This is a genomic window from Streptomyces sp. GESEQ-4 (assembly GCF_017948455.1).
Classification (GTDB): domain Bacteria; phylum Actinomycetota; class Actinomycetes; order Streptomycetales; family Streptomycetaceae; genus Streptomyces.
This window is the reverse complement of record NZ_JAFFSU010000040.1, coordinates 1-47997: the sequence shown is the minus strand read 5'-3', so window position 1 is coordinate 47997 and position 47997 is coordinate 1. Positions and strand designations below refer to the sequence as shown.

Here is a 47997-nt window from a genome sequence, read left to right as displayed (position 1 = left end):
GCCAGAGAGCTCAAGCGGGAGACGACACGGACGAAATTGGAGTGAGCAGTTGGACGGTAAGCTAACAAGTGAGAACGCTGAAAGTCAGAGAAATCCTGGAACAGAAAACTGGATCATTTTTTTTTCCCTGCCCGCCCCCCCCCCCCCCCGACCCCCACCCCCCCCCCCCCCCCCCCCCGCCGATACGCAAACGGCGCACCCCCATGCGCCAACGCCACCTCCCGCACGATCGACAACCCCAGCCCCGACCCCGGCAGAGACCTCGCATCCGCAGCCCGATAAAACCGATCAAAGATCCGCATCAGATCCTCATCAGCAATACCCGCCCCACGATCAAGAACCTCAACCCGGATAGCGCCGACCCGCGCAGTCGGCCCAGAAACCACGATCTCGATCGCCGTCGCCCCCTCCCGATCAAACTTCGCCGCGTTCTCCACAAGATTCGACAGCGCCCGCTGCAGCATCCCCGGCCGCCCGTCCGTCGTCGTATCCCCACTCGCCCGCACCACGATCTCCCGCCCCGTACGCCGCCGCGCCAGCCCGGCCACATCCTCAGCGACATCGGCGAGATCGACCCGCTGCGGCGGCTCCGTGTCCGACTGCCCGGCCGCCAGATCCACCAACTCATTGACAAGATCGGTCAGTTCACGCGCCTCCTGCCCCAGATCCGCGACCAGCTCATCCCGCGTCCCCGCAGGCAGCTCATCGATCCGCCGCAACAGGGAAATATTCGTACGCAGCGACGTCAGCGGCGTCCGCAGCTCATGCCCCGCGTCCTGCACCAGCCGCCGCTGGTCCTCCTCGGACTGGGCGAGCCGCCCCAGCATGCGGTCGAAGGCGCGGCCGAGGCGGCCCACCTCGTCGTAGCCGGTGACGGGGACCTGGATGCCGAGCCGGCGCGTGCGGGCGACGTCCTCCGCGGCGGAGGTGAGGATGACGAGCCGGCGGGTGATACGCCGGGCCAGCCACCAGCCGAACAGCCCCGCGCCGACGACGACCGCCGCCATCAGGATCAACGTCCGCTGCTGCAGCGCCCGCAGCAGATCCTCCGTGTCGCTGAACTCCTGCGCCACCTGCACCGCCCCCCGCCCGCCGCCGAGCGCGACGGTCGCGATCCGGTACACGTCGTCCCCGACGTCGACGTCCGCGTGCTCGGTCAGCGCCCCGGCGGTGGAGCGGGCGGCGATGCGCCGGTCGGCGTCGGTGACGGGCAGCCCGGGACGGCCTGGGTCGACCACGGCACCGTCAGGTCCCAGCACCTGGACATCGGTCCGGGCGGGCCGTACGAGATCATGCCCGGGCTCCGACGACGAGAAGTCCTCCGTCGTCATCCGCTCCTGCCGCAGCGTGTCCCGCAGATCCTGCACGACCTCGTCGAACACGGACTGCTGGTCCACGCGCACGAGCCGGGCGGCGGCGCTGTACGACAGGATGCCGACCAGGACGGTGACCGCGGCGGTCACGGCCGCGAACGACACCGCGAACGTCGTCCGCAGCGACAGCAGCCGCAGCCGCCGGGGCCGGACCACTCAGTCCTCCCGCAGCACGTAACCCACGCCCCGCACCGTGTGGATCAGCTGCGGCGCGCCCGGCTCGTCGAGCTTGCGCCGCAGGTAGCCGACGTACACGGCGAGATTCTTGGAGCCGGGCCCGAAGTCGTAGCCCCAGATGCGGTCGTAGATCGTGGAGTGGTCGAGCACGATGCCCGCGTTGCGCACCAGCAGTTCCAGCAGCTCGAACTCGGTGCGCGTCAGCTCCAGCTCCCGTGGCCCGCGCCACGCCCGCCGCGCCTGTACGTCCATCCGCAGCCCGGCGGCTTCGAGGAGCCGGGGTGGAAGCTGCGGCTCCGCGGCTTTCGCCGGGACCTCGACGGGGACCGTGCCGGTCCTGCGCAGCAGCGCCCGCAGCCGTGCGAACACCTCCTCGACGTCGAACGGCTTGACGACATAGTCGTCGGCGCCGGCGTCCAGTCCCGCGATCCGGTCCTGCGTCTCCACCAGCGCGGTCAGCATCAGAATCGGCGTCCGGTCGCCCTCCGCCCGCAGCACCCGGCACACCTGGAGGCCGTCGATCCCCGGCATCATCACATCCAGCACCAGCACGTCCGGCGGCGTGCGATGCGCCTGCGCCAGCGCCTCCACCCCGTCGGTGACCGCGGTGACCTGGTAGCCCTCCAGAGTCAGGGCCCGTTCCAGGGCGTGACGGATGGCACGGTCGTCTTCAGCGAGCAGCACAGTCTGGGGCACCCGTCCATAGTGACAAAGGGCGGGGATCGTACGACCTGATGAGCGGCCTTGGGCGATCGTTCTTACGAACGTCTCACCCTCGCGGACGCAGCGCGGCAAACTAAAGCGCCCCGTCAGGGGCGCGGGGAACTGCGCGACCAGCCCCCACGGCGCCGCTGACGATCGACGGCCTCGCGCTTCATACCGCGCCCACCTCCTGAGCTGCCCTCAGAGACGCGTGCGTCGGCGCATCCCGCACACCCGCGGAGCGCCCCGCGAACTCCTTCCGCAGCACCGGCACGACCTCCTCGCCCAGCATGTCGATCTGCTCGAGGACGGTCTTCAGCGGCAGTCCGGCGTGGTCCATCAGGAACAGCTGGCGCTGGTAGTCACCGGCGTACTCGCGGAAGCTCAGCGTCTTCTCGATCACCTGCTGCGGCGAGCCGACGGTCAGCGGGGTCTGCTCGGTGAAGTCCTCGAGCGACGGTCCGTGCCCGTACACCGGCGCGTTGTCGAAGTACGGCCGGAACTCCCGCACCGCGTCCTGCGAGTTGCGCCGCATGAACACCTGCCCGCCCAGGCCCACGATGGCCTGTTCGGGCGTGCCGTGCCCGTAGTGGGCGTACCGGGTCCGGTACAGCTCGACCATCTGCTTGGTGTGGTCGGCCGGCCAGAAGATGTTGTTGTGGAAGAAGCCGTCGCCGTAGTACGCGGCCTGCTCGGCGATCTCCGGCGAGCGGATGGAGCCGTGCCAGACGAAGGGCGGTACGCCGTCCAGCGGCCGGGGCGTGGCGGTGAAGCCCTGCAGCGGCGTACGGAACTTCCCCTCCCAGTTCACGACGTCCTCGCGCCACAGCCGGTGCAGCAGGGCGTAGTTCTCGATGGCGAGGTTGATGCCCTGCCGGATGTCCTGCCCGAACCAGGGGTAGACCGGCCCGGTGTTGCCGCGGCCCATCATCAGGTCCACGCGACCGTCCGCCAGATGCTGGAGCATCGCGAAGTCCTCGGCGATCTTCACCGGGTCGTTGGTGGTGATGAGGGTGGTGGAGGTGGAGAGGATCAGCCTCTCGGTCCGCGCCGCGATATAGCCGAGCATCGTCGTCGGCGACGACGGCACGAACGGCGGGTTGTGGTGCTCACCGGTCGCGAAGACGTCGAGGCCCACCTCCTCGGCCTTCAGCGCGATGGCGACCATGGCCTTGATCCGCTCACGCTCGGTCGGCGTACGGCCGTTCGTCGGGTCCGGCGTGACATCGCCGACGCTGAAGATCCCGAACTGCATGGTCGCTCATCCTCCAGAGTTGTTGATCGTTCAACCATACCGTCGAGCGACCCCGCCGCTCCCCTTATTCCTTAATCAGCTTGACGGCCACGACCACCACTCGGCACATTTATCTGCGTGACACAGATACTGCAAGACGCGCCCACGCCACCACGCTCAGCCTCGTCGTGGTCGCCGCCGCCATCGCCGTATGCCTGCCCCTTGTGGGGTTGCTGCCGCGCAGGGCGCCCGCAGAACGGGTGCACTAGATGGGCATATTGGTTTGCCGCCGACCGATCCGGTCGGATAGGAAGCTCGCATGCTTAGAGGCAGCAAGGTGGGGCTCAGGGCCCGGCACGAGGACGACGTTCCGGTCCTCCAGGCGGAGCTCGGCGACGACGTGGTCAACGCCTCGCGGGCCGCAGGCGGGCCCTGGCTGCCGATCACGCCCGGCTCGAAGGAGTCGCCGTTCGCGGTGGACGGCAAGAAGGAGGAGGGGCGCGTCCCGTTCTCCGTGGTGGAGTTGGACGGCGGCGCGCTGGTCGGCGTCGCGACGCTGTGGGGCATCGACACCCACAACCGGTCCGCGCACGTCGGGCTCGGACTGCTGCCGTCCGCCCGCGGCAAGAGTTACGGCACCGACGTGGTCGCGGTGCTGTGCCACTACGGCTTCGTCGTGCGCGGCCTGCACCGGCTGCAGATCGAGACGCTGTCGGACAACCATGCGATGCTGCGCGCCGCCGAACGCAACGGCTTCGTCCGCGAGGGCGTGCTGCGCTCCGCGGCCTGGGTGATGGGCGAGTTCCTGGACGAGGTGCTGCTCGGGCTCCTCGTCCAGGAGTGGAAGCCGGACTCGACGAACTAGCCGGCCGCGCGGGCGGGCCCGTCTCAGTTGGGCAGTTGGACGTTCCACGTGCGGTTGCCCGCCGTGGTGACGTTGATCGGCACCGTGGCGCCCGGGTTCTGGGGATCGAACGCCGACTCCACCCGGTGGACCATCTCGTCACTGGTCCAGTACGGCTCCTGCTTGGTGAACCGGCCGCCCAGCTTCCGGCGGACCTTCCAGCGGAACTTGACCTCGTAGAAGCAGAGCCAGTAGCCGTTGGTCATCTTCATGCTGCCCGAGAATCCAGGGCTGTCGTTGAAGGAGATGCGATCGGCCTCGTTGGCGATGTTTCCGTCATCGGTGTTGTAGGGCGGACGGAAGGGGCCGTCCACTACCCAGTTGCGCTTGTTCCTCTCGGGACGGTAGTCCACCGCGTCCGGCGCGATCTGCCGGTTCTCGTCGGTGACCTCCTGCCAGAAGTCGTACGCGTCCGCCGCACGCGTCGTCATCCCGTTCGCCCGCCGCAGCGTCGCCACCTGCTCGAAGCCGATCTCCTGGGCGCCGGCGAGCGTCTGCTGTTGCGGGCCGGCGTACTGGGACGTGAACTGGAGGGTGGGATTGCCGATCTCCTCCGGCTCCGCCTTCTCCTTGCCCTTCACCGACGTCCCGGCCTTTCCGCTGCGCGTGGCCCGGGTCGCCTGCTCTTCCTTCCCGACGCGCTGCTGCTGCCGCGGCGGGCTGTCGCCCCGCTCGACGCCGGACTCGTCCTGGGTCCGCTTCGAACGCGTCCCCGGCGCGGCCCAGGGGACCTTCGGCCCCGCCCCACCGCTCTCCCCGACCATCCGGCTCACCGCCGCGTTGCCCACGGTGCGCTGAAGGGCGAGCGCCTGACCCGGCGTCATCGGGCCGTGGCCCGGTGCGGAACCGTGCTCGCGCGCGCTGCCCTCGGACGGCCGGACCAGGTGTCGAGCGGCCTCGTCGTCCTTCTCCCGCCCCTCACGCACACGCACAGCGGACGTTCTCCCTCACATCGACGGCAACACCCCGCGCCCGCCGGGCCCAGCAGCTCAACGGAACACGATCCAGGCGACGTTAGACACCCACGAACGGCACATCAAGAGCGCCCGTGCACGCGCCGGGGCAGCGGGATTGGCCGCCGAGGGCAGCCGTAGGTGCACGAGGCGAGGGAGCGGTACGACGAAGAGAGCGCGAACGCCTAGGCCTTCTCGGCCCGCAGCCGCGCGATCTGCGCCCCGCTGAACTCCACCGTCCGCCTCATGTGCCCGATGATCAGGGCGAGTTCGGCATCGTCCAGATCGTCGAAGAGAGCCGACCAGCCACCGCTCAGCCGCTCCCACATCCGCCCGAACTCGGCGCTCTTCTCCGGCACGGTCGCCACCAGCACCCGCCGCCGGTCCCCCGCGTCCCGCTCCCGGACGACGTACCCCGCCCGCTCCAGCCGGTCCACCAGCCGCGTCGCCGACCCGGTCGTCAGCCCCGTCAGCTCCGCGATCCGGCCCGTCGTCACCGGACCGCCCTCCAGCGTGAGCAGATTCAGACACTGCAGATCGGTGGGGTGCAGGCCGAGGCGGTCGGCGACGGCCTGGTTGAACAGGGCGTACTGCGACCGAGACTTTTACTTGGCGGACGAGCGCAGTAGTTGGCGGATCTTGCTTCGGTAGCGCTGCGTTGTGATCAGTTCCGAAGATCGGGCCTTGTCGCCATGCGGGTGGTGATGCTCTGGGTGAGTGAGCGAGGCGGCCAGGGCAAGGATCCGGTCGGACTCGATTCGCCTCGACGAGCTTGTCGCGGGGTACAACGGGGATGTCGCATTTCGGGATGAACTCGATCTCGCGGATGGCTGGATTTGTCGGTGGAGTTCGACGTGGCGGGTGGGTGCCGGTGAAGTCTGCTGGCCGGTTCGCGACATGGCTCATGTTCCGGTGCTGTCGTCTCGGCCGATGCGGGGGTTCACATGGCGGGCGAAACAGCGGCATCGTCCTGGCCTGGAGGTGATGGCGTCCACGGGCAGGGGGCACGGCTTCGAGTCGCTGGAGGAAGTGCGGCTGCTGGTCGCGTTGGACTTCGTGGGGGCGTCGGAGGTGCTGTCGCAGCCGTTCCGGCTGGACTTTGCGCACGTGGGCGGGTCGTCCTGGCACATCCCGGATTACTTGGCCGTGATCGGTGGCGGGATGTGGCTGATGGACGTACGCCCGCTGGAACTGATCAAGGACGAGGACGCGCTGAAGTTCGCGGCGGCCAGGGAGGTGGCGGCGGCTTGCGGCTGGCAGTACTCGGTGATCGCGGGCTGGCGCCCGCATGTCTGGAGCGTCCTTGACCACTTGTCTTCGCGTCGTCGGCCGGTGAGGGATCTGCTGGGCATGCGGGACCAGCTGCTCACGATCATCGGCGGCCGGGAGGGGCGCGTGACGACGTTCTCCGCGCTGGCGGACGCGACCAGCGTGCCTTCCGTTGGCCGGGCCAACATCGTCCGGCTGCTCTGGCAGCGCGAGCTCGGGGTGGATCTGGGCAGTCCCTTGCGCGACAGCTCGCTGATCTGGGGGGTGTGATGGCGGCGAGAGGATTTTTGCAGGTCGCGCCGGGCAGGCGGGTCGCGCTCAACGGTGTCGAGTGGACGGTTGAGGAGGTCCACGGCCAGCTCGGCAGGCTCGTGCTCGTGGATGGCGGCGGCCACGCAGAGACCCGCTCGTTCCGCTGGCTCATCAACCACGCCGACCTGCGGCTCCTGCCGTCGTTCGAGGCGTCGGGGCGGCCGGCGCCGGTCGTCCGGCAGCCGAGGACACTGGCCGACCTGACCGATGACCAGCTGGAGCGGGCCCGGCTGCGGGCTGCGCATGTGCTGGAAGCCGAGACAGGGTTCCGGGAGGGGCACCCGGCTCGGGCCCTGCCCGGAGAGCCTCGCCCGGCTTACGACCCGGACCGCACGACGCTGACCCAGCGTCGGTACGCGAAGGCGGCGGAGATGAAGGCGATGCCCCGTCCGGAGGCGGTTCGGCTAGGTCTGCAGCACCTCAGTTTCCGGACGCTGGAGCGTCTGTCGGGACTCGCGGGCGACAGTCTCCTGCTGGCCTGCGCGGACGGACGCTGGACCCGGCGACGCAGCGGCCATCGCAGCGTCACCGAGGAGGTCCGCGAGGCGATCTTCGCGGTCAAGGCCGAGTGCGGGGAACGCGCCCGTCTGAGTCTGGCCGCCCGGCACCGGTTGATGCACCAGTACATCCGCGAGCGGTTTCCGGCGTTTCCGGCCGAGAAGATCCCTTCCCGTTGGACGTTCGCGGACGTCTGGAAGGAGTGGTTCGGACCCGGAGGCGCCCGGCCACGCTACGGACGGACAGCGCAGGCCACCGCGGAAGCCGGCGTTTCGGGCCGGATGGTGGTCCACCGCCCGGGCCAGGTCCTGGTGCTGGACTCGACCCCGATGCCGGTGAAGCTGCGCGAGACCGTGTTCGGCGACGCGGTCACCGCGACGCTGACCCTCGCGCTCGATCTCTACACGCACGGTCTGCCGGCCTTCCGGCTCACGCTGCAGTCCGACACCTCGGTCGACATCGCGATGCTGCTGCGGGACGTGATGCTGCCCCTTCCGATGCGGGAGGGCTGGGGCGAGGACATGGAATGGCCCTACGCCGGGGTCCCGGCCGACGTGATCGCCGAGTTCACCGGGCACCGGGTCGCCGCTCTGCCGTTCTTCGCCCCGGAGACTGTCACCACCGACCACGGCGGCCCCTACAAGAACCACGACCTGGTGGAGGCCGAGCGGGAGATCGGCTGCCGGATCCTGCCCGCCCGGGTGCTGCGGCAGACCGACAAGTTCGCGGTCGAGCGCCAGTTCCTCACGATCCAGACCATGCTCTTCGAGCACCTGCTGGGCTTCACCGGCGGCGACGTCGCGGACCGCGGGGCCGATCCGGAACGCGATGCGAGCCTGACACTCGCGCAGGCCGAACACGTCATCGCCACCTGGATCGTCCAGATCTGGCAGAACCGCAAACTAGGCGAATACGCCCCGAGCTGGGCACCGGGTGAGGACCATAGCCCCAACATCCTGTTCGCCGCGGCGATGGAACAGGGTGGATTCGACCTGGACTTCCCCGAACCGAGCTTCTACTGCAAGGTCCTGCGAAAGCACCACGTGAAGATCCATCCCCGTCGCGGAGTGAAGATCCTCGGGCTCTGGTATCACCACCCGATCCTCGACGAGCCGCGCTTCCAGCAGCCGTCCGCCCGAGGCGGCAAATACGCGGGCCAGTGGGTGGTCCGCAGTGACCGCAGGGACCGCCGGCAGATGTTCTTCCAGGACGACGCCGATCATGAGACCTGGCACATCCTGCGCTGGCGAGGGCTGCCACCCGAGGGCGAGATTCCCGCCTTCTCCGACAAGACCGCCGACGCTCTCCTGGGACACGTGAAGGCGAACAAGATCAAGATCCACTCCGAGGGCGAGCTCCTGGAGTATCTGCTGGAGATCCTCGGCTCGGTCACCCCCGTCGACCAATGGCCAAGTCAGGCCGAGAAGAAGGCCGGGAAGAAGCGGCGCGTCGCCCAGGCCCGTGAGATCGCTCGCGCGCAGACTGCGGCGGCCGACCGCCCCACCGCGCCCGCCCCCGCGGACGAGCCGTCTGCGGCTCGGATGCCTGCGGCTTGGGCAGAGCACGCCCGCATGATCGACCGGGCGGTCGACACCGACCGCCGCCGCCGACGGGAAGAAGCACTCGCCGGAACCCGGCCCCTGGCTCCACCGACGCTGCACGAGGCCCTGAACCGGCGGCCCATGTTCCTGCCGCCGCCCCGCGACGACGCAGACGCCGAGACGACTGTCCGGGAGGACGACGCATGACCCGAGCCCTCTCCCACAGTGATCCGCTGGAGGGCCTGCCCTCACGATCCAAGATCGCCGAGTTGATCCTGGGCGGGCATCCGCCGCGATGTCAGACGAATGTGATTTCCCGCGTGCGGCGCGGCATGAGCAGTACGGTCAGTGCGCTGCACACGGCGACCACCGTCATGGCGAGGAACACGTTGTGGGTCGCGTCGTCCAAGGCGCTCCGCACGAACACCACGACGGGTGAGGTCGGGTCGGCGTGGCCGCCGAACACGATGGTCGTGGCGTCCACGCTCGACGGCAGGTGGCCCGCCAGGTCGGCGGGAGGCTCGGCGAAGCGGTTCGCCAGGGTCGCGTTGGCGATGGCCCCGAACACGGCGACCCCCACGGTGCTGCCCAGCGAGCGGCTGAACATGTTCGTCGCGGTCACCACGCCCCGGCGGTCCCAGCCGACGGTCGACTGGACGGCGATCACCGTGGGACTGGACACCAGCCCGAGCCCCACGCCCATCACGAACGCGCCCGTCGCCGCCTCCCACACGGCGGACTCCTGCGACAGGAACGCGATCAGCACCGCGCCGACGACCACGAAGGCGCTGCCGATCAGCGCCGTGTCGCGGAACCCGATCCGCAGGTAGACCCGTCCCGCCAGCGTGGCCGAGATGGGCCAGCCGAGCGTCAGCGCGGCCAGCGCGAACCCGGCGACCAGCGCACCCGTGCCGAGCACGCCCTCCACGAAGGTCGGCAGGTATGACGTCAGCCCCATCAGCAGCGCGCCCACCACCAGCGCGGTGAGGTTGCCGCCGATCAGCGTCCGGTGCTTGAACACCCACATCGGCAGGATCGGCTCGGCCACCCGGCGTTCCACCAGCACGAACGCCACCAGCACCAGGCCGCCCGCGCCGAACGCCAGCAGGCTCTGCCACGATCCCCAGGCCCACGCCACGCCGCCTTCGAGCAGGCCGAGCAGCACCAGCGGCAGGCCGACCGTGAGCAGGGTCGCCCCGAGGTAGTCGACCTTGTGCACCTGCTTGACGACGTTCTCCTTGAACCGCAGGGCGAGGAACACGATCGCGATCGCGCCCAGCGGCACGTTGATGAAGAAGATCCACCGCCACGACAGGTAGTCGGAGAACACGCCGCCCAGCGCGGGCCCGATCAGCGACGCCACGGCCCACACGCTGGTCACGTAGCCCTGGACCTTCGCCCGCTCCGCCACGGTGTAGAGATCGCCGAGCATCGTGATGCCCATCGGCTGCACCGCGCCCGCCCCGATGCCCTGGATGGCGCGCGCGGCGATCAGCACCGGCATGGACCATGCCGCGCCGGAGAGCACGGAGCCCAGCAGGAACACCCCGATGCCGAAGAACATCACCGGCTTGCGTCCCAGGACGTCCGCGAACTTCCCGTACAGCGGCACCGTCACGGCCTGGGTGAGCAGGTAGATCGAGAACAGCCACGGGAACTGCGAGAACCCGCCGAGGTCCTGCACGATGGACGGCACCGCTGTGGCGATGATCGTGCTGTCCAGCGCGACCAGTCCGGTGGTCAGCATCACCGCCAGCAGGACGGGTCCACGCTCCGACCGGAGCCCCAACTGCTTCCTGATGAGCGGTGCCGTCATGCGCTCGAACTCCCAACGTCGTCGGGCAGGGATCGCCCGTTGAGGATCAACGCCGCGGGTCCTGGCTGCGTCGCGTCCCGGATCTCGGTCCACCCGTGGTGAGGGCGCGGCTCGGTGAACCGGGCGCCGCCGGCAGGGGGCGCCCGGTTCACCGAGAGGTAGCTGGTGCCGTACGCGTGTGTGCGACCGCGGATCGGGCCGGAGGTGGTGGTGACGATCGCGGAACCGGTTGGTGGCATGGGACTTCCTCGCCGAAGTGCGGGGTCGAAGGCCGTCACCACAGCGGGGTGACGGCCTTCGACCGTGCTGTCAGTACCGGGCGAACGGCGCCCAGTTCTTGATCTCGAACTCGTTGCCCCGGCTCGCCACCTCCAGTGCTCCGTGACCGCTGAAGTGCGCGGGCAGCACGAGGGCGTTGGTGTCCGCGGCCCAGCCGAGCAGCCTGCGCCGGGTAGCGCGAGCACGGACCGGGTCTTCGCAGAAGCAGCTGTTGTGGTCCGGGTGCAGGACCTGCAACGGGGTGTGCAGGACGTCACCCGCGAAGAGGGCTCGGTCGCCTTCGGACTCCAGCAGGACGACGCTCGTCCCCGGAGTGTGGCCTGCGGCGTCTTCCAGCCGCAGGTTCCCGTCGATCGTGTGGCTGCCTTCCCACAGCTGGACCTGGCCCGCCGCGTGGACGGGAGCGATGCTGTCGGCGAAGACGTTCTCGTTGACACCGCCCGCGATGCCGGAGTTGTTGGCCGGGTCCCAGAAGAACTCGAAGTCGGCCTTGGGCATCAGGTAGGTGGCGTTGGGGAAGGTGGGTACCCAGGCGCCGTCGACCAGCCGGGTGTTCCAGCCGACGTGGTCGACGTGCAGGTGGGTGTTGATCACCAGGTCGACGTCCTCGGGCAGCACGCCTGCCGACGCGAGGTTCTCGAGGTAGTTCGATTTCAGATGGTCCCACGCGGCGACCGCGGGCCGTGACTTGTCGTTGCCGACGCCGGTGTCGATCAGGACCGTCCTGCCCTCGCTGCGCAGCAGCCAGGTCTGCATGGCGGCCTGGACCACGTTGTCCTGATCACCGAGGTGATCGGGTACCAGCATCGAGCGGTTCTCCTGCCAGGCCGACGCGGGCAGGTCGGGGAGGAATTGCTCGGCGGGCAGGCTCGGGCCGTGCAGCTCTTCGACCCTGGTGATCGTGACGTCACCGAACTCGAGCTCGTTCATGTGTGTTACCCCAATGGTTTCCGGTGGTGCGAGTGCTACCGGTGACTGGCTGGCAGGTTTTGGGCGTGCGGCAGTGCCGCGTCTTACGGGGGGATTGCCGCTTGAGCGTGCTTCGCCCAAGCCGATGGGAACAGTGGCGCTGACGCCTGGATCAGGTGACGTTGACCCGGTGCGCCGGCGACGACGGGGTGCTCGGCATCGTGACGAACTCCCCGCCTGCTGAGGGACGTACGACCGTCACGTACGAGGGCGGGCTTCAGGGCTCGCCAGATTCCAGTCCCGCGCCGCCGCCCAGTCGGCGAAGGTCTGCCAGGCCACCTCGGGGTGGTCACTGCGCAGGCCCTCGACATCCACGTCCATGCCCTTGACGGTGAGGTAGCGGAACATGGCGGCCAGATCGGATGAGTGCGCATCGACCTGGTCGAAGGGGACCGTCGCGAACTCGATCGGACGGCCGCAGACGCCGGAGAAGATCTCGGCGATCTCCGCACACGTCAAGCGGTCGGACGCCAGGTCGATGCGCCGCCCGGCGAACTCCTCGGGGTGTCGCAGGACGAGCGCCGCGAACGCGCCGATGTCGGCGGCCGGGATGAACGGCAGCGGCATGTCTGCGGGCAGAGGCAGGGCGAACCGGCCTTCGCGCAGGCCGCTCATCGTCGACTCGCCGGTGTAGTTGTCCATGAAGTTACCCGGGGCGATGACCGTCCAGGGGATGCCCAGGTCCCGCAGACGCAGTTCGACGCGGTACTTGCTGTCGAAGTGGGGGATGCCGGTGCCGCGGTCCGCGTTGGCGGCAGAGGTGAACACGATGTGCCGGACGGCGTCGCTCGCGGCGGCGGCGTCGAGCAGCGCGAACGCCTGCCGCAGCTCCGCGTCGACATCGACAACGTAGGGCGTGGACATCGCGAACAGCGCATCGGCTCCGTCGAGCGCGGCATCCAGGCCGGCGCGGTCGTCGAAGTCGGCGTACGCAACCTCCGCGCCGAGCCGGCGCAATTCCTCTGCGGCCGCCGACGACGGGTTACGGGTCAGCGCGCGGACCCGTGACCCGTGGCTGAGCAGGGCCCGAGCGGTGGCGCCGCCCTGGACGCCGGTCGCGCCGGTGACAGCGACGACGGGCTGATAAATTGCCTGTGTCATGCAGTGAACATACATGATTGCCTGCGTTGCGCAGACATTGAGGAGCGGATCGTGCCCCTAGGTCATCGGCCGACGTGGGAGTTGGACTCCCGGCGGTATCTGGCCTCCTATGTGCTGTTCAACCAGGCGGTGGCCGACCACCTGGGGTTGCACTCGACGGACGTGCAGTGCCTCAACCTGCTCGACATCGAGCCGGGCCCCTGCACGACAGGCAGGATCGCCGAGCTGACCGGCCTCACCAGTGGCTCGGCGACCAGGCTGGTCGACCGCCTGGAGAAGGCCGGGTACGTCATCCGGAGGCGGGACGAGCAGGACCGGCGACGGGTGCTGGTCGAGCCGGTGGCCGCCGCCATGCAGCGCTTCGGCGAGTTCTGGAACTCGCTCGACGAGGGCTGGCAGGCGATGCTCGACGGCTACACCGAACAGGAACTGGCCCTGCTCGGCCGCCACATGCGCCGCACCACCGAACTCGCCCGGCGACAGATCGAGCACCTGCGTGCCCTGCCGGCGGAGTCGAGGTGAGCCCTGCCGTACAAGCGCGGTGTTCAAGGCCCGGTACTCCCGAGGGCGGCGCCCCGGGGCGCCGCCCTCGGGAGTACCGGGCCGCCAACGAACGTGCCGGGGGCACCATGCGCAAGCACGTCACCAGACAGGCCCGCGGCGGCTTCGGCGAGGGGTCGTACCGCTTTCTCTGACAAGGGGTGCCTGGTGATTTCGCCGAACAACTCGACCATCGCATCAGGATCACCGGACTTCCCGGCCATGAAAGACACGTCCTCCTCGGCCACGGTTCCTTCGGCGGAAGTCGACGGGGTCGGTGTAATTGCTATCTGCCCGAGCAGTCGTTCAGGTGCGAGTATGCGCAGATACTGCGCGTACTTCGCGCCCATACTGTGGGCCACGGTGACGAACTGCTCGAAACCAGCATCATCTGCAACCGAGAGAATGTCCTCGGCGTACGCTGCACGGAATGATCGAGCCCTTTGGCCGCGGAACCGCCGTGGCCGCGAAGGTCGACAGTAGTGAATGTGCGTCCATGTGACGGAAGGTGCCGCAGAGTGTGGTCCCAGAACTGGCCCGTAGAGTTCCAGCCGTGAACGAAAATCACACCCAGCGCCCCCTCCCCTGTGGCGCGGTATTCGATTGCTGTGCCGTCGAGCGAACTTGTCCGCATACGATTCCTCCACCGTGTCAACGTCGCCGCAAACGTGACTCCCTCACGGGATCAACCCTCTGGAACATAGCGCTCCACCACATACGGGAAGGACAGCGGATGCGCCATCAAAACTGTGATCTCCGCATGTCTTGACACCTGCGACCCCGTCTGCTCAATTGTCGAAATCCTTCACGCTGTGCTCACAGTCGGCACCCTGTCGTCAAGCATCAAAGCCCGACGAAAATGCTTCGATAACGATTCGGTAACCCTACGTCTGTGTGTGCGCTAGGCTCCGACGGCGTGATAGACCGCATCGTCATCAAGGGCGCTCGCCAGCATAATCTTCGTGACGTCTCTGTCGATTTCCCCAGAGACGCGCTCATCGTTTTCACTGGAGTATCGGGGTCGGGAAAGTCGAGCCTGGCTTTCGACACCATTTTCGCCGAAGGTCAGCGCCGCTATGTCGAGTCGCTCTCGGCGTACGCACGCCAGTTTCTGGGACAGTTGGACAAGCCGGACGTCGACGTCATCGAGGGACTCTCCCCCGCCATCGCGATCGGCCAGAAGACGACCGGCCGCAATCCGCGCTCGACGGTCGGCACCATCACGGAGGTCTACGACCACCTGCGTCTGCTGTACGCCCGTGTCGGCCGCCCCCACTGCCCGCAGTGCGGGGAGCCGGTCAGCCGCCAGACGCCGCAGCGGATAGTGGACCGGCTTCTGGCGAAGGGCGAGGGTATACGCATCCAGGTGCTGGCCCCGGTTGTGCGCGACCGCAAGGGCGGACACACAGAGGTCTTTCGCCAGTTGACGGCTGACGGTTTCAGCCGGGTGCGGGTGGACGGCACGGTCCTTCCGCTGAGCAGGCCGCCGGCGCTGGACAAGGGCAAGGGGCATTCCATTGACGTCGTTGTGGACCGGCTGGCCGTCAAGCCGGGGATCCGGCAGCGCCTGACCGAGTCCGTCGAGACGGCTCTCGGTCTCGCCGGCGGTGTTGTGTGCGTCGACTTCGTGGACCTCGACACCTCCGATCCCGAGCGGGAGGTGAGGTTCTCGGAGAAGATGGCCTGCCCGCAGGCCCATGACATCGGTCTGGAGGCGCTGGAGCCGCGCCTGTTCTCCTTCAACGCTCCCTGGGGCGCGTGCCCGCAGTGCACCGGGCTCGGCTCGCGTACAGAGGTCGATCCGGGACTCGTCGTACCGGACACGGAGAAGTCGCTCGCCGGGGGCGCCATCGCGGCGTGGACGAACACCAGTGGCGCCGACTACTTCGCCCGGCTCCTCGAAGCGTTGGCGGCCGAGCTCGGCTTCAGCACCGCCACGCCGTGGGGTCAACTGCCCGCTGAGATCCGGAAGAAGGTGCTGTACGGCACGCCGGGGCAGCTGCACCTCGCGTACCGGAATCGGCTCGGGCGCGAGCGGTCCCACCGCACCGGGTACGAGGGGGTGATCCCGCACATCGAACGGCGCCATGCGCAGGCCTCGGGTGAGGACTCCCCAAGCCGTTTCGGCGGCTACCTGCGCGACGTGCCCTGCTCGGCCTGCGGAGGCGCGCGTCTGCGGCCCGGCGTGCTGGCCGTCACTGTGGGCGGACGCACCATAGCCGAGCTGACCGCGTTGCCGATGGACGAACTCGCCGCGTTCATGAGTACGTTGTCGCTGGAGGGCTGGGAGCGCCGGGTGGCCGAGGCGGTCCTCGCGGAGATCGGCGAGCGGCTGCGGTTCCTGCTCGACGTCGGGCTCGACTACCTGTCGCTGGACCGGCCCGCCGCGAGTCTGTCGGGCGGGGAGGCACAGCGCATCCGCTTGGCCACGCAGATCGGCGCGGGACTGGCCGGTGTCCTGTACGTGTTGGACGAACCGAGCGTGGGCCTGCACCAGCGGGACAACCGGCGGCTGATCGAGACGCTGCTGCGGCTGCGGGACCGGGGCAACACCGTGATCGTCGTCGAACACGATGAGGACACCATGAGGGTGGCCGACTGGGTGGTGGACATCGGTCCGGGAGCCGGAGAACACGGCGGGCACGTGGTGCACTCCGGGACGACGCGGGAGCTGCTGGAGCATCCCACCTCACTGACAGGGGCGTATCTGTCCGGCCGCCGCCAGATTCCGCTGCCGCAGCAGCGCAGACCCCCCACACAGGGCCGCGAACTGTCGGTGCACGACGCGACCGAGCACAACCTGAAGAACGTGACGGTGTCCTTCCCGCTCGGCCTGTTCACCGCGGTCACGGGCGTCTCCGGCTCCGGCAAGTCCACGCTGGTCAACGACATTCTCCACACCGCGCTGGCCAAGTACCTCCACCGCGCTCACAAGGTGCCCGGCCGGCACCGCACCATCACCGGCACCGAGCACGTCGACAAGGTCGTCCAGGTCGACCAGTCGCCTATCGGCCGCAGCCCGCGCTCCAACCCGGCGACGTACACGGGTGTCTTCGACCACCTGCGCAAGCTGTTCGCCCAGACCCCGGAGGCGAAGGTCCGTGGCTACCAGCCCGGCCGGTTCTCCTTCAACCTCAAGGGGGGCCGCTGCGAGCACTGTTACGGCGACGGCACCCTCAAGGTCGAGATGAACTTCCTGCCGGACGTGTACGTCCTGTGCGAGGTGTGCAACGGAGCCCAGTACAACCGCGAGACGCTGGACGTGCACTACAAGGGCAAGTCCATCGCGGACGTACTGGCCATGACCGTCGAGGAGAGCCTGGACTTCCTGGACGGGCACCAGATCATCTCCCGGCACCTGCGCACCCTGCACGATGTCGGACTCGGCTACGTCAAGCTCGGCCAGGCGGCCACGACCCTGTCCGGCGGCGAGGCGCAACGCGTCAAACTCGCCGCCGAGCTGCAGCGCCGCACTCGTGGGCGCACCCTCTATGTGCTCGACGAACCCACTACCGGACTGCACGCCGACGACATACGCAAGCTGCTGGAGGTCCTTCACCGGCTCGTCGACGCCGGCAATACGGTCGTCGTCATCGAGCACAACCTCGATGTGATCAAGACCGCCGACTGGCTGATCGACCTGGGGCCGGAGGGCGGCCACCGGGGTGGCACGGTCATCGCCCAGGGCACCCCCGAGCAGGTGGCCGCCCAACCGCATTCCTACACCGGACAGTTCCTGCGCGGATTGATGGAGGTGCGGTGAGCATGCCCGAGGTCAAGGAGCCGGACGAGGTCGTGCTCATGGAGGACGAAACCGACGGGCCCGACCCGCAGCTCTCGTCTTCCTCGGGCGCCTCGGCGGATCAGGTACGGGACTACCTGCGGCTCATCGGCCGTGTCCGGCTCCTGAACGCCGAGCAGGAGGTTGAGCTCGCGAAGCGGATCGAGGCCGGCCTGTACGCCGAGAAGAAGCTCGAAGAGGAACCTGGCCTCCATCCCGCATTCCAGCGTGAGCTGCGCCTCCTCGCCGAGGACGGACAACGCGCGAAGTCCCACCTGATCGAGGCGAATCTGCGACTGGTCGTCTCCGTGGCCAAGCGGTACACCGGCCGCGGACTGCTGTTCCTGGACCTGATCCAGGAGGGCAACACGGGGCTGATCCGGGCCGTCGAGAAATTCGACTACGCCAAAGGGTTCAAATTCTCGACGTACGCGACCTGGTGGATCCGACAGGCGGTCTCCCGGGCCCTGGCCGATCAGAGCCGGACCATCCGGATCCCGGTCCACATGGTCGAAGTCATCAACAGGGTGGCCAGGACCCGACGGGAGATGAGACAGGATCTCGGTATCGAGCCCACGCCGGAGGAACTGGCGGCAAAGGCCGGCGTGACGGTGCAGAAGCTGATGGAACTCGGCGACTACTCCAGGGAACCCGTGTCCCTGCACACCGCGCTGGGCGATAGCGGTGACAGCGAGTTCGGCGACCTGATCGAGGACAACGACAGCATCTCGGCGTGGGACACGGTCGTGTTCGGGTTCCTGCGGGAGACCATCGAGCACCTGCTGGCGGAGATGACCCCGAGGGAGGCAGGCATCATCCGCCTGCGCTACGGCCTTCTCGACGCGCGACCGAGAACGCTGGAGGAGATCGGCGAGGTGTACGGAGTGACCCGTGAGCGCATCCGCCAGATCGAGTCCAAGGCGATGTCCAAGCTACGCCACCCCTCCCGCTCGCAGGCACTTCGGGACTATCTCGATGCCATGTGACGCGCTCCGGGGCCCGACCATCTGACTCAGCGCTCACCCGTGAGTCCCGAGCTGGTGTGAGACCGCGTTTGAGATCTGACATGGGACGAGGTCAGGGTTGCGTCCAGGGAAGTGGTGTACGGGTTCGACCTGATCCGGGGGTTTGCTCCGGCATCGAGATGGGGCCCACATAGATGAACGGCCACCGGCTGATCTTCGAAGTGTCGAAGCCTCGAAGGAGATCAGCGCGATGACCGCACCAGACAATCTGCCCCTGCACGCCCTCGCCGAGGACAACCTCACCGCGGCGAGTCCCGATCTGCTGCGCGCGATGGTCAAGACGTTCGCCGACGCACTCATGTCCGCGGAGGCCGACGCCCTCTGCAACGCTGAGTACGGACAGGTCAGCGATGAACGCGTCAACCACCGCAACGGCTACCGCCCACGCGAGTGGGACACCCGCGCCGGGACCGTCGAACTCGCCGTTCCCAAGCTGCGCCAGGGCAGTTACTTCCCGCACTGGCTCCTCGAACGCCGCCGCCGGGCTGAGCAGGCCCTGATCTCGGTGGTCGCAACCGCCTACCTGCTGGGCGTCTCCACCCGCCGGGTCGAGAAGCTCGCCGAGTCCCTCGGCGTCACCCAGCTGTCGAAGTCCCAGGTCAGCGCGATGGCGAAACATCTGGACGAGCAGGTCGCCGCCGTCCGCAACCGGCCCCTCGACGCGGGCCCCTACGCATTCGTCTGGGTGGACGCACTGACCCAGAAGGTCCGCGAGGGCGGCCGCATCGTCAACGTACACGCGCTGATCGCGGTCGGCGTCAACGCCGACGGCCACCGCGGGATCCTCGGCATCGACGTCGCCACCTGCGAGGACGGCGCCGGCTGGCTCGCCTTCCTGCGCTCGCTGACCGCCCGCGGCCTGAGCGGGGTTCAGCTGGTCGTCTCCGACGCGCACACCGGCCTGGTGAGCGCAATCGGTGCCGTTCTCCCAGGGGCTTCCTGGCAGCGCTGTCGAACCCACTACGCCCGAAATTTGCTCTGCCAGGTCCCGAAATCGGCTCAGCCGTGGGTGGCCACGCTGCTGCGGACCGTTTTCGAACAGCCCGACGCCTACGCCGTGAAGGCCCAGATGCGGCACGTCCTCGTCAAGGTGCCCGAATCCCGCAGGTGGTGGGAAACCCACCGCGTCACCCGGTGCGCCCATGGTGTCCAGCACTTCCGACACACACTCGTCGGCAGCCTCAGCCTCCAGTACGAGACCCTGACCTTCCTCGCGGACACCGATCAGGCCCTCCGCCGTACACAGCGGAAAGCAGGCTCGCCCTCCGCCGAGGCCCTCGCCCTCCTCGCCAGCTGTAGCGCCCCCTCCTCACCCGCGCCCGTGACCCACACCTAGAATCCCAGGTCATGAAGGGACTGCTGCTACGGCTGTCGGCCCTCGACGCGGACGCGGCGGCGGCGCTGCGGGTCATCGCGCACTTCGAGGCGCTACTGGGGGCCGGGCGGCTCGATGCCGAGTCGCTTGTACGGTCCACCGCGGGGCTGGCCGAGTGCCCGGCTGGGCTTGAGGCGGGCGGGCGTGTGGTGCGGTTCGGGCCTGCCGGGGCCGTGCCGGCGGGGCCCGCAGCACGGCCGTCCGGGAGCGCGGAGTTCGCGCCGGGCGGCCGGGTGTGGCTGGAGCGGTCGGGCGCGCCGGGGCCCTTCGACGAACTGGTGCTGGAGTGGATGGCCATCGCCGCGGGCGTCCTCCACGGGAGCCGTCAGCAGGACACCGCCCCCGCCCAGGTGGCCGACCCGGCGCTGGTCGAGCGCGTGCTGTCGGAGCGCGAGGCCGTCGAGGACCGGGCGAGGGCGCTGCGCCTGCTGGGTCTGGTGCCCGAGCAGCCGCTGCGGGTGGTGGCTGTCGCCGGGCCCGCCGCGGTCGCCGTACTGGGTCGGCGTGAACTGCGTCCGGGGGTGCGGGTCGCCGCGGTCGGTCCGTTCGCCGTGGCCCTGGCGCCGGGCGCCGAGTCGGTCGCCGACGAGCTGCGGGCGTACGTCCGCGAGCACGGTTTCGCAGGTGTACGGATCGGGGTCGGCGGCAGCGTTCCCGCCCTGGACGCCGGTGTCTCCTGGGCACAGGCCCGGCTCGCGCTGCGTTTCGCCGTCGAGGTCGCCGGTCTGCCCGAGGAGGCCATCGTCGACCACGACACCCTCGGTGCTGTCGCCATGCTCGCCGACATCCCCGTCGACCGGCTGCGTGCCCAGCCCGACGTGCTCGCCCTGGCCGGCCTCGCTGAGGGCAAGGGCGGCCCGGCGGCCCTTGCCGCCTTGACCGCCTTCCTGCGCACGGGCTCGCTGCGCCACGCCGCTTCGGACCTCCACCTGCACCACAGTTCGGTCGCGGCAAGACTCTCCGGCGTGGAAACAGCGCTGGGCTACCGATTGAGCGACCCCCGGGCCCGCTTCCGGGCCCAACTCGCCTTGTATGCCCTGCGATTGGCAGAGCCCCGATAGGGGCGCCCCTCAGGGGCGCGGGGAACTGCGTGCTCAGCCACAGCGGTCCCGCGCCCAACGGCTCACAAACAGTCCGCCCCACCTAGCGCAGCGCCCGGCGCAAAACCGCCACCGCCTCCGCAGCCTCCCGCAGGGACACTTCCGCGTGCGGAATCATCCCCGACCCGTGGAACGTGCCCGGAAACAGATGCAGCTCCACACTCACGCCACCCGCAAGCAGCGCACGGGCATAGTCGATGCCCTCATCCCGCAGCGGATCGAACTCCATCACGGAGATGTACGCCGGCGGCAGCCCGGCGAGCTGCTCACCGGCGGCCCGGGCGGGCGCGGCGTAGACGGGCACGTCGGCGCTGCCGGGGACGCCAGCGCCGAGGTAGGCCTCCCAGCTGATGACAGCGTTGGGCCGACGCCAGATGGGCGTGTCGGTGAAAGCCCGCATGCTGGGCGTGTCGAGGCGATCGTCGAGTTCAGGGATGCCGAGGTACTGGAAGGCGATCGCGGGGCCGCCCCGGTCGCGGGCCAGCAGCGCGAGGCCGGCCGCGAGACCGCCGCCGGCGCTCTGGCCGAAGAGGGCGATACGGGCAGGGTCGACACCGAGTTCGGCGGCGTTCTTGGCGACGTGGACCAGCCCGGCGTACGCGTCTTCGAGCCCCGCCGGATAGGGGTGCTCGGGGGCGAGCCGGTATTCGACGGAGAAGACGGCGGCGCCCAGTTCCCGCGCGAGCGTCACGTTGGTGCCGTGGTCGAATTCGACGGTTCCCAGGATGAAGCCGCCGCCGTGGATGTCGTAGACCACCGGCAGCGGGCCTTGGACGCCCTGCGGGCGGTAGCTGCGCAGGACGACGTCGGGCGCGCCCTCCGGCCCGGGTGCCACCAGCTCGGTGACGTCCACGCCAGTGGTGTCCACGTCCGCCAAGGCCGCGGCGATACCGACCGCTATCTCGGCCCGGGCGCCTTCAAGGTCCGAGCAGTCGGCTCTAGGCAGCATGTGCACGACCGCGGCGAGCTCCGGGTCGAACGGGTACGTCGTCATGTCGTCTCCGATCCGACGTACCGCGCCGGCGGTGCCTTGTGGCGCCGCTGCTGCTCGTCACGTCGTTATGGAAACCGTGCCATGGCGTGTACGTACAGGTCACCCGACGGGTGTCGGGGAATACGAGGGCGCGGACCGACACGCGTACACGCGATCGCGGACTGGGCTGGATGGTTGGGACAAGGAGGTCGGCGAGTGGAGACACTGAACAGCCGCAGAACCTTGCGGGTCCTTGATCCGTTCGGCCACCACATCCATCAGGACGTGGTGATCGACGTTGTCGAAGCAAGCTTTGATGTGCTGGTGGACTCTGCTGCGCAATTCGCTGCGGAGGTAAGGCCGGGTCGGCGATGATCGTTGGCTGGGTCGCCTTCCTGTCGTGCGGCCCGGGAGGCGGTACGGATGTCGATGCGCCCGGTGGGGCTGCCGGAGATCCCGGAACAGACCGTGATGGTGGCCCGGGCGGCGTTCCCGAAGGGGAGTCTGGCGATACGGTGCGGGATCGCCTGGCGGAGGTCTTCACTGATGAGCCGTTCACGGAGGCGTTCGGGGTGCGGGGTGCTCCGGGCCTGTCACCTGGGGCGTTGTCGCTGGTGACGGTGTTGCAGTTCGCCGAGGACCTGACGGACCGGCAGGCCGCGGCGATGGCGGTGCGGGCGATCGACTGGAAGTACGGGCTCGGTGCGGATCTGACGGATACCGGTTTCGATGCCAACGTGCTGTCCAGGTTCCGGGCCCGGCTCGCGGACAACGGTATGGAGCGGGTGGTCTTCGACCGGCTCCTTGAGCACTGCAAGGAGGCCGGCCTGGTGGCGGCCGGGGGCAAGCAGCGCACGGATTCCACCCATGTGATCAGTGCGGTGCGGGACTTGAACCGTCTGGAGCTGGCAGGGGAGAGCGTGCGGGCGGCCCTGGAGGCCCTCGCGGTCGCGGCAGCGGCCTGGCTGGCCGGACACATCGACGTGACGGAGTTCGCTGAGCGGTACGGGCCGCGGGTCGACAGCTGGCGCATGCCGCCCTCGCAGACAACGTCTCGCCCAGGTCTTCGGGCAGGATGCCCTCGCCCTGTGCCGGGCGGCCTGGGCCGGGGACGCTCCGGCCTGGATTCGCGAGATCGAGGCCGTGGGCTTGTTGCGGCAGGTCCTCGTGCAGACCTACATCGTCCGGACCGATGCCCGGGGACGGCAGGTGATCAGGAAGCGGGACGCCGACGACGGCGTCCCGCCAGGCCAACTCCGCCTGGCCTCCCACTACGACCGTGACGCACGGTGGGCGGCCAAGGGCGACGACCTGTTCTGGATGGGCTACAAGATCCATCTCACGGAAACCTGCACCACCCTCGCCGACGTCGACGCCGACGCGGGGACAGGGGTGATGCCGAATCTGATCACCGACGTGCGCACCACCGACGCGACCGTGCCGGATGTGAAGGCGACCGTCCCGATTCAGCGCAAGCTCGCCGAGCACGGGGTGAAGCCCGCCTAGCACTACCTCGACTCCGGCTACCCGTCTGCCGACCTGATCACCAAGGCCCTGAAACAAGGCATCCGCATGGTCACCCCGGTCCTCCTGGACCACTCTGCCCAGGCCAAGGCCGCCGAGGCTTCGACAAGAACGCCTTCACCATCAACTGGAAGACCCGCCAGGTCCGCTGCCCCGCCGGAAAGACCAGTTCCCACTGGAACCCGGTGAAGCAGCACGGCACCGACGCGATCGTCATCACATACAGTGTCCTGACCTGCCGCAACTGCCCTCTCCAGAAGCAGTGCACCACCTCGAAGACCGGGCGCCGCATGCTCACCCTGCGGCCCGAGGAACTCCACGAGAACCTCGCCCAGGCCCGCGCCGAACAGAAGACCGACGCCTGGAAGAACAAGTACGCCCTGCGCGCCGGCGTCGAGGGCACCATCAACCAGGCCCTCGACATCACCGGCATCCGCCGGGCGCGCTACCGCGGCCTGCCGAAAGTCCGCCTCCAACACGCCTTCTCCGCCACCGCACTCAACGTGATCAGACTCGACGCCCAATTGACCACAGGCCCCCTCGACCGTCCCCGCCACAGCAGGCTCGAACGACTCAGCTACCGACTCTCCGCCTGAACGAATTGCGCAGCAGAGTCGCCAAGTTCCCCAAAGCCGCCGCCCACTTGGACGCAGCCCAGCACGAGCTGCTGGCGTTCATTGCGTTCCCGCGCGAGATCTGGCGGCAGATCTGGTCGAACAACCCGCAGGAACGGCTGAACAAGAAGATCCGCCGCCGCACCGACGTCGTCGGGATCTTCCCCGACCGCACCGCCCTGATCCGGCTGGTCGGCGCGGTGCTGGCCGAACAGAACGACGAATGGACCGAAGCACGCCGTTACATGGGACTCGACCTGCTGGCCAAGGCCCGCCTCCACCCGATCGAGTCAGAAACCGACGAGACCGCCCTGCCCAACGAACTCACCGCATAGCCTCAAAACGAGATCACCGAGTGGCCGTCAATACACCACTCCAGCGGACGTGACTCCAGTGGGCAGAGCCCGGGGTGGCGCGTTCGCAGTTCTTCTTAGTGCTCTGTCGCCGTCAGCAGCAGGGCCGCAGCGGCAACCGTCAGGGCGGTGCGGGCGGTCTTCTGCTTGAGCGGGAAGAGCCGGGTGGCGTGCCGGCAGCCACGCATGCTTGCGAATCACGACCCGTAACCCGCGGCCGGGCGGCGGACTTAGCTCAGTCACGAACCGTGACCAAGACGGATCCCGGCCCGCCAACTATCGCCCTCAAGATCCGCCAACCAGCTCCCTCCACCTGCCGACGACCTGCACCGAAGAGAGCATCACCCGCCAACTACGATCCTCGGTCACACGTACGACGCCATATAGCGGCGGGACACCGCGGACAGCTCCTCGAGCAGCCGAGCCCGTGCATCGCCGTCGCCCGTCATCCCGCCCGCCCTTTCGTCTGCGCCGTGCAGAGATCGTACGACGCAGCAGTCACCGCATGTCTAGAAGTAGTACTCGTCCCCGGTGTCCAGGACCAGCACGCGCTGCGGATCACTGACCCCGCTGCCGCTGCCCTGGCCGCCGTCCGCCACCGTGCCGATCTCCAGCAGCACCTCCGACGGCGCCTCCCGCAACTGCACCCGCAGACTGACCGGCTTGCCCACCCCCTTACCGGCCAGCGCCCCGACCCGGCACAGCACCGCCCGGTCCCCCGAGGGCGCACACCCGTCCGGCAGCGTCTGCCGGTCGGCGAGCGGCTCCGACCAGGCCAGCCGCACCGACGTGTCGGGCACGGCGGACGCCCCGTCGTTGCGCGGCGTGAACCGTACGTCGACCCGGCCCGCGGCCAGGGACGCGGCACCGTGATAGGCGAGCTCCGCCTCGGGCCCGGAGCCGGCGACGGCGAGCGAGGCCCCGCCGCCGATCATCATCAGGGCGGCACCGCACGCCGCCAGCACCCGCGTCGTTCTCATCCAGCCGACTCCTCACGCCTCACTTCGCGGTCCGTGGTCGTACGGATGTATCCCACGCGGAGCGAGCCACAGGCGCCGTCCATCAGGTGACGCGGGCACGGAAACGGGCACGGAGCGGGCACGAAAACGGGCCATGCGAAGCTGCCGACATGCTCATCCTCCGCTCCGCCGCCCTCTTCGTCGCCGCCGCGCTCCTCGAGATCGGCGGCGCCTGGCTGGTCTGGCAGGGCCTGCGCGAGCACCGCGGCTGGCTCTGGATCGGCGGCGGCGTCCTCGCCCTCGGCGCCTACGGCTTCGTCGCCACCTTCCAGCCCGACGCCCACTTCGGCCGCATCCTCGCGGCATACGGCGGCATCTTCGTCGCCGGTTCGATCGCCTGGGGCATGGTCGCCGACGGCTACCGCCCGGACCGCTGGGACATCGCGGGCGCACTGATCTGCCTCGCGGGCATGGCGGTGATCATGTACGCGCCGCGCGGGGAGTGACGAAGACCGTAAATGACGTAGGTGTCCTAGATGACCTGGCGCCCTCAGGCCGACAGCTCGTCGGGCAGCAACCCGAGCTGCTCCAGGAACTCCATCTGATCGAAGTAGAGCCGATAACTGACGATCCGGCCGTCCCGCACCGTCGCGAAATCCACCCCGCGGATCCTGACCTCCTTCTGCGTCGCAGGCAGGGACTCCCCGGACGACAGCTGAATCGGACCGGTGTTCTTCCCGCTGAAGAACCCTTCGTCGATGGCGGTGTCCCCGACCTCGTACGCATACACCGTCTCGAACGTCCCCTCAGGAACCGCGTCCGTCATCTGACGCCAGTACTCGACGATGTGGTCACGCCCGTGGATCTCCCCGCCGTCCGGCGTGATCGCGACCGCGTCCTCCGCATAGATCTCGGCAAGCGCCTTGAGGTCCGGCGAACCGGTGACAGCATCCGTCAGCCGGTCCATCACGTCACGAGCCTCACCCATGGATCCACCTCCTGACTCGGGAGAGGACCACCCACTCCATTGTCCGCCCGAGCCCCGCGGTCCCGCCCCTCGAACGGGCCCCGGCCACTGCTAGCGCCCGGCCTATCCTGGCCGGAGGCACACACGCGTACGCCCCCTGATTCCCTCCCCCTGGAGCTGCCGTATGACCCCGCCCGCCGCGTCCCGTATCGCCGTCATCACCGGCGCCAGCAGCGGAATCGGCGCCGCGACGGCACGGCAGCTGGCGGCCGCGGGCTACCGCGTCGTCCTCACCGCCCGCCGCAAGGACCGCATCGAGGCACTGGCCGAGGAGATCAACCAGGCAGGACACTCGGCCACGGCATACGCCCTCGACGTCACGGACCGCGAGGCGGTCGACGAGTTCGCGAGCGCCTTCCAGAAGATCGGCGTCCTCATCAACAACGCGGGCGGCGCACTGGGCGCCGACCCGGTAGCGACCGGCGACCCGGCGGACTGGCGCCAGATGTACGAAACGAACGTCATCGGCACGCTCAACCTCACCCAAGCTCTCCTCCCGAAACTGGAGGCAAGCGGCGACGGCACGGTGGTCGTAATCTCCTCCACGGCGGGCCACGCAACATACGAAGGCGGCGCCGGCTACGTAGCCGCCAAACACGGCGCCCACGTCCTCGCCGAAACCCTCCGCCTCGAAATCGTCGGCCGCCCGGTCCGCGTCATCGAGATCGCCCCCGGCATGGTCAAGACCGACGAATTCGCCCTGACCCGCTTCGACGGCGACAGGCAGAAGGCGGAAAAGGTCTACGAGGGAGTAGCGGAGCCCCTCACGGCCGACGACGTGGCCGACACCATCACCTGGACGGTAACCCGCCCCAGCCACGTAAACATCGACCTCCTCATCGTCCGCCCCCGCGCCCAAGCCTCCAACACCAAGGTGCACAGGGAGTTGTGATGCCGGAGGACGAAAACACCGAACAACACGACCGCGAACAGCGCCAACTGGCCCTGGAAAAGAAACGCGAACGCATCGTCTGGTACTACCTCGCGTACTTCCTCTTCGGCATCCACATCGTCGCCTTCGTAATGATCTACGCGGTGACGCACGCGAAGTAGAACCAGAAGTAGGACTATTAGTCCACAGGAGTGAATCCAGACGATCACCCAAACGGCCGCCGAACTGGCGATCTAGGCTCGCAGCACAACATCAAATGACGGCCCTCGCCCCGGGATGCCGGTCCCGAGCGAGGGCCTGACCAGCAAGGAAGGATCAGCTTCCTCATGGCTGACTGCGAGCCTAGCGCCCAACGGTTCATGGACCTCAGGGTGCCTGAGTACGCGTACATGTTCGGCTTCTTGCAGGCGGATGGGCATCTGCAGCAAGGGGTCGGGCAGAAGGGCAAGTTGACCGTCGAGCTCAATGCCCGGGACATCGACATCTTGCACAACTTCCAGAAGCTGACGCCTTACTACAGCAGCGTCACCGAGCGCACGCGGTCCACGAACTTCACCGAGACCCACCGCTCAGCAACCTGGAGTCTGTGCTCCCTCGAAGCCAGGACTCTACTCAACGAACTGGGCCTGCCCTACGGCCGCAAGTCGAAGACGATCAGCCCGCCCCACGTCGAGTTCTCAGGCCGCGACTACCTACGGGGCGTCATCGACGCCGACGGCTCGGTGGGCTACACGAGCAAGGGCCTGCCCTTCATCTCCCTCACCACGGCCAGCACGGCGATCGGCACCTATCTGTGCCAGTACGCGGAGGAAGTCACAGGCGCTGTACGGAACATCAAGCGCAACGCCCGCGACGACATCTACAACATCCTCTACACGAAGGAGAGCGCCCAGAAGCTGGCAGCCGGCCTGTACTATCCAGGCTGCCTTTCGCTCGAGCGGAAGTGGGCTGCCGCCGACTCACTCGCCTCCTGGGTCCGGCCCGAGGGAATGCAACGTAGGCCCCCACGCATCCAGTGGACGCCCGAAATGGACCGGATCCTGCTCGCAGCGCCAACCATCGCCGACGCAGCAACGCTGGGCTACTCGAACAGCCCTTGCCAGGTGCGCCGCTGGAAACTGCTGCACGGCCTAGTACCTCTGCCGGACTGAGCAACTCGCGATGGGCGCGGCAAAGGAACGCCGCGCCCATCGCCATGTTCAGCCCTTCACGCAGATGACCTGCTTCAGCTTCGCCACGACCTCCACGAGATCTCGCTGCTGATCCATCACCTGCTCGATCGGCTTGTACGCACCCGGAATCTCATCCACAACACCGGAGTCCTTGCGGCACTCCACGCCCCGCGTCTGCTCCTCCAGGTCCTTCGTCGAGAACCGCCGCTTCGCCGCGTTCCGGCTCATACGCCGGCCCGCGCCGTGCGAGGCCGAGTTGAAAGCCTTCTCGTTACCGAGGCCCTTCACGATGTACGTGGCCGTACCCATAGAACCCGGGATGATTCCGAGGTCGCCGGCGCCTGCCCTGATCGCGCCCTTGCGAGTGACCAGCAGGTCCATCCCCTCGTAGCGCTCCTCAGCCACGTAGTTGTGATGGCAGCTGACCTCCATCTCGAAGGTCGGCTTGGCCTTCTTGAACTCCTTGCGGATCACGTCCTTGAGGAGCGCCATCATGATCGAGCGGTTGTACTTCGCGTACTCCTGGGCCCAGTAGAGGTCATTCCGGTACTCAGCCATCTGCGGGGTGTCCGAGACGAATACAGCAAGGTCTCGGTCAACCAAGCCCTGGTTGTGCGGAAGCTTCTGGGCCACGCCGATGTGGTGCTCGGCCAGTTCCTTGCCGATGTTCCGGGAGCCGGAGTGCAGCGTCAACCAAACTGAATTGTCCAAATCAACCGATATTTCCAGGTGATGATTCCCCGCGCCGAGTGTTCCCATTTGTCTCGCGGCCCGCTCCCCGCGAAACTTCACCGCTTCGGCAACCCCATCAAACCGCCCCCAGAAGTCATCCCACCCCCCGGTAGCGAACCCATGGAACCGCCCCGGCTCCACAGGACTGTCATGCATCCCCCGCCCCACCGGAATCGCAGCCTCAATCTTCGACCGCAGCCGAGACAGATCCCCCGGCAGATCATTCGCCGTCAGAGACGTCCGCACCGCCGACATCCCGCACCCGATGTCCACCCCCACTGCCGCAGGACAGACAGCCCCCCGCATGGCAATGACGGACCCGACAGTCGCGCCCTTCCCGTAGTGGACGTCCGGCATGACCGCCAGCCCCTTGATCCACGGCAGTGTCGCCACGTTCCGCAGTTGCTGGAGGGCACCCTCGTCGACCGTCGCCGGGTCGGTCCACATGCGGATGGGAACCTTCGCGCCCGGCATTTCCACGTACGACATATCGTCCTCAATCCCCCGTAAGTGCAACAGAAGTCTTTAATCGCAAAACCAGCGCCAAGGTCAACGAAAGGGACAACGGACCGGCGTCCACGGCGTTGCGTGCGATAGACATTGTCTCCAGCGGGCACCCCCGCGCGGCAAGCGATTAACCAGCGGGGACACTGGCAGAGCGGCCGGGCGGGCCCGGCAAGAGACACCGTCGAGAGGAACCTGACCGTGCAGCGGAAGGCGTACGTATCCGGCGTCGCGGCGCTCCTCGCGGCGCTGTTGGCCGGCTGCACCGGCGGCTCGGACGACGGCGGCACGGCGGACAACTCCAACCCGGGCGGCGACACGGGCACCGCGGCGGCCGAGGCTCAGCCGGGCCGCTACCGCACGCTCCCGGAGCCGTGCGGCGCCGTGAGTCAGGAGACCCTCGACTCGCTGCTCCCCGGCATCAGGCAGCAGACGGACGAGGAGCAGCGCGAGAACGCCTACGCGGGCGACCCCACCCAGACGTTCGACACGGACCGCAAGGTCGGCTGCCGCTGGAAGGTCGAGTCGACGGAGGCCACGGACCACCTGCTCGTCGACTTCGAGCGGGTTGTGTCGTACGACAACGCCGTCAGCGACGACAGCGAGGCGGAGTCGCTGTTCGCGACGAGGGAGGAGGCGGCCGACCTCCCCGAGCCGACGGTCTCGGCCACGGCGTCCACGTCGGAATCGGAGTCGGGGTCGGAGGACGCGGAGTCGGCGTCCCCGTCCGACTCCGCGTCCCAGTCCTCCTCCACATCCCCCACCGGCTCCTCCACCGCCGACCCCAGCTCCAGCGCCACCTCCTCCCCCTCCGCCACCCCCTCCGACCTCCAGCCCCGCCTCCTCGACGGTCTCGGCGACGAGGCGTTCCTGGACGACGTGCTGAGCAGCGCCGGTTCGACGGCTCGGCAGCGCACGGTGACTGTGGCGTTCCGCACGTCGAATGTGATCGTGACGATCCAGTACGAGGAGCAGCCGGCGACGGTCGGCACCGTGCCGGACAGCAAGGAAATGCAGGACAGAGCACAGAAGTTGGCTTCTCAGCTGGCGGACTCGCTGGCCGACTAGCGTGCCGTACGGGCTCTTTGCAAAGCACCCGAACGAGGAACACACAAGTCCTTCACCGCGTACCGTGGCCCCTCGGACCCGATCCGACCGCAGGAACCTCAGCGTCCCCGGACCCGATCCGACGGCAGGAGCACGAGCGTCATGAGTGAAGGAACCATGCAGCGACGAGCACAGCTAGACCAGGGTGACCAGCGTGACCGGCGGAGGAAGCGTCTTGGCCGCGTCCTTGTGTGCGCGGCCGTGGCCCCCGTGATGCTGATCGCCGCCGGCTGCTCCTCCGACTCCGACTCGGGCTCTGGTTCCGACAGCGCCGGCGAGGGCAAGAGCGCGGGCAGTGAGACCTCGGCGTCCGCGATCCCGTCGCCGACGGTTCAGGCGGCGGCGTACTCGAAGCTTCCGAAGCCGTGCACCGTGCTGGCGAAGAAGACGCTGGGCGATCTGGTGCCGAAGGCCAAGACGTCCGGCAAGGAGGGCAATTCGGACGATGCCGCGTCGCGCGGCAACTGTTCCTGGAGCAGCCTGGACGACAACGGCGTGAAGGGCTCGCAGTTCCGCTGGCTGAATGTCTCCCTGCTCCGCTTCGACTCGGACACGACACGTGGTGCCGGCGACGAGCAGGCTCAGGAGTACTTCGACAAGCAGGTCCAGGCCGCTCAGTCGGCGGAGGGCGCGAAGGGCGTCAAGTCCGAGCCGGTGACCGGCATGGGCGACGCGGCGACGGCGGTGCGTTACGACCTGAAGAAGAAGGAGGGTTCCTTCAAGCAGCAGACGGTCGTGGTGCAGGTCGAGAACGTCGTCGTCACCGTCGACTACAACGGCGCGGGCCTGGCGGGCGAGAAGACCCCGAGCGCGACGGATCTGATGAAGGACGCGCAGAAGGCGGCGAAGGAGGCGGTGGCGGCGGTGTCGTCCGCCAACGGCTCTGCGGCGAGCAGCGCATCGCCTTCCAAGTCGGCGTCGAAGCCGGCATCGAAGAGTGCCTCTCCGTCGAAGTCCGCGGCGAAGAGGAACTGACCGTCACATCGGGCCCAACTCGCAGCAGAACATAACCATTTGACGGAGCCCGGTGCCCCTCTGGGACCGGGCTCTCACGTCCCGGCAACCCGCGCGCCGTACACATGTGCCACTCTGTTGCGCGCAACGACTTGCATGGGGAGGGGAGTACGGGTGGCCGCGCCACTGCAGCTGACACGGACGCACCGGATTCTGATCGGCGTGGTCGTCTTCGGTGCCGTCGTCATCGCCGGCATCGGCTTCGCGGGTTCGTACGCCGCCGTCCGCGAACTGGCCCTCCAGAAGGGCTTCGGGGACTTCAGTTACGTCTTCCCGATCGGCATCGACGCGGGCATCTGCGTCCTGCTCGCCCTTGATCTGCTCCTCACCTGGATACGCATACCCTTCCCGCTCCTGCGCCAGACGGCGTGGGTGCTGACGGTGGCGACGATCGCCTTCAACGGCGCGGCGGCCTGGCCGGACCCGCTGGGCGTGGGCATGCACGCGGTGATCCCGATCCTGTTCGTGGTCTCGGTCGAGGCCGCCCGCCACGCGATCGGCCGCATAGCGGACATCACGGCGGACAAGCACATGGAGGGGGTCCGCATGACGCGCTGGCTCCTCTCCCCCGTGCCCACGTTCCTCCTCTGGCGCCGCATGAAGCTCTGGGAGCTCCGCTCCTACGACCAGGTCATCAAGCTCGAGCAGGAACGTCTCGTCTACCAGGCCCGCCTCCGCTCCCGCTTCGGCCGCAGCTGGCGCCGCAAGGCCCCGGTCGAGTCCCTCATGCCCCTACGCCTCGCGAAGTACGGCGTCCCCCTGGCGGACACGGCCCCGGCGGGCCTGGCGGCGGCGGGCATAGAACCGGCACTGCTGCCTCCGGCGCCGAAGCAGGAAATCGACGCCGCAGCTGCGGGCAGTCGTGCCGCTGGGGCGGCGCCCGTCCCACAGAAAGCGGCACCTCCCAGCGAGCAGCGCCTGGAGCTGGACAGCAACCAGGACGCCGAGCAGCTGTACTACGCGCCCGAAGAGGACCAGAACCCCTGGCTGCACGCCCGGGACCCGCAGTCCATCGAGTACCACGGCGACTACGACCCGACATTCGAGCCGACATACGAGCCGCCGTATGACCCGACATACGAGGCGGAGCAGTACAACGAGCCTCCTCCCCCGGCACCCTCAGAACCCGCAGAACCCGCAGAACCTTCGATGGAAGAGACCGGCAGTTTCCGCATCCCGGTGAGCCGGGGCCGTACCCGCGAACTCGGCGAGGGCGGTGGCACGCCCGCTCCCGAGCCGACCGAAGAGGACTACTACCAGGTCTTCAAGAAGTCGATAGGCGGCACCGGCTACCCGACCCCGCGTGAGTACAGCGAGAACGTCGAGGCGGAGTTCAGCATCACGCTCCTGCCGGACGAGGCGAAGCGCATGGTCAACCGGTTCACGAAGCTCTACAACGCGGAACTGGAAGAGAACCACATCGCCTGACGGCAGAAAGGGGCCCTCACCGGAGAGCCCCTCACCGCACCGCTTACTCGCCTTACTCGCCGAGCAGGCCCCGTACCCGCTCCTGCCCCACCGCCAGCAGCAACGTCGGCAGTCGCGGCCCGGTGTCCCGCCCCACCAGCAGGTGGTACAGCAGGGCGAAGAACGACCTCTGCGCGGTCTTGATCTCGGCCGGCAGTTCCTTGGGCGTGGCGTCGGCGGGGAACCCGGCCTGCACCTTGGGCACGCCGTACACGAGGTGGGTGAGCCCGTCGAGCGACCAGTGGTCGGCGAGCCCGTCGAGGAGGAGCCGCAGCGACTGCTGGGACGCCTCGTCGAGGGACTTCAGCAGGGCGACGTCGGGCTCGTCCCGCACGATGGTGCGCTGGTCGGCGGAGACGTGCGTGTTGATCCACGCCTCGGCCTTGTCAAACCGCGGCCGTACCTCGTCCAGCGACCCGAGCGGCTGCTCCGGGTCCAGCTCGGAGAGGATCCGCAGCGCTTGGTCCTCGTGCCCGGCGGTGATGTCGGCGACGGACGCGAGAGTCCGGTACGGCATCGGCCGCGGCGTACGCGGCAGCTCACCGCCGGCGGTCCCCACGGCACGCGCGTGCGCGGCGACGTCGCCGGGCAGCGCGGACCCGTCCGCCACCTTCGCGTCGAGCTTGTCCCACTCGTCGTAGAGCCGCTGGATCTCCTGGTCGAAGGCGATCTTGAAGGACTGGTTGGGACGACGCCGGGCGTAGAGCCAGCGCAGGAGCTGAGGCTCCATGATCTTCAGGGCGTCAGCAGGGGTAGGCACCCCACCCCGCGACGAGGACATCTTCGCCATGCCGCTGATGCCCACGAACGCGTACATCGGCCCGATGGGCTGCTTCCCGCCGAAGATCCCGACGATCTGCCCGCCCACCTGGAAGCTGGAACCCGGCGACGAGTGGTCGACCCCGCTCGGCTCGAACACAACGCCCTCGTACGCCCACCGCATCGGCCAGTCGACCTTCCAGACCAGCTTGCCGCGGTTGTACTCGCTCAGCCGGACGGTCTCGGCGAAACCGCAGGCGTCGCAGGTGTACGACAGCTCGGTGGTGTCGTCCTCGTAGGAGGTGACGGTAGTGAGGTCCTTCTCGCAGTTGCCGCAGTAGGGCTTGTACGGGAAGTAGCCGGCGGAGCCGAAGGAGCCGTCGTCCTCGGCGGCGGCGCCCGACCCTTCGGCAGCTTCCAGCTCGGCCTCGTCGACGGGCTTCTGCGACTGCTGCTTCTTGGCGGGGGCCTTCTTGGTCCGGTACTGGTCGAGGATCGCGTCGATGTCGCCGCGGTGCCGCATGGCGTGCAGGATCTGCTCCCGGTACACGCCGGAGGTGTACTGCGCGGTCTGGCTGATCCCGTCGAACTCCACGCCCAGCTCGGCCAGCGACTCGATCATCGCGGCCTTGAAGTGCTCGGCCCAGTTGGGGTGGGCGGAGCCCTTGGGGGCGGGGACGGAGGTCAGCGGCTTGCCGATGTGCTCGGCCCACGACTCGTCGACCCCGGAGACGCCCGCCGGCACCTTCCGGTACCGGTCGTAGTCGTCCCAGGAGATCAGATGCCGGACCTGGCGACCCCGCCGCCGGATCTCGTCCGCGACGAGATGCGGGGTCATCACCTCACGCAGGTTCCCCAGATGGATGGGCCCTGACGGCGAAAGCCCGGACGCGACGACAACCGGTTTGCCCGGGGCCCGACGCTCCGACTCCTCGATGACCTCATCCGCGAAACGGGAGACCCAGTCGATGGTCTCGGTGCTCTGAGCCACGATCGGCACGTCCTTCTTTCTCCAGGGCAGCCGTACGGTCAACGACTGACGCCGTTCATTCTCCCAGCTAGAACGTCAACAGAGAAAACGCCTTTTCAACAGCGCCCCGACAGGGGCGCGGGGAACTGCGCGACAAGCCCCCACCGCCCCGCAGCCGAAAAACCGCTTTACCCCCCATGGGATACTGACCGTGTCTATCCATCCCCACGAGGAGAACGGCACCCACTCCTATGGCCCCGGTCACGTCGCTCACCGATCTCGTCAACCAGCGCCTCGCGAACGCCCTCTCGGCAACCCTGCCGGAAGCGGACGCGGACCCGCTGTTGCGACGCAGTGACCGCGCCGATTTCCAGGCCAACGGCATCCTCGCGCTGGCGAAGAAGGCGAAGTCGAACCCGAGGGAGCTGGCAACGCAGGTCGTCGCCAACATCACCACCGGCGACGTGATCAAGGACGTCGAGGTCTCCGGCCCCGGCTTCCTCAACATCACGATCACCGACAAGGCGATCACCGACAACCTCGCGCAGCGGTACGCAGACCCCGACCGCCTCGGCGTGGCCCCCAAGGAGAACGCGGGCGTAACCGTCATCGACTACGCCCAGCCGAACGTCGCCAAGGAGATGCACGTAGGCCACCTCCGCTCCGCGGTGATCGGCGACGCCCTCCGCGGCATGATCGACTTCACCGGCGAGAAGACGATCGGCCGGCATCACATCGGCGACTGGGGCACCCAGTTCGGCATGCTCATCCAGTACCTGATCGAGAACCCGGGTGAGCTGGCCCCGCCGTCCGAGGTGGACGGCGAGCAGGCGATGAGCAACCTGAACCGGGTCTACAAGGCATCGCGCGCGGTCTTCGACTCGGACGACGACTTCAAGGAGCGGGCGCGGAAGAGGGTCGTCGCCCTGCAGTCGGGCGACAAGGAGACGCTCGACCTGTGGCAGCAGTTCGTGGACGAGTCGAAGGTCTACTTCTACTCGGTCTTCGAGAAGCTGGACATGGAGGTCCGGGACGACGAGATCGTCGGCGAGTCGGCGTACAACGACCTGATGCCGGAGACGGCGCGGCTGCTGGAGGAGTCCGGCGTAGCCGTGCGCTCCGAGGGCGCGCTGGTGGTGTTCTTCGACGAGATCCGCGGCAAGGACGACCAGCCGGTGCCGCTGATCGTGCAGAAGGCGGACGGCGGCTTCGGCTACGCGGCGAGCGACCTCTCCGCGATCCGGAACCGTGTCGTCGACCTGCACGCGACGACGCTGATCTACGTCGTGGACGTACGCCAGTCCCTGCACTTCAAGATGGTCTTCGAGACGGCCCGCCGGGCGGGCTGGCTCAGCGAGCACGTCACCGCGCACAACATGGGCTACGGCACGGTGCTGGGCGCGGACGGCAAGCCGTTCAAGACGCGTGCGGGTGAGACGGTGAAGCTGGAGGACCTCCTCGACGAGGCGGTGCAGCGCGCCGCCGAGGTCGTACGGGAGAAGGCGCAGGACCTCACCGAGGACGAGATCCAGGAGCGGGCCGCTCAGGTCGGCATCGGCGCCGTGAAGTACGCGGACCTGTCGACGTCCCCGAACCGGGACTACAAGTTCGACCTGGACCAGATGGTGTCGCTGAACGGCGACACGTCCGTCTACCTCCAGTACGCGTACGCCCGTATCCAGTCGATCCTCCGCAAGGCGGGAGACGTACGACCGTCCGCGCACCCCGAACTCGAACTCGCCCCGGCGGAGCGCGAACTGGGCCTGCACCTGGACGCGTTCGGCGACACGGTCTTCGAAGCGGCGGCGGAGTACGCCCCGCACAAGCTGGCCGCGTACCTGTACCAACTGGCGTCGCTCTACACGTCGTTCTACGACAAGTGCCCGGTCCTGAAGGCCGACACCCCGGAACAGACAGAGAACCGCCTGTTCCAGTGCGACCTCACGGCCCGCACCCTCCACCGGGGCATGGCCCTGCTGGGCATCAGGACGCCCGAGCGGCTCTGACGCTGACGTACGGACGGCGGGCGGTCATTGCCCTTGGTGACCGCCCGCCGTCAACTCGTCATAGAGCTGGTCCACGGCGGAGAGGCGCCTCAACGCCTCCTCGTAGTTGTACATGAGGTCGGACATGTACCAGTTGACCGTGCTTTGGTCGTAGCCCTTCTTGACCACTGCGAACCCGTGCACGTCATTTGCTCCACGCCATTGCTTGAGGTGGGCCGTGGCAAAGGCAACAGTCACCCCGGCTCGGTCGACCGCGTCGGCGATCAGGCCCGCCGCCGTCTCGGGAACCATCTCTGTGATCGCCGCCTCCACGACGGCGGCACGACGCAGCGCCCGGTTGCCATCCGCCGTGATCATGGCGATGCGTTCATGCACCTCCTCGACGGAGTAGCCGCGACGGGTGATGCGGAACTCCCGGTCCGACGTGTCCATGGCCTGTGCGGCATCACCGGCCGGGAGGAGCAGGGGAGCCGGGACAGCGGGCTGAGGTTCGCTCCCAGTCCGACCGGAGGCCTCCCGCGCCCGCACACTGGCGACCAGCCTCTCGTGCTCTGCTTGGATCCGTGCCAGCGCGGCGTCGTTCTCGGCCAGCAGAGCATCGTTCGCGGCAGCCAGCCTGGCCAGCTCATCGTTGCCGTCTGTCAGCCTCGCCAGCCGTACCCGATCGGCATCTACGCGAGCCTCCTGCAGCAGTTGCTCCGCGTCCGCGCGAGCCGCCCGCAACAGCCCCTCGGCCTCCGCGCGCACGGAGGCCCCCTCTCCCTCCGCCCGCTCCCACACCTCCCACGCCTTCGTCAGCAACCGCCCCGCGAGTGAGTCCCCGTGCCCCGGTCCGAGCGCGTCCAGCGGCTTGCTGTCGGGCAGCGCGACGGCATGCTCGAACAGCAGGGTGCCCAGGGCGTCGTGGACGACGGCCGCGTCCTGCGGCCGGCTGTCGGGGTCCTTCGCGAGCAGGCTCATGAGCAGGTCGTCCAGGCCCCCGGGCAGGCCCGCGACGAGGGAGCTCGGGGCGACCGGGGTGTCCTCCATCTGCATCCGCAGTACGGCCCACTGGACATCGCTGATGAAGGGCGGACGGCCGGTCACCGCGTGGTAGAGGAGGCAGCCCAGGGAGTACAGATCGCTGCGATGGTCGATCGCGCGGGCTCCCACGGCCTGTTCCGGAGACATGTACGGCGGCGAGCCGAGCGGCGCACCCGTCACCGTGAGTTCCCGGGCACCGATGGTCTCCCCCATGAACTTCGCGACCCCGAAGTCCAGGACCTTCACCCTCCCCGAGGGAGTGAGGAGCACGTTCGCGGGCTTGATGTCCCGGTGGACGACGCCCTGGCTGTGCGCGGCGTGCAGTGCCTCGGCGATCTGGGCGCTCCAGCCGACGGCGAGCGTCCAGGGCGGTGTGGACTCGTTCAACTGCCTGTGGAGAGGCACTCCGTGCACGAGTTCCATCACCAGGAAGAGGGTCTGGCGCCCGTTGACCGACACCTCACCCCAGTCATGCACGGTCACGATGTTCTGATGGGACAGCCGCCCCGCCAGCTGCACCTCACGCTGGAACCGGGCCTGCGTCTCCGACTCGTCCATCCCGTACTGCGGATGAACCACCTTGACCGCGACATCCCGCCGCATCCGCTCGTCCTGAGCCGCCCAGACCTGCCCCATGCCGCCCGCACCCAGCAACGGGCCGATCCGGAACCGCCCGGCGAGAAGTTCGCCGCCCTGCACCCATGACCTCCCAAGCCGCGTTCCCGCCGCTCACTGTTTCCGACGTGGCTCAGCTTCCCGACGAGTTGCCCGAGCTTCCGTACGACCCGCCCGCCTGCCGCCGCAGCCGCCGCGCCTCCTCCTGGACACGGCGCACGACCTCGCCCGCGCCGGTGGTGTCGTCCAGCCCGCTGGCGAGGAGTTGCGCGGCGAGGGTGTCGAAGTAGTGGGCGGTGAGCAGGAGCCGATCCTCCAGGTCGAAGGTCGACGCGGCGCCCGACGGCAGGACATTGACCTCATCCAGGACCCGGTTGATCTGCTGGGTGATCTCGTCCCGGGCGTCCGGCGCCAGGCTCACCGCCCTGCTGGTCTGCGCCAGGATGGAATGGCAGGAACGCCTCAGCTCCTGCACGAGCCGGTGGTCGCGCGAGGGAGTGGTCGCGAACGTCGTGTCGTTGTACCCCTGGAAGCCGCCCTGGAGGACCCGCCCGGTCACGGCGAGCGGCTCGAAATGCCGCAGGTCGATCGCATTGGTCGAGCCGAGCGCCGCCCGGAAACAGGGATGGACGTGGAACTCCGTCTCATGGGACTGCACGGGCAGGTCGTCGCCCCCCGCGAACACCACGTCGTTGCCGCGCCGCACGCCGAGAAAGCCGACGGCGTAGAGGACATCGATGATGCCGGGAAGGGTCAGTGCGTCGAGGTACGCCGGGAACAGCCGGTGCAGTGACTCGGCCGCCGCGTCGAACCGGCTGCCGAGGGCGGCACGCGTCACCACGTACCCCGTGTTCTGGAAGAGCGGGAACAGGTGGTTCAGAAAGGGATGCGCGACCAGATACTCCAGCGCCAGATCCTTCCGCTTCCAGGCGGAGAACTGCCGCCCCGCCTGCAGCACATCCCCCTCCGTGATCCGCTCCCGCCCATGGATCAACGAGGCCGTCTCCTGGCAGAGGTTGAGGAACTGGATGGCGTCCCGCGGCCGGGGCAGACACCGCCGGAACAGATAGCTCGCGGTCTCCTCCCCCTCCACCACCGCCGGAAACAGCTCGCCCCACAGCAGCTCGGCCGTCATCTCGGCCCCCACGGAGGCCCGCGCCCGCGCCAGCGCGAGATCCCGCAACGCCTGCTCGGTCCACGTGATCCGCAGCTCGTCCCCGCGGAACTTGTCGCCCTCCCCGAAGGACAGCGAGTCGTAGATATCGGCGCGCAGAAACAGCAGGAACCGCACGGCACCGCCGTAGAGACTGACCGCGTGCTTCGCGGCGAGCAGCAGCCCGATCACCATCGAGTTGCTGTCCGGCTCGGCGGACCACACCTGCTCCAGCTGGTCGACCATGAGCAGCAGCGGCCCGTGCGCACCGGCGCAGCCGAGGTCGGTGAAGGCCTTGGCCACGCCCTGCTCGACGACCTCCAGCTGCCGGGCGGCCTGCGCGCCCTCCGACGGGGCCCCCGCGAGGTCGAGCCCCGCCTTGACCCCGAACGCCTCCAGGGACAGCGAGGTCTGCAGTCCCCGAGCCCCCTGCGCGAGCCGGTCCCCGAGCCGCCCGCCGGCCGACTCCCCGTTCTGCTTCAGAAACCGTGCCAGCGCCTTCACGGAGTCGGGCTTGCGCCGGTGTGCGTCCTTGGCGTGCGTCACCAGGTGGCGAGCGGCATGTACGGCGAACAGGTACCGCCAGATCAACGACTTGGCCGAGTCCCCCGGCAGCCCCTGCAACTCGAACCGCCGGATCTCCTCCCCGGCGGTCTCGTCCGGCGTCACCAGCACGGTCCCGGCATGCTGCCCGCCGTCCGCCGACAACTGCATGCAGATCGCGCTCTTGCCGGACCCCTTGCGCCCGATGATCAGCATCTTCCGCCCGGACAGCGCCGCGCGGTAGGCCGCGTTGGGCAGAAACCCGCCGCGCAGCAACAGCCCCTCGGTCACATCCCGTTCGGCATCCTCACGCCCGAAGTGCAGCCGCGCGAGTACGGGCCCGTCAGCCATCCCGTCCCCCTATGTGTCGCCCCGTAGGCCGACACGGTATCGGCACCGCGCACCGTCACGGGACAGACGAACTCACACCACACCACTTTCCCCAACTCGCGTTCACGCACCCCCCATCCATCACTCAACGCGGCGACGAGCACCAGTCCCCGCCCACCCTCGTCTCGCTGCTCCACGACACGCGGCACACCACCCCCGCTGTCATGCACCTCGACCCCCACCACACGCCCGTCGTACCGCAGGAACAGCAGCAACTGCCGCCCGGGCGGAACGCCGTGCGTCAACGCGTTGGTCACCAGTTCGCTCACACAGAGCAGTACGTCGTCCGCGCGCGGGCTCCCGTCGAGCCCCCACCCGGCAAGAGTCTCGGCCGCGAACCGCCGTGCGGCGGGCACGGATCGCCGGTCACGGGGGAAGAACTTCTGGCGCAGCGGCGGGAGTTGGATCGTCTCGTTCACGGGACGAGAGTTGCGGAGAGTGACTAGCGTTGATCACCCGGTGAACCCGTACGGATTTTTTGTACGGGCTCCCACCCGGTGACGTACGTGTGCCCTGGGGGATTGAGACCAGCATGAGCGCGAAGAGGCCGCCGCGGCCGAAGAACCTGACCTCGATGAAGATGCTCGGCAAGCAACTGGGCGCGGCGCGTCGTGTCGCGGGCTACACCCAGAGTGCGCTGGGCGACCGGGTCAAGCTGGACGAGGAGACGATCGCGTCGATCGAGCAGGGCAGAAGGTCTCTGAAACCGGACCTGGCGGCGCTGTTGGACGACATCCTCCAGACGAAGGGGATGCTGTCGGTGGGCGTGGCGAACCTGCCGGAGATCGACCAGTTCCCGATGTGGGCGGAGCTGTATATGCAGCATGAGCGGGAGGCGATTGCGCTGTCGTGGTACGACAACGCGGTGCTCCCCGGCCTGCTTCAGACCGAGGCATACGTCGGGGCCGTCCTGCGCAACCGCGTTCCCGCGTACGACGAGGACGAGATCGAGACGCGCACGGCAGCCCGCCTGGAACGCCAGGAGATCCTGCACCGCAAGACCCCACCGACACTGAGCTTCATCGTGTGGGAGCCGGTACTGCACATGGTGATCGGCGGGGCGGAGGTACGGCTGGAGCAGCTGCGGCATTTGCGGGCGGTGGCTGAACTGCCTTGCGTGTCACTGCAGTTCCTGCCGTTGAACAGCCCGTACAGCGCTGGGCTCAACGGTCCCTTCACGCTCCTCGAAACGCCGGACCACCAGCACCTCGCGTACACCGAATCGCAACGCGGCAGCCAGTGGGTTTCCGACGCTGATGAGGTGTCCATCCTCGCGCGCAAGTATGCGATGCTGCGGACACAGGCCCTGACCACACAGGACTCAATGGGCCTGCTCGACCGCCTGCTAGGAGAGCAATGAGCACCGAGGCACTTCAGTGGTTCAAGTCGACCTACAGCGGCGACGAAGGCGGCCAATGTGTCGAGGTTGCCACCCGCCCCGGCCTCATCCACATCCGCGACTCCAAGAACCCCGAGGAAAGCGGCCCCACTTTCACCGCTTCCCCCGAGGCCTGGGCCGCTTTCACCGCGTACGCGACCCGCTGAACCGAATCGTCAGACGTGCGCCGGCGCGAACTTGGGGTTCGGGCCGTACTTGTTGGCGTCCTTGCTGTCCGCGCAGAGGAAGACCAGCATCACGATCAGGCCGACGAGCGGGACGATGCTGATGAAGACCCACCAGCCAGAACGGCCGGTGTCGTGGAGCCGGCGGATCGTGACACCCAGGGACGGCAGGAAGAGCGCGACGGTGAGGATGGGGACGAGGATGTTCGTCCCGAGGACGGCGAGGTCGACGACCGACAGCACGATGGCGATGACCATGTAGATCAGCGTGTACATCCAGTATTCCTGGCGGCGCGCACGCCCGTTGAACACCGCGTACTTCTTGACAACGTCGACGAACCAGTTCATGTGAATCCCCCCATGGGATCGATGCTTGAGCCTCACCGATCGGATCCGGCCAGAGGCAGAACGTACGGAGCTGACGGGTTCTCGTCAACGCGCTAGAAGTCCCTGCTCAGCGGGGTGTTGGGGGTAACCCAAAGGCCTATTCAGGGACAGAACCATCCAAGGTCCCCGATGTTTCCGTCGCCCGCGTGCGAACCGTGTGCGATTCGTGTCCCGTCCTACGCCGCTTCGAGGCCGGAACGATCTCGAACCGTTGTCAGTGGTCGGCCTTACAGTCGGTGACATGGCGACACTTCCCAACCCGCTGCCCACGCTCGCGGCCGATCCGAGCGGTCGTGCGCTCGGGCTCACGCTTCCGCCGGGGCGACTGATCGACGCGACCGACGAAGGCCCTTGGCATGAGCCGTTGTTGTGGCATGCAGAGACGCCCGCGTCGGTGGGCGTCTGGACGAAGCTGGGCACGCCGGCCGGACGGGCCGGGCTGCTGCCGGTGCTGATAGAGACCGGCGGGAGCCAAGGCGGCCCAGAGGACTGGAACTTGATGCCGGGAGAGGTGTCGTACCCGGGCGATCACGACGCGGACGAGGTGCTGGAGGAGCTCTGGGAGGACTGCGAGGGAGAGGAGGGCGAGGAGTGGCCCGGCCTCGCCGAAGTCCCAGAGCCCGCAGCCGACTCCACCGAATCAGCCGCACCCTCCGCCCCCGACCCCGACTTCGCCGCCACCGAGATCGCGGACTCGCTCCTCCTCGCGGGCGGCGGCCCGTTCAAGGACCCGCACCTCGCCCTGGTCCCCGCGCGCCGCAGCGCGGATATACCGGCGGCGATCGGCTGGTCGGGCCCGGCGAACCACGAGGGCGACGTGGCCCGGCTGTGCGCCGTACTCCGCTCCTGGGAGGACCGCTTCGGCATACGGGTCGTGGCGCTCGGCTTCGACCACCTGCTGGTGTCCGTCGCGGCCCCGCCCTCGACCCAGGCCGACGCGGAGGCACTCGCCGCCGAGCACTTCGCGTTCTGCCCGGACAACATCTGGCAGAGCAACGACACCACCCTGCGCGCCTACGCCGAGCACCGCCTCCTCAACCAACCGGCCTGGCACTTCTGGTGGGACTGAGCATGCACTGAGTCACCCCAACAGCGTCATGCCGCCGGGAACGGCGATCAGGAACTCCTCGTCCAGGATCCGGCGTGCCTCCGCCTCGTCCGTCACCTCCCGCTCCGTCACCGTGCCGTCGTCGGCGCGTGTCTCGGTGAGGATGCGGCCATAGAGGTGGAGGTGGCGTTCGGCGGTGGTGCGCTGGACGTAGAGCTGCTGGGTGAAGGGAGAGCGCGGGTTCGTCGCGACATGCCAGTTGATGACCTCGAAGTCAGGCTTCTCGAACGGCTCCACGGTGAAGGCGTACTGGTCCGCCCAGCTCCCGGACCGCTCCTCGTGGGCCTGAAGCATCCACATCTCCAGCGGCCCCCGGTGCGGCACCCGCACCAGCCGGTGCCGCCGCCCGCCACCCCGGAACTCGATGTCCGCCAGCAACGGCACTGGCTCAAGGAGCGCGCCGACCGCCCCGAAGCCGACGTCGGCGAGGTAGGGCCGCGGATCGCCCGGAGCCTCCACCAGCAGCGCCATGTGGGTGCGAGGCCGGCTCTCGAGGCGGTCCGCGCCGACGGCGACGCGGGCCGCCAGCCGGGTCATACGGAAACCCAGCGCGTCCAGCGCGAGCGAGAACAGCGTGTTGTGCTCGTAGCAGTAGCCACCGCGCCGGCTGTGGACCAGCTTGGCCATCAGATCGACGGGGTCGAGGGAGGGCGCCGTACGACGCAGGGCGTCCAGGTTCTCGAACGGGATGCTCCGCGCATGCGCCAGATGCACACCTTTCAGCGTGGCCAGGTCCGCACGCCGCTCGCCCTCCCAGCCGATCCGCTTGAAGTACGCATCGAGGTCGAATCCCGCGGATTCCACGATTGACTCGGGCATGCCCCCACCGTAGGCACGCCACTCACCCCATGGCCGCCGCCCCCGGCAGGAACCGACGCCGGACTTTCGTCCTAGGCCCCCAGCCCGGCCCAGCCCGGCCGGGACAGCGGATCAGCCCCCGATCCCCGTCCCGTCCCGCACCCGAGAGAAACACCATCCCCCCAGCTCAGCCGCCATCCCACCCCATCCCACGTCCCGAATCCCCCGGCGACCCTGGCGGTCGTGGCCGATCACCGCGCAAGCTGAAGCCTCCCGGAAACCCAAGACCGAAAGGGCCACCATGTCCGCACGCCCCGCCGCCGACCGAACCCGGCTGCTCGCCACGACGACGGCCGTACTCGCCGCACTCGTGCTCGCGGGTGCGCTCACAGGGTGCGAGGACGGCGAAGGCCTGCGCGACGAGGGCCCATCGGCCACGACCAGCTCGACAACGTCCTCCACCCCACCCCCGGTGTCCCCCACACCGACACCCGACCAGACCCACTAAGCCCTCGCCGCTAGGACCCTGCCCCCGCCGCCTCGACCCACTTCTCGCCGCCGAGCGGGAACTCGTACGAGGGACGGCCGTTGTTGCCGCTCGTGCGGAACGGCTCACCGCCGTCGTCGACGACCACCGTGCCCTGCCGTGTGCCGCTGGACCACTTCAGCTCCAGATACCAGCGCACGTCGTACGCCGAGGCGTCGGCCATGATGCGGAAGACCTCCGGGTCCGACTCGCTCACCGAGAACGGGAAGTCCCGCTGCCCGGCCGCGGGCTGCACGACCGGACGGGCCGCGTCGAGGGCCACGGTGAAGGGGTGCGTCGGCACATCGCCACCGCAGCCGACACCCATCACGTAGTCGTTCCAGGCGAGCGGCATGCCCCTGCCGACCACATGGACCGCCAGACTGTCGAGGACCACCGTCCGCTCCCCGGTCCCCTGCACGGTCAGCGTCACCAGCTGCTCCCCCGCCGACACCGCCCCTTCCGCCGACACCCACGCCGGCGCGCCCTGCTCGAAGGGCGGCGGAGGGACCTCCGCCGGGGGCCGGTCGATCAGATAGTGCTGCGAACAGGGCCCTTCCCAGGTGTACGGCCGCGTATTAACGGTCAGCAGCGGCCCAGCCTCGTTCCCGGGATCCTCACCGGCCGGCGCACCGCTGCCCCCACCGCTCGTACGGCTGACCGAGGGCGAAACGGACGGCGTGCCCTTCCTACTACCGGACTCGGTCTCCTTCGCGGTCGCCCCGGCCGAGCTCTTGGTCGGCGTCGCGGACACACCTCCGGACGACGCCGCCGCACCGACCGGACTGCGCCGCCCGTCATCGCCCTGCCGCCAGTTGATGCGGCCGGGACGCACTATCGCACAGGCTCTCCTCATCCACAGCGACCCAGCTCCCACGGACAAGGACCCAGCCATGCGCACCTTCCGCCACGCCCGCCTCTTCGCCGCCGCAGGCATCACGCTCGCCACCCTCGCTCTCACCGCGTGCGACAACGGAACGGGCACCAAGGACGAGGGTGCGTCGAAGCTGACGCCGACGGCACCGGCGTCGCCCACGGACGACACCAAGGGATCGCAGCCGACGAACTCCGACTCCGGAAAGCCCTCACAGACGAACCAGACCACCGAGAAGACGAACAAGACGACCGACCAGACCGACAAGTCCACGTCCAACCCCGCCATCTGCAACGGCTCCAACACCAAGGTCACCGCCCAGCCGGTCTCCCGCCCGCTCAACCACATGCTGCTCACCGTGACCAACACCGGCTCGAAGGCGTGCTCGCTGATGTACTACCCGGTGATCCGCTTCGACGAGATGCAGTGGGTGCCGCAGCCGATGCCGGACAGCAAGCCGCAGGCTGTCCCCACCCTCTCCCCCGGAGCCTCCGGCTACGCGGGCGTCCTCCTCGCCGCGGCCGACGGCAGCGGCGACGGCGGCACCACCGGCAAGAAGCTCACGATCGCGTTCCAGGGCGGAACCCCGAACACCTCCGGCGGCGCGTCCGCGACCCCGCCCCTGCCGGCCAAGGGCGTCTACTACGACAGCTCGATGTCGGTGACGTACTGGCAGTCGGACATGGCGAACGCCCTGAACTGACCACTGACCACTGACCGCCCCGCGCCGACCAACTACCTCACCTTCTGGGCGACCTCGGTGGCCCAGTAGGTGAGGATGTTCTGCGCACCGGCCCGCTTGATCCCGGTCAGCGCCTCCAGGATCGCCCGGTCCCGGTCGATCCACCCCTTCTCGGCGGCGGCCTCGATCATCGAGTACTCACCGGAGATCTGATAGGCGGCCACCGGCACATCCGCCACATCAGCAACACGCGCCAGAACGTCCAGATAGGGCCCGGCAGGCTTCACCATCACCATGTCGGCCCCTTCCTCCAGATCGAGGGCGAGCTCCCGCAGCGACTCCCGCGCATTGGCGGGATCCTGCTGATACGTCTTCCGATCCCCCTGCAACGACGAGCCGACAGCCTCCCGGAAGGGCCCGTAGAAGGCGGAGGCGTACTTGACGGTGTACGCCAGCACCGCCACGTCCTCCCGCCCGATCTGATCAAGGGCATCACGCACGACGCCGATCTGCCCGTCCATCATCCCGCTGGGCCCCACGACATGCGCCCCGGCATCGGCCTGTACCTGAGCCATCTCGGCGTAGCGCTCAAGGGTGGCGTCATTGTCCACACGCCCCTGATCATCAAGCACCCCACAGTGCCCATGATCGGTGGTCTCATCCAGACACAGATCAGACATCACCAGCAACTCATCGCCGACCTCGGCCCGCACATCCCGAATCGCGACCTGCAGAATCCCGTCCGGATCGGTCCCCGGCGTCCCCAGGGCGTCCTTCTTCGACTCCTCCGGCACCCCGAAGAGCATGATCCCGGACACCCCGGCCGCCACAGCATCGGCAGCCGCCTTCTTCAGGCTGTCCCGAGTGTGCTGCACAACCCCCGGCATGGCCGCGATAGGCACCGGCTCACTCACACCCTCCCGCACGAACGCGGGCAGGATGAAGTCGGCCGGATACAGCCGGGTCTCGGCAACCATCCGCCGCATGACAGGACTCGTACGCAGCCGCCGAGGACGCGTACCGGGAAACGATCCGTACTTCGACATGCAACGAGGCTACGCCGACCGGACCCCCACCTTTGCCGACGAGACGTCGGACCAGAACGCACCCGGCGCGGTGGCTGGGGCGGGGTGGGTCGCGCAGCCCGGCGCTGACGGGGCGCCGCCTGCGCCCACCCGTGCCGCCCCAGGCGGCACGACTGCCCGCAGCTTGGCGGGAGGTGCTGCCGCCTGCTGGGTGGGCGCCGCCCCAGGCGGCACGACTGCCCGCAGCTGGGGCGGGCGGAGCGCCACGCACGCGACCGCGGACCCGCA

Annotated in this window: 45 protein-coding genes and 4 pseudogenes; 28 read left to right on the top strand and 21 right to left on the bottom strand. The window is 68.5% G+C overall.

All coding sequences use genetic code 11. The features are described from left to right. Nucleotides 1–113: 113 nt before the first annotated feature. The 3 genes from KCH48_RS39785 to KCH48_RS39775 all read right to left on the bottom strand — a co-directional run bounded on the left by KCH48_RS39785 (nucleotide 114) and on the right by KCH48_RS39775 (nucleotide 3507). Nucleotides 114–1529, bottom strand: a complete 1416-nt coding sequence (locus KCH48_RS39785; RefSeq protein ID WP_210582508.1) for a HAMP domain-containing sensor histidine kinase — start codon at nucleotides 1527–1529, stop codon at nucleotides 114–116. Continuing rightward, nucleotides 1530–2234 (bottom strand): response regulator transcription factor, encoded by a 705-nt coding sequence (locus KCH48_RS39780; RefSeq protein WP_307841078.1) that lies wholly within the window; start codon nucleotides 2232–2234, stop codon nucleotides 1530–1532. Between the two features lie 190 nt (nucleotides 2235–2424). Continuing rightward, nucleotides 2425–3507: an LLM class flavin-dependent oxidoreductase gene (locus KCH48_RS39775; RefSeq protein WP_210582506.1), complete on the bottom strand. Its 1083-nt coding sequence runs from the start codon at nucleotides 3505–3507 to the stop codon at nucleotides 2425–2427. An 80-nt stretch (nucleotides 3508–3587) separates the two neighbouring features. On the opposite strand from KCH48_RS39775, the gene KCH48_RS39770 reads away from it, so the two are divergent. Both KCH48_RS39770 and KCH48_RS39765 read left to right on the top strand, forming a co-directional pair. After that, nucleotides 3588–3755: a hypothetical protein gene (locus tag KCH48_RS39770; RefSeq protein WP_210582505.1), complete on the top strand. Its 168-nt coding sequence runs from the start codon at nucleotides 3588–3590 to the stop codon at nucleotides 3753–3755. A gap of 50 nt (nucleotides 3756–3805) precedes the next feature. Beyond that, complete coding sequence (locus tag KCH48_RS39765; RefSeq protein WP_210582504.1) at nucleotides 3806–4351, top strand: GNAT family N-acetyltransferase; 546 nt, start codon at nucleotides 3806–3808, stop codon at nucleotides 4349–4351. A 23-nt stretch (nucleotides 4352–4374) separates the two neighbouring features. On the opposite strand, the gene KCH48_RS39760 is transcribed toward KCH48_RS39765, so the two are convergent. Next, the gene (locus tag KCH48_RS39760) at nucleotides 4375–5322 is read right to left on the bottom strand and encodes a hypothetical protein (protein WP_210582503.1); all 948 of its coding nucleotides are present in this window, start codon (nucleotides 5320–5322) and stop codon (nucleotides 4375–4377) included. 206 nt (nucleotides 5323–5528) lie between these two features. Further along, the gene (locus tag KCH48_RS39755) at nucleotides 5529–5927 is read right to left on the bottom strand and encodes a MarR family winged helix-turn-helix transcriptional regulator (RefSeq protein ID WP_210582512.1); all 399 of its coding nucleotides are present in this window, start codon (nucleotides 5925–5927) and stop codon (nucleotides 5529–5531) included. Nucleotides 5928–6240: 313 nt separating this feature from the next. On the opposite strand from KCH48_RS39755, the gene KCH48_RS39750 reads away from it, so the two are divergent. Next, nucleotides 6241–6882 (top strand): TnsA-like heteromeric transposase endonuclease subunit, encoded by a 642-nt coding sequence (locus KCH48_RS39750; RefSeq protein ID WP_307841077.1) that lies wholly within the window; start codon nucleotides 6241–6243, stop codon nucleotides 6880–6882. Then, a complete protein-coding gene (locus tag KCH48_RS39745) occupies nucleotides 6882–9170 on the top strand; it encodes a transposase (RefSeq protein WP_210582501.1) in 2289 nt (762 codons plus the stop codon). Before KCH48_RS39750 ends, KCH48_RS39745 begins: the two co-directional genes overlap by 1 nt. Nucleotides 9171–9261: 91 nt before the next feature. Here the strand turns inward: KCH48_RS39745 and KCH48_RS39740 are convergent, their stop codons facing one another. The 4 genes from KCH48_RS39740 to KCH48_RS39725 all read right to left on the bottom strand — a co-directional run bounded on the left by KCH48_RS39740 (nucleotide 9262) and on the right by KCH48_RS39725 (nucleotide 13128). After that, a complete protein-coding gene (locus KCH48_RS39740; RefSeq protein WP_210582500.1) occupies nucleotides 9262–10779 on the bottom strand; it encodes an MDR family MFS transporter in 1518 nt (505 codons plus the stop codon). Then, nucleotides 10776–11018 carry a carboxylesterase family protein gene (locus tag KCH48_RS39735; protein WP_210582499.1) on the bottom strand — a complete coding sequence of 81 codons (243 nt, stop codon included), beginning with the start codon at nucleotides 11016–11018 and terminating at the stop codon, nucleotides 10776–10778. Before KCH48_RS39735 ends, KCH48_RS39740 begins: the two co-directional genes overlap by 4 nt. Nucleotides 11019–11088: 70 nt before the next feature. Further along, entirely contained in the window at nucleotides 11089–11988 is a 900-nt protein-coding gene (locus KCH48_RS39730) for an MBL fold metallo-hydrolase (protein ID WP_210582498.1), read from the bottom strand. 237 nt (nucleotides 11989–12225) lie between these two features. After that, nucleotides 12226–13128 (bottom strand): NmrA/HSCARG family protein, encoded by a 903-nt coding sequence (locus tag KCH48_RS39725; RefSeq protein ID WP_210582497.1) that lies wholly within the window; start codon nucleotides 13126–13128, stop codon nucleotides 12226–12228. A gap of 51 nt (nucleotides 13129–13179) precedes the next feature. Between KCH48_RS39725 and KCH48_RS39720 the strand changes: the two genes are divergently transcribed. The 5 genes from KCH48_RS39720 to KCH48_RS39700 all read left to right on the top strand — a co-directional run bounded on the left by KCH48_RS39720 (nucleotide 13180) and on the right by KCH48_RS39700 (nucleotide 20910). Further along, the gene (locus tag KCH48_RS39720) at nucleotides 13180–13650 is read left to right on the top strand and encodes a MarR family transcriptional regulator (protein ID WP_307841076.1); all 471 of its coding nucleotides are present in this window, start codon (nucleotides 13180–13182) and stop codon (nucleotides 13648–13650) included. A 934-nt stretch (nucleotides 13651–14584) separates the two neighbouring features. Then, on the top strand, nucleotides 14585–17431 hold the full coding sequence (gene uvrA / locus KCH48_RS39715) for an excinuclease ABC subunit UvrA (RefSeq protein ID WP_210582496.1): 2847 nt from the start codon (nucleotides 14585–14587) through the stop codon (nucleotides 17429–17431). Between the two features lie 2 nt (nucleotides 17432–17433). Further along, nucleotides 17434–18435 (top strand): RNA polymerase sigma factor, encoded by a 1002-nt coding sequence (locus KCH48_RS39710; protein WP_374104752.1) that lies wholly within the window; start codon nucleotides 17434–17436, stop codon nucleotides 18433–18435. Nucleotides 18436–18664: 229 nt separating this feature from the next. After that, on the top strand, nucleotides 18665–19810 hold the full coding sequence (locus KCH48_RS39705; RefSeq protein WP_210582495.1) for an IS256 family transposase: 1146 nt from the start codon (nucleotides 18665–18667) through the stop codon (nucleotides 19808–19810). 11 nt (nucleotides 19811–19821) lie between these two features. Continuing rightward, nucleotides 19822–20910: a helix-turn-helix domain-containing protein gene (locus tag KCH48_RS39700; RefSeq protein ID WP_053745008.1), complete on the top strand. Its 1089-nt coding sequence runs from the start codon at nucleotides 19822–19824 to the stop codon at nucleotides 20908–20910. A gap of 82 nt (nucleotides 20911–20992) precedes the next feature. Here the strand turns inward: KCH48_RS39700 and KCH48_RS39695 are convergent, their stop codons facing one another. Further along, nucleotides 20993–21943 carry an alpha/beta hydrolase gene (locus KCH48_RS39695; RefSeq protein WP_210582494.1) on the bottom strand — a complete coding sequence of 317 codons (951 nt, stop codon included), beginning with the start codon at nucleotides 21941–21943 and terminating at the stop codon, nucleotides 20993–20995. A 195-nt stretch (nucleotides 21944–22138) separates the two neighbouring features. Between KCH48_RS39695 and KCH48_RS39690 the strand changes: the two genes are divergently transcribed. The 5 genes and pseudogenes from KCH48_RS39690 to KCH48_RS39670 form a co-directional block, all read left to right on the top strand. Beyond that, entirely contained in the window at nucleotides 22139–22297 is a 159-nt protein-coding gene (locus KCH48_RS39690; protein ID WP_159049681.1) for a hypothetical protein, read from the top strand. Next, nucleotides 22294–22659 (top strand): annotated as a pseudogene (locus KCH48_RS42695) (transposase); the annotation flags it as partial. The gene KCH48_RS39690 and the pseudogene KCH48_RS42695, both read left to right, overlap by 4 nt. Nucleotides 22660–23065: 406 nt before the next feature. After that, nucleotides 23066–23428, top strand: a complete 363-nt coding sequence (locus KCH48_RS39680; RefSeq protein ID WP_246886626.1) for a hypothetical protein — start codon at nucleotides 23066–23068, stop codon at nucleotides 23426–23428. A gap of 203 nt (nucleotides 23429–23631) precedes the next feature. Next, nucleotides 23632–24042 carry a transposase gene (locus KCH48_RS39675; RefSeq protein WP_210582491.1) on the top strand — a complete coding sequence of 137 codons (411 nt, stop codon included), beginning with the start codon at nucleotides 23632–23634 and terminating at the stop codon, nucleotides 24040–24042. A 23-nt stretch (nucleotides 24043–24065) separates the two neighbouring features. Beyond that, a pseudogene (locus KCH48_RS39670) lies at nucleotides 24066–24395 on the top strand (transposase); the annotation flags it as partial. Between the two features lie 527 nt (nucleotides 24396–24922). On the opposite strand, the gene KCH48_RS39665 reads toward KCH48_RS39670, so the two are convergent. Further along, complete coding sequence (locus KCH48_RS39665) at nucleotides 24923–25393, bottom strand: hypothetical protein (protein ID WP_210582490.1); 471 nt, start codon at nucleotides 25391–25393, stop codon at nucleotides 24923–24925. A gap of 149 nt (nucleotides 25394–25542) precedes the next feature. On the opposite strand from KCH48_RS39665, the gene KCH48_RS39660 reads away from it, so the two are divergent. Further along, complete coding sequence (locus KCH48_RS39660) at nucleotides 25543–25878, top strand: YnfA family protein (RefSeq protein WP_210582489.1); 336 nt, start codon at nucleotides 25543–25545, stop codon at nucleotides 25876–25878. Nucleotides 25879–25922: 44 nt separating this feature from the next. On the opposite strand, the gene KCH48_RS39655 is transcribed toward KCH48_RS39660, so the two are convergent. Next, the gene (locus tag KCH48_RS39655; RefSeq protein ID WP_210582488.1) at nucleotides 25923–26360 is read right to left on the bottom strand and encodes an ester cyclase; all 438 of its coding nucleotides are present in this window, start codon (nucleotides 26358–26360) and stop codon (nucleotides 25923–25925) included. Nucleotides 26361–26523: 163 nt separating this feature from the next. Between KCH48_RS39655 and KCH48_RS39650 the strand changes: the two genes are divergently transcribed. The 3 genes from KCH48_RS39650 to KCH48_RS39640 all read left to right on the top strand — a co-directional run bounded on the left by KCH48_RS39650 (nucleotide 26524) and on the right by KCH48_RS39640 (nucleotide 28442). Further along, on the top strand, nucleotides 26524–27291 hold the full coding sequence (locus KCH48_RS39650; protein ID WP_210582487.1) for an SDR family NAD(P)-dependent oxidoreductase: 768 nt from the start codon (nucleotides 26524–26526) through the stop codon (nucleotides 27289–27291). Further along, nucleotides 27291–27452 carry a hypothetical protein gene (locus KCH48_RS39645; protein WP_210582486.1) on the top strand — a complete coding sequence of 54 codons (162 nt, stop codon included), beginning with the start codon at nucleotides 27291–27293 and terminating at the stop codon, nucleotides 27450–27452. Before KCH48_RS39650 ends, KCH48_RS39645 begins: the two co-directional genes overlap by 1 nt. A gap of 165 nt (nucleotides 27453–27617) precedes the next feature. Further along, nucleotides 27618–28442, top strand: coding sequence for an LAGLIDADG family homing endonuclease (locus KCH48_RS39640; RefSeq protein WP_210582485.1), 825 nt, complete (start codon nucleotides 27618–27620; stop codon nucleotides 28440–28442). Between the two features lie 48 nt (nucleotides 28443–28490). Here the strand turns inward: KCH48_RS39640 and KCH48_RS39635 are convergent, their stop codons facing one another. Further along, nucleotides 28491–29684, bottom strand: a complete 1194-nt coding sequence (locus tag KCH48_RS39635) for an RtcB family protein (protein WP_210582484.1) — start codon at nucleotides 29682–29684, stop codon at nucleotides 28491–28493. A gap of 216 nt (nucleotides 29685–29900) precedes the next feature. Here KCH48_RS39635 and KCH48_RS39630 point away from each other — a divergent pair, with 216 nt between their 5' ends. The 3 genes from KCH48_RS39630 (at nucleotide 29901) to KCH48_RS39620 (ending at nucleotide 33248) form a co-directional block, all read left to right on the top strand. Beyond that, the gene (locus KCH48_RS39630; RefSeq protein ID WP_210582483.1) at nucleotides 29901–30767 is read left to right on the top strand and encodes a DUF3558 domain-containing protein; all 867 of its coding nucleotides are present in this window, start codon (nucleotides 29901–29903) and stop codon (nucleotides 30765–30767) included. A gap of 141 nt (nucleotides 30768–30908) precedes the next feature. Beyond that, nucleotides 30909–31781, top strand: a complete 873-nt coding sequence (locus tag KCH48_RS39625) for a DUF3558 domain-containing protein (protein WP_210582482.1) — start codon at nucleotides 30909–30911, stop codon at nucleotides 31779–31781. A gap of 153 nt (nucleotides 31782–31934) precedes the next feature. Further along, nucleotides 31935–33248: a DUF2637 domain-containing protein gene (locus KCH48_RS39620; RefSeq protein ID WP_307841075.1), complete on the top strand. Its 1314-nt coding sequence runs from the start codon at nucleotides 31935–31937 to the stop codon at nucleotides 33246–33248. A 52-nt stretch (nucleotides 33249–33300) separates the two neighbouring features. On the opposite strand, the gene lysS is transcribed toward KCH48_RS39620, so the two are convergent. After that, entirely contained in the window at nucleotides 33301–35046 is a 1746-nt protein-coding gene (gene lysS, locus KCH48_RS39615) for a lysine--tRNA ligase (RefSeq protein WP_210582480.1), read from the bottom strand. A 221-nt stretch (nucleotides 35047–35267) separates the two neighbouring features. On the opposite strand from lysS, the gene argS reads away from it, so the two are divergent. Then, nucleotides 35268–37022 carry an arginine--tRNA ligase gene (argS, locus tag KCH48_RS39610; protein ID WP_210582479.1) on the top strand — a complete coding sequence of 585 codons (1755 nt, stop codon included), beginning with the start codon at nucleotides 35268–35270 and terminating at the stop codon, nucleotides 37020–37022. Nucleotides 37023–37046: 24 nt separating this feature from the next. Here argS and KCH48_RS39605 read toward each other — a convergent pair whose 3' ends face one another. The 3 genes and pseudogenes from KCH48_RS39605 to KCH48_RS39595 form a co-directional block, all read right to left on the bottom strand. Continuing rightward, a complete protein-coding gene (locus KCH48_RS39605; RefSeq protein ID WP_307841074.1) occupies nucleotides 37047–38744 on the bottom strand; it encodes a protein kinase in 1698 nt (565 codons plus the stop codon). 49 nt (nucleotides 38745–38793) lie between these two features. After that, complete coding sequence (locus KCH48_RS39600) at nucleotides 38794–40707, bottom strand: P-loop ATPase, Sll1717 family (protein ID WP_210582478.1); 1914 nt, start codon at nucleotides 40705–40707, stop codon at nucleotides 38794–38796. A gap of 68 nt (nucleotides 40708–40775) precedes the next feature. Beyond that, nucleotides 40776–41165: pseudogene (locus KCH48_RS39595) on the bottom strand (ATP-binding protein); the annotation flags it as partial. 113 nt (nucleotides 41166–41278) lie between these two features. Here KCH48_RS39595 and KCH48_RS39590 point away from each other — a divergent pair. Then, a complete protein-coding gene (locus KCH48_RS39590) occupies nucleotides 41279–42106 on the top strand; it encodes a helix-turn-helix transcriptional regulator (protein WP_210582476.1) in 828 nt (275 codons plus the stop codon). After that, nucleotides 42103–42291, top strand: coding sequence for a DUF397 domain-containing protein (locus KCH48_RS39585; protein ID WP_210582475.1), 189 nt, complete (start codon nucleotides 42103–42105; stop codon nucleotides 42289–42291). The genes KCH48_RS39590 and KCH48_RS39585 overlap by 4 nt, the downstream gene beginning before the upstream one ends. Nucleotides 42292–42300: 9 nt before the next feature. Here KCH48_RS39585 and KCH48_RS39580 read toward each other — a convergent pair whose 3' ends face one another. Next, nucleotides 42301–42657 carry a DUF805 domain-containing protein gene (locus KCH48_RS39580; RefSeq protein ID WP_210582474.1) on the bottom strand — a complete coding sequence of 119 codons (357 nt, stop codon included), beginning with the start codon at nucleotides 42655–42657 and terminating at the stop codon, nucleotides 42301–42303. 280 nt (nucleotides 42658–42937) lie between these two features. On the opposite strand from KCH48_RS39580, the gene KCH48_RS39575 reads away from it, so the two are divergent. After that, nucleotides 42938–43765, top strand: a complete 828-nt coding sequence (locus KCH48_RS39575) for a DUF4253 domain-containing protein (RefSeq protein WP_210582473.1) — start codon at nucleotides 42938–42940, stop codon at nucleotides 43763–43765. A 12-nt stretch (nucleotides 43766–43777) separates the two neighbouring features. On the opposite strand, the gene KCH48_RS39570 is transcribed toward KCH48_RS39575, so the two are convergent. Continuing rightward, the gene (locus KCH48_RS39570; RefSeq protein WP_210582472.1) at nucleotides 43778–44623 is read right to left on the bottom strand and encodes an arylamine N-acetyltransferase; all 846 of its coding nucleotides are present in this window, start codon (nucleotides 44621–44623) and stop codon (nucleotides 43778–43780) included. 280 nt (nucleotides 44624–44903) lie between these two features. On the opposite strand from KCH48_RS39570, the gene KCH48_RS39565 reads away from it, so the two are divergent. Further along, nucleotides 44904–45110, top strand: a complete 207-nt coding sequence (locus tag KCH48_RS39565) for a hypothetical protein (protein ID WP_210582471.1) — start codon at nucleotides 44904–44906, stop codon at nucleotides 45108–45110. Between the two features lie 10 nt (nucleotides 45111–45120). On the opposite strand, the gene KCH48_RS39560 is transcribed toward KCH48_RS39565, so the two are convergent. Continuing rightward, on the bottom strand, nucleotides 45121–45963 hold the full coding sequence (locus tag KCH48_RS39560) for a hypothetical protein (RefSeq protein WP_210582470.1): 843 nt from the start codon (nucleotides 45961–45963) through the stop codon (nucleotides 45121–45123). Nucleotides 45964–46021: 58 nt separating this feature from the next. On the opposite strand from KCH48_RS39560, the gene KCH48_RS39555 reads away from it, so the two are divergent. After that, complete coding sequence (locus KCH48_RS39555; protein ID WP_210582469.1) at nucleotides 46022–46705, top strand: DUF4232 domain-containing protein; 684 nt, start codon at nucleotides 46022–46024, stop codon at nucleotides 46703–46705. 32 nt (nucleotides 46706–46737) lie between these two features. Here the strand turns inward: KCH48_RS39555 and hemB are convergent, their stop codons facing one another. Further along, nucleotides 46738–47730 carry a porphobilinogen synthase gene (gene hemB, locus KCH48_RS39550; protein WP_210582468.1) on the bottom strand — a complete coding sequence of 331 codons (993 nt, stop codon included), beginning with the start codon at nucleotides 47728–47730 and terminating at the stop codon, nucleotides 46738–46740. Here hemB and KCH48_RS39545 point away from each other — a divergent pair. Continuing rightward, nucleotides 47669–47997, top strand: a pseudogene (locus KCH48_RS39545) (hypothetical protein); the annotation flags it as partial. The gene hemB and the pseudogene KCH48_RS39545 overlap by 62 nt on opposite strands.

Coding starts and splice junctions, on each gene's coding strand:
- KCH48_RS39775 (WP_210582506.1), bottom strand. CDS start 3,507: ATGCAGTTCGGGATCTTCAGCGTCGGCGATGTCACGCCGGACCCGACG.
- KCH48_RS39765 (WP_210582504.1), top strand. CDS start 3,806: ATGCTTAGAGGCAGCAAGGTGGGGCTCAGGGCCCGGCACGAGGACGAC.
- KCH48_RS39750 (WP_307841077.1), top strand. CDS start 6,241: ATGGCTCATGTTCCGGTGCTGTCGTCTCGGCCGATGCGGGGGTTCACA.
- KCH48_RS39745 (WP_210582501.1), top strand. CDS start 6,882: ATGGCGGCGAGAGGATTTTTGCAGGTCGCGCCGGGCAGGCGGGTCGCG.
- KCH48_RS39740 (WP_210582500.1), bottom strand. CDS start 10,779: ATGACGGCACCGCTCATCAGGAAGCAGTTGGGGCTCCGGTCGGAGCGT.
- KCH48_RS39735 (WP_210582499.1), bottom strand. CDS start 11,018: ATGCCACCAACCGGTTCCGCGATCGTCACCACCACCTCCGGCCCGATC.
- KCH48_RS39730 (WP_210582498.1), bottom strand. CDS start 11,988: ATGAACGAGCTCGAGTTCGGTGACGTCACGATCACCAGGGTCGAAGAG.
- KCH48_RS39725 (WP_210582497.1), bottom strand. CDS start 13,128: ATGACACAGGCAATTTATCAGCCCGTCGTCGCTGTCACCGGCGCGACC.
- KCH48_RS39710 (WP_374104752.1), top strand. CDS start 17,434: ATGCCCGAGGTCAAGGAGCCGGACGAGGTCGTGCTCATGGAGGACGAA.
- KCH48_RS39705 (WP_210582495.1), top strand. CDS start 18,665: ATGACCGCACCAGACAATCTGCCCCTGCACGCCCTCGCCGAGGACAAC.
- KCH48_RS39700 (WP_053745008.1), top strand. CDS start 19,822: ATGAAGGGACTGCTGCTACGGCTGTCGGCCCTCGACGCGGACGCGGCG.
- KCH48_RS39695 (WP_210582494.1), bottom strand. CDS start 21,943: ATGACGACGTACCCGTTCGACCCGGAGCTCGCCGCGGTCGTGCACATG.
- KCH48_RS39665 (WP_210582490.1), bottom strand. CDS start 25,393: ATGAGAACGACGCGGGTGCTGGCGGCGTGCGGTGCCGCCCTGATGATG.
- KCH48_RS39660 (WP_210582489.1), top strand. CDS start 25,543: ATGCTCATCCTCCGCTCCGCCGCCCTCTTCGTCGCCGCCGCGCTCCTC.
- KCH48_RS39655 (WP_210582488.1), bottom strand. CDS start 26,360: ATGGGTGAGGCTCGTGACGTGATGGACCGGCTGACGGATGCTGTCACC.
- KCH48_RS39650 (WP_210582487.1), top strand. CDS start 26,524: ATGACCCCGCCCGCCGCGTCCCGTATCGCCGTCATCACCGGCGCCAGC.
- KCH48_RS39645 (WP_210582486.1), top strand. CDS start 27,291: ATGCCGGAGGACGAAAACACCGAACAACACGACCGCGAACAGCGCCAA.
- KCH48_RS39640 (WP_210582485.1), top strand. CDS start 27,618: ATGGCTGACTGCGAGCCTAGCGCCCAACGGTTCATGGACCTCAGGGTG.
- KCH48_RS39635 (WP_210582484.1), bottom strand. CDS start 29,684: ATGTCGTACGTGGAAATGCCGGGCGCGAAGGTTCCCATCCGCATGTGG.
- KCH48_RS39625 (WP_210582482.1), top strand. CDS start 30,909: ATGAGTGAAGGAACCATGCAGCGACGAGCACAGCTAGACCAGGGTGAC.
- argS (WP_210582479.1), top strand. CDS start 35,268: ATGGCCCCGGTCACGTCGCTCACCGATCTCGTCAACCAGCGCCTCGCG.
- KCH48_RS39600 (WP_210582478.1), bottom strand. CDS start 40,707: ATGGCTGACGGGCCCGTACTCGCGCGGCTGCACTTCGGGCGTGAGGAT.
- KCH48_RS39590 (WP_210582476.1), top strand. CDS start 41,279: ATGAGCGCGAAGAGGCCGCCGCGGCCGAAGAACCTGACCTCGATGAAG.
- KCH48_RS39585 (WP_210582475.1), top strand. CDS start 42,103: ATGAGCACCGAGGCACTTCAGTGGTTCAAGTCGACCTACAGCGGCGAC.
- KCH48_RS39580 (WP_210582474.1), bottom strand. CDS start 42,657: ATGAACTGGTTCGTCGACGTTGTCAAGAAGTACGCGGTGTTCAACGGG.
- KCH48_RS39575 (WP_210582473.1), top strand. CDS start 42,938: ATGGCGACACTTCCCAACCCGCTGCCCACGCTCGCGGCCGATCCGAGC.
- KCH48_RS39570 (WP_210582472.1), bottom strand. CDS start 44,623: ATGCCCGAGTCAATCGTGGAATCCGCGGGATTCGACCTCGATGCGTAC.
- KCH48_RS39565 (WP_210582471.1), top strand. CDS start 44,904: ATGTCCGCACGCCCCGCCGCCGACCGAACCCGGCTGCTCGCCACGACG.
- KCH48_RS39555 (WP_210582469.1), top strand. CDS start 46,022: ATGCGCACCTTCCGCCACGCCCGCCTCTTCGCCGCCGCAGGCATCACG.
- hemB (WP_210582468.1), bottom strand. CDS start 47,730: ATGTCGAAGTACGGATCGTTTCCCGGTACGCGTCCTCGGCGGCTGCGT.